40 protein-coding genes (1 of these 40 running past the window's edge) are annotated in these 43279 nt (G+C 67.1%); 18 read left to right on the forward strand and 22 right to left on the reverse strand.

All coding sequences use genetic code 11. The annotated features are described in order from the left end of the window. Both dps and BM041_RS10020 read right to left on the reverse strand, forming a co-directional pair. On the reverse strand, positions 1 to 94 hold the start of the coding sequence (dps, locus tag BM041_RS10015; RefSeq protein WP_092958891.1) for a DNA starvation/stationary phase protection protein Dps. Its footprint begins 413 nt before the window's first position; the window shows 94 of its 507 coding nt (coding positions 1–94); the start codon lies at positions 92 to 94; its stop codon lies beyond the left edge, outside the window. 62 nt (positions 95 to 156) lie between these two features. Further along, a complete protein-coding gene (locus tag BM041_RS10020) occupies positions 157 to 1767 on the reverse strand; it encodes an MFS transporter (protein ID WP_092959045.1) in 1611 nt (536 codons plus the stop codon). 633 nt (positions 1768 to 2400) lie between these two features. On the opposite strand from BM041_RS10020, the gene BM041_RS10025 reads away from it, so the two are divergent. Continuing rightward, the gene (locus BM041_RS10025; RefSeq protein WP_092958893.1) at positions 2401 to 3039 is read left to right on the forward strand and encodes a calcium-binding protein; all 639 of its coding nucleotides are present in this window, start codon (positions 2401 to 2403) and stop codon (positions 3037 to 3039) included. 9 nt (positions 3040 to 3048) lie between these two features. On the opposite strand, the gene BM041_RS10030 is transcribed toward BM041_RS10025, so the two are convergent. Next, complete coding sequence (locus tag BM041_RS10030; RefSeq protein ID WP_092958895.1) at positions 3049 to 4335, reverse strand: NCS2 family permease; 1287 nt, start codon at positions 4333 to 4335, stop codon at positions 3049 to 3051. 85 nt (positions 4336 to 4420) lie between these two features. Here BM041_RS10030 and sugE point away from each other — a divergent pair, with 85 nt between their 5' ends. Together sugE and BM041_RS10040 are read left to right on the forward strand one after the other, a co-directional pair. After that, a complete protein-coding gene (gene sugE / locus BM041_RS10035) occupies positions 4421 to 4735 on the forward strand; it encodes a quaternary ammonium compound efflux SMR transporter SugE (RefSeq protein WP_092958897.1) in 315 nt (104 codons plus the stop codon). A 54-nt stretch (positions 4736 to 4789) separates the two neighbouring features. Continuing rightward, on the forward strand, positions 4790 to 6274 hold the full coding sequence (locus BM041_RS10040; protein ID WP_092958899.1) for an ABC transporter substrate-binding protein: 1485 nt from the start codon (positions 4790 to 4792) through the stop codon (positions 6272 to 6274). Here the strand turns inward: BM041_RS10040 and BM041_RS10045 are convergent. Together BM041_RS10045 and BM041_RS10050 are read right to left on the reverse strand one after the other, a co-directional pair. Then, positions 6237 to 6611 carry a hypothetical protein gene (locus BM041_RS10045; RefSeq protein ID WP_245761999.1) on the reverse strand — a complete coding sequence of 125 codons (375 nt, stop codon included), beginning with the start codon at positions 6609 to 6611 and terminating at the stop codon, positions 6237 to 6239. The genes BM041_RS10040 and BM041_RS10045 overlap by 38 nt on opposite strands. A gap of 89 nt (positions 6612 to 6700) precedes the next feature. After that, a complete protein-coding gene (locus tag BM041_RS10050) occupies positions 6701 to 7441 on the reverse strand; it encodes a DUF2786 domain-containing protein (protein ID WP_175533848.1) in 741 nt (246 codons plus the stop codon). A gap of 120 nt (positions 7442 to 7561) precedes the next feature. Here BM041_RS10050 and BM041_RS10055 point away from each other — a divergent pair, with 120 nt between their 5' ends. Next, on the forward strand, positions 7562 to 8467 hold the full coding sequence (locus tag BM041_RS10055; RefSeq protein ID WP_092958903.1) for a dienelactone hydrolase family protein: 906 nt from the start codon (positions 7562 to 7564) through the stop codon (positions 8465 to 8467). A gap of 24 nt (positions 8468 to 8491) precedes the next feature. Beyond that, complete coding sequence (locus BM041_RS10060) at positions 8492 to 9118, forward strand: glutathione S-transferase family protein (RefSeq protein WP_092958905.1); 627 nt, start codon at positions 8492 to 8494, stop codon at positions 9116 to 9118. Positions 9119 to 9134: 16 nt separating this feature from the next. On the opposite strand, the gene BM041_RS10065 is transcribed toward BM041_RS10060, so the two are convergent. From BM041_RS10065 to BM041_RS10085, 5 genes are read right to left on the reverse strand one after another with little or no spacing between them, the layout of a single operon-like run. Further along, the gene (locus BM041_RS10065) at positions 9135 to 10106 is read right to left on the reverse strand and encodes a Bug family tripartite tricarboxylate transporter substrate binding protein (protein ID WP_092958907.1); all 972 of its coding nucleotides are present in this window, start codon (positions 10104 to 10106) and stop codon (positions 9135 to 9137) included. 23 nt (positions 10107 to 10129) lie between these two features. After that, positions 10130 to 11122 carry a 3-hydroxybutyryl-CoA dehydrogenase gene (locus BM041_RS10070; RefSeq protein WP_175533849.1) on the reverse strand — a complete coding sequence of 331 codons (993 nt, stop codon included), beginning with the start codon at positions 11120 to 11122 and terminating at the stop codon, positions 10130 to 10132. Next, on the reverse strand, positions 11112 to 12185 hold the full coding sequence (locus BM041_RS10075; RefSeq protein ID WP_092958911.1) for an NAD/NADP octopine/nopaline dehydrogenase family protein: 1074 nt from the start codon (positions 12183 to 12185) through the stop codon (positions 11112 to 11114). The genes BM041_RS10070 and BM041_RS10075 overlap by 11 nt, the downstream gene beginning before the upstream one ends. Next, positions 12182 to 13060, reverse strand: coding sequence for an NAD(P)-dependent oxidoreductase (locus BM041_RS10080; RefSeq protein WP_092958913.1), 879 nt, complete (start codon positions 13058 to 13060; stop codon positions 12182 to 12184). The genes BM041_RS10075 and BM041_RS10080 overlap by 4 nt, the downstream gene beginning before the upstream one ends. Next, positions 13048 to 14733, reverse strand: a complete 1686-nt coding sequence (locus BM041_RS10085) for a dihydroxy-acid dehydratase (RefSeq protein ID WP_092958915.1) — start codon at positions 14731 to 14733, stop codon at positions 13048 to 13050. Before BM041_RS10085 ends, BM041_RS10080 begins: the two co-directional genes overlap by 13 nt. Positions 14734 to 14819: 86 nt before the next feature. On the opposite strand from BM041_RS10085, the gene BM041_RS10090 reads away from it, so the two are divergent. Together BM041_RS10090 and BM041_RS10095 are read left to right on the forward strand one after the other, a co-directional pair. After that, a complete protein-coding gene (locus tag BM041_RS10090; protein ID WP_092958917.1) occupies positions 14820 to 15785 on the forward strand; it encodes a Bug family tripartite tricarboxylate transporter substrate binding protein in 966 nt (321 codons plus the stop codon). Between the two features lie 63 nt (positions 15786 to 15848). After that, positions 15849 to 16463, forward strand: coding sequence for a 4'-phosphopantetheinyl transferase family protein (locus BM041_RS10095; protein WP_175533850.1), 615 nt, complete (start codon positions 15849 to 15851; stop codon positions 16461 to 16463). Here the strand turns inward: BM041_RS10095 and BM041_RS10100 are convergent. From BM041_RS10100 to BM041_RS10120, 5 genes are read right to left on the reverse strand one after another with little or no spacing between them, the layout of a single operon-like run. Next, positions 16451 to 17257 carry a metallophosphoesterase family protein gene (locus tag BM041_RS10100; protein ID WP_092958921.1) on the reverse strand — a complete coding sequence of 269 codons (807 nt, stop codon included), beginning with the start codon at positions 17255 to 17257 and terminating at the stop codon, positions 16451 to 16453. The genes BM041_RS10095 and BM041_RS10100 overlap by 13 nt on opposite strands. 8 nt (positions 17258 to 17265) lie before the next feature. Continuing rightward, a complete protein-coding gene (locus BM041_RS10105; protein ID WP_245762000.1) occupies positions 17266 to 18060 on the reverse strand; it encodes an ABC transporter permease in 795 nt (264 codons plus the stop codon). A gap of 11 nt (positions 18061 to 18071) precedes the next feature. Next, positions 18072 to 18884, reverse strand: coding sequence for an ABC transporter permease (locus BM041_RS10110; protein WP_092958924.1), 813 nt, complete (start codon positions 18882 to 18884; stop codon positions 18072 to 18074). Between the two features lie 4 nt (positions 18885 to 18888). Next, positions 18889 to 20031 carry an extracellular solute-binding protein gene (locus tag BM041_RS10115; RefSeq protein ID WP_092958926.1) on the reverse strand — a complete coding sequence of 381 codons (1143 nt, stop codon included), beginning with the start codon at positions 20029 to 20031 and terminating at the stop codon, positions 18889 to 18891. 26 nt (positions 20032 to 20057) lie between these two features. Further along, positions 20058 to 21110: an ABC transporter ATP-binding protein gene (locus BM041_RS10120; protein ID WP_092958928.1), complete on the reverse strand. Its 1053-nt coding sequence runs from the start codon at positions 21108 to 21110 to the stop codon at positions 20058 to 20060. Positions 21111 to 21256: 146 nt separating this feature from the next. Between BM041_RS10120 and BM041_RS10125 the strand changes: the two genes are divergently transcribed. From BM041_RS10125 to BM041_RS10140, 4 genes are read left to right on the forward strand one after another with little or no spacing between them, the layout of a single operon-like run. Next, entirely contained in the window at positions 21257 to 22363 is a 1107-nt protein-coding gene (locus tag BM041_RS10125) for an ABC transporter ATP-binding protein (protein ID WP_245762001.1), read from the forward strand. 14 nt (positions 22364 to 22377) lie between these two features. After that, positions 22378 to 23667 carry an ABC transporter substrate-binding protein gene (locus tag BM041_RS10130; protein ID WP_245762002.1) on the forward strand — a complete coding sequence of 430 codons (1290 nt, stop codon included), beginning with the start codon at positions 22378 to 22380 and terminating at the stop codon, positions 23665 to 23667. A gap of 12 nt (positions 23668 to 23679) precedes the next feature. Next, a complete protein-coding gene (locus BM041_RS10135; RefSeq protein ID WP_092958932.1) occupies positions 23680 to 24555 on the forward strand; it encodes a carbohydrate ABC transporter permease in 876 nt (291 codons plus the stop codon). Then, positions 24552 to 25364, forward strand: coding sequence for a carbohydrate ABC transporter permease (locus tag BM041_RS10140; protein WP_092958934.1), 813 nt, complete (start codon positions 24552 to 24554; stop codon positions 25362 to 25364). The genes BM041_RS10135 and BM041_RS10140 overlap by 4 nt, the downstream gene beginning before the upstream one ends. A 54-nt stretch (positions 25365 to 25418) precedes the next feature. Here the strand turns inward: BM041_RS10140 and BM041_RS10145 are convergent, their stop codons facing one another. From BM041_RS10145 to BM041_RS10175, 6 genes are all read right to left on the reverse strand, one after another. Beyond that, positions 25419 to 26186, reverse strand: a complete 768-nt coding sequence (locus tag BM041_RS10145; RefSeq protein WP_092958936.1) for a heme ABC transporter ATP-binding protein — start codon at positions 26184 to 26186, stop codon at positions 25419 to 25421. Next, complete coding sequence (locus tag BM041_RS10150; protein ID WP_092958938.1) at positions 26183 to 27256, reverse strand: FecCD family ABC transporter permease; 1074 nt, start codon at positions 27254 to 27256, stop codon at positions 26183 to 26185. Before BM041_RS10150 ends, BM041_RS10145 begins: the two co-directional genes overlap by 4 nt. After that, a complete protein-coding gene (locus BM041_RS10155; RefSeq protein ID WP_139226016.1) occupies positions 27253 to 28125 on the reverse strand; it encodes a heme/hemin ABC transporter substrate-binding protein in 873 nt (290 codons plus the stop codon). Before BM041_RS10155 ends, BM041_RS10150 begins: the two co-directional genes overlap by 4 nt. Beyond that, positions 28122 to 29147 carry a hemin-degrading factor gene (locus BM041_RS10160; protein ID WP_092958941.1) on the reverse strand — a complete coding sequence of 342 codons (1026 nt, stop codon included), beginning with the start codon at positions 29145 to 29147 and terminating at the stop codon, positions 28122 to 28124. The genes BM041_RS10155 and BM041_RS10160 overlap by 4 nt, the downstream gene beginning before the upstream one ends. A gap of 10 nt (positions 29148 to 29157) precedes the next feature. Next, on the reverse strand, positions 29158 to 29919 hold the full coding sequence (locus BM041_RS29925) for an energy transducer TonB (RefSeq protein ID WP_139226017.1): 762 nt from the start codon (positions 29917 to 29919) through the stop codon (positions 29158 to 29160). Between the two features lie 75 nt (positions 29920 to 29994). Beyond that, the gene (locus tag BM041_RS10175; RefSeq protein WP_092958947.1) at positions 29995 to 31992 is read right to left on the reverse strand and encodes a TonB-dependent hemoglobin/transferrin/lactoferrin family receptor; all 1998 of its coding nucleotides are present in this window, start codon (positions 31990 to 31992) and stop codon (positions 29995 to 29997) included. Between the two features lie 671 nt (positions 31993 to 32663). Here BM041_RS10175 and BM041_RS10180 point away from each other — a divergent pair. The 4 genes from BM041_RS10180 (at position 32664) to BM041_RS10195 (ending at position 40365) form a co-directional block, all read left to right on the forward strand. Then, positions 32664 to 34121, forward strand: coding sequence for an amidase family protein (locus BM041_RS10180; protein ID WP_092958949.1), 1458 nt, complete (start codon positions 32664 to 32666; stop codon positions 34119 to 34121). Next, entirely contained in the window at positions 34121 to 35083 is a 963-nt protein-coding gene (locus tag BM041_RS10185; protein ID WP_175533853.1) for a Bug family tripartite tricarboxylate transporter substrate binding protein, read from the forward strand. The genes BM041_RS10180 and BM041_RS10185 overlap by 1 nt, the downstream gene beginning before the upstream one ends. Positions 35084 to 35409: 326 nt before the next feature. Further along, a complete protein-coding gene (locus tag BM041_RS10190) occupies positions 35410 to 37701 on the forward strand; it encodes a molybdopterin guanine dinucleotide-containing S/N-oxide reductase (RefSeq protein WP_092958953.1) in 2292 nt (763 codons plus the stop codon). A 51-nt stretch (positions 37702 to 37752) separates the two neighbouring features. Then, a complete protein-coding gene (locus BM041_RS10195) occupies positions 37753 to 40365 on the forward strand; it encodes a helicase-related protein (protein WP_245762003.1) in 2613 nt (870 codons plus the stop codon). Between the two features lie 10 nt (positions 40366 to 40375). On the opposite strand, the gene BM041_RS10200 is transcribed toward BM041_RS10195, so the two are convergent. Continuing rightward, on the reverse strand, positions 40376 to 41332 hold the full coding sequence (locus tag BM041_RS10200) for a Bug family tripartite tricarboxylate transporter substrate binding protein (protein ID WP_175533854.1): 957 nt from the start codon (positions 41330 to 41332) through the stop codon (positions 40376 to 40378). Between the two features lie 191 nt (positions 41333 to 41523). On the opposite strand from BM041_RS10200, the gene BM041_RS10205 reads away from it, so the two are divergent. The 3 genes from BM041_RS10205 to BM041_RS31220 form a co-directional block, all read left to right on the forward strand. Then, a complete protein-coding gene (locus BM041_RS10205; protein WP_092958957.1) occupies positions 41524 to 42672 on the forward strand; it encodes an NADH:flavin oxidoreductase/NADH oxidase in 1149 nt (382 codons plus the stop codon). A 74-nt stretch (positions 42673 to 42746) separates the two neighbouring features. Then, positions 42747 to 42986 (forward strand): hypothetical protein, encoded by a 240-nt coding sequence (locus BM041_RS10210; RefSeq protein WP_245762004.1) that lies wholly within the window; start codon positions 42747 to 42749, stop codon positions 42984 to 42986. 75 nt (positions 42987 to 43061) lie between these two features. Then, positions 43062 to 43279, forward strand: a 218-nt coding sequence (locus BM041_RS31220) for a helix-turn-helix domain-containing protein (protein ID WP_245762005.1), incomplete at its 3' end; no start/stop codon positions are given.

A 43279-nucleotide genomic window follows, 5' to 3' on the forward strand; every position in this document is an offset into this window, starting at 1 on the left:
CGGTCAGGCAAGCGGAGAGGACGCCGATGGACGTCTGCTTGGCATTGTCCTTCAGGTCATTGCGGTTGGCGGTCTTGCTCGCGGTCTTGGGCATGGGTTGTCTCCACGGTTGTTCCAGCGGGACCAACGTGGATCGGTGGCGGTCGTTGCACGTCCTCAAGACGACGGGATCGGCGGGACATTGAGGTATCGGGCGGCTTCCGGCGGCGCCGGACCGCGATGCAGGGCGGCGGCGGCGGCCAGGATCGCAAGGTCGGATTCGGTCATCCGCCCGGCCTCCCGCAGGTGTTCCGTCCAGCTTTCCACCAGCCAGAACTCCACCCAGCGCTCCGGGTGGGCCACGTCCTCGAACAATCGCCATCCCAGGGCACCGCTGCGCAGGCGAACCTGGCGGCATTCAGCCATCATCGCGAGGAAGGTGGCGCGGTCGGCGGGGTCGATCTGGTAGCGGACGACCTCCAGCACCCGACTGCTGTCATCGGCCAGGATGGCGGCCAGGGCGGGAGCTGCGGGCTCCGGGGCGGGAATCACTGGCAGCGGACTGCTTTCCCGCGTCGGGGAGGCAGCCGGTTCGATGGAGAAGCGGTGGACCGCCACGCCGCTGATGGCGCAGAGCACGCCGGACAGCGCGAGCGCCCAGCCGATCCCGAGCACCTCCCCTCCCCAGCCGCTGAGGGCCGAGCCGAAGGTGAGGCCGCCGAAGGTGGCGAACTGGTAGATGCCGATCGCGCGCGCCCGCACCCAGCCGGGGACGGAAAGCTGCGCCGATGCCTGGAGCGTCGAGGCACCGGTGATCCAGGCGACGCCGTAGAGGAACATCGCCAGCACGCCGATCGACCAGTGATGCGCCTGGCCCAGCAGCACCAGCGCCACACCGCCCAGGATGGCAGCAACCGTGACGGTTCCGTTGCGGTCGAGGCGGGAACGGAGGGAGGGGAGAACGAAGCCGGCCCCGACGGCACCCACGCCCATCGAGGCCAGCATCAGACCGAGCCATTCGGGGCCGAGCCCGAGTTGCTGACGGACCAGTAGCGGCAACAGGCCCCAGACCGCGGCGGCGAAGAGGAAGAACATGAAACCGCGCAGAATGGTGGCGCGCAGGACGGGGCTGTTGCGGGTGAAGCCGATGCCAGCGCGCATGGCCGACAGGAAATGCTCCTTGGGCAGGCCGGTTCGTGGTGCCTCCCGCTTCCAGAACAGAAGGGCCACGATGACAACCAGGAAGGACAGGGCGTTGAGGGCGAAGGTCGCCTCCGGCCCCGCGGAGGCCACGGTGAAGCCGCCGATGGCCGGGCCGATGGCGCGGGTGATGTTGAAGCCGATGCCGTTGAGGACAATGGCGCTGGCGAGGTCCGCGCGGGGCACGACCTCCGGCGTCGTCGCCGACCATGCGGGAGAGTTCATGGCGGTGCCGGCGCCGATGGCGAAGGTGAGCGCGACCAGACCCCAGGGACCGAGCATGCCTTGCCAGGCGAGGAGAGCCAGGATGGTGCCGGCCACCGCAATCCAGGCCTGGGCGGCAATGAGGTAGTGGCGGCGGTCCACGATATCGGCGAGCGCCCCCGCGGGCAGCGCCAGCAGGAACACCGGCAGCAGGCTGGCCACCTGCACCATGCTGACCATGAGGGGCGAGGGCGCGAGGGATGTCATCATCCAACCTGCCCCGGTGTTCTGCATCCACATGCCGGTGTTGCTGCACAGATTGGCCAGCCACAGCAGCCGGAAGGCGGGATGGCGGAGTGGCAGGAGGGCAGCGGGGAGTTGCATCGGCCACAGGGTGGCAGCAGCGGCCGCGCCGCGTGAAGCGCAAAGCGGCGCGAGGTCGCAGGATAGCATGCTGGGCCGGCCAGCTTGCGGCCTCACGTGACCGTATGCTGCAACCGCGGCCCGGGACCCGGCCGCGTGAATGTCACCAGCACCGGAGGCCGGCGAGACGTTCCTGGCCTGCGCCCGTCACTCGTTCGGACACGGGCCCCTGTTGCGAGCAGCGGTGGCGGGGCGCGCCCGCGCAGGGGCGGGCGAGCACGCAACAGACGTTGTGCCGCTGACGTGCGGCCGATGGCAGCCTCATCCCGAAGCAGAGTCTCGGAAAAACAAAAAATAATACTTCTTTATATTAATGAGGCGCCCCAATGCTCCATTCGACGGCTTGTGTGGCGGATCAGAGAGCCCCGAAAGAGCTTCAAACATCTGTTTTGTATCGAAAAAGATCGCGCAAACATCTGTCATCGCCAGAGATTGTGGGGTTCTCAAAATTTGTCGTTCGTTGCTTGTCTTGCACTCACACCGCTTCACCGCTCAGAAACCTGTTGACGGGCCGATCGTCCAAATTCTAGGATAATCGTCGAAGAAAGCGACCATTCCTGACGCTTCCCCAGCCCGCCCTCAAGGAGCGATGACATGACCGGCTTCGCCTCCATCCACGGTTCCGCCTGTGACGATACGATCGACACGACCTCCGCCGGGTCGCGCCGGGACTACATCGAGGCTGCGGGCGGTGCGGATACCGTCAACTCGGGCGGAGGGAACGACACCGTTCATGCGGGTTCCGGGCGCGACCTGGTCTATGCTGGATCCGGCAATGACGTTGCCTATGGCGATGCGGGGCGGGACACAATCTACGGTGGATCAGGCAATGACCTGATCGAGGGAGGCAGCGACAATGATGCGCTGTTTGGCGAGGCGAGCCGCGACACCATCCTGGGTGGCCAGGGCGATGACTACCTCGCGGGCGGCGCCGGGAACGACATGCTGACGGGCGACGGTGCCGGCTTCGCCGCCCGGGAGGATACCTTCTATTACGACAGCAACTTCGGGGACGACATCATCACCGACTTCGACCTCGGCCGCGACGTCCTCGAGATCAAGGTTGGCATCAACGCCACCAGCGTCGCGGACCCTGCGGACCTCGCCCCCTTTGTCACCGAAATCCACGGTAATGCCGTGATCGCCTTCTCCAACGGGGACAGCATCACCCTGCAAGGGATCACGAAGGACGACCTGCTGGCGGATCTGGAGCACGTCATCAGGATCGTCTGAGACGAATCCTCACATCACCGCGAACTTGATGGCGGATAGCGCGGCTAGCAGCCACACCGCGCCGTGCACCTCCCCTGCCCTTCCGGCCAGGGTCTTCACCAGCGCATAGGTTACGAAGCCGAGGCCAATGCCCGTCGCGATGCTGAAGGTGAAGGGCATGGCGAGCGCGGTGAGGATCGCGGGCAGGTATTCCGTGGTGTCGTCCCAGGCCAGGTCCTGGAGCCCCTTGGCCATCAGGCACGCCACGAAGACCAGCGCCGGCGCGGTGGCAAAGCCCGGAATCGAGGTGGCGAGCGGCGCCAGGAACAGTGTCAGCAGGAAAAGCCCCGCGACGGTCAGTGCCGTCAGCCCGGTGCGGCCGCCCGCCTGGATGCCGGCTGCGCTTTCAATGTAGCTGACCGTGGTGGAGGTGCCGAGCGCGGCACCCATCATCGCACCGCCGGAATCCGCCATGAGCGCGCGGCCGAGCCTCGGCACTGTGCCATCCTTGTTCATCAGGCCGGAACGATGGGTAGTGGCGATCAGCGTGCCGGTGTTGTCCAGCAGATCCACCAGGAAGAAGGTAAAGACGATCCCCATCAGGCCGACGCCGATAGCGCCGGCGATGTTCATCTGGAGAAAGGTCGGGGCCAGGGAGGGAGGGGCAGATACAAGCCCCTTGAACTCCGTCAGGCCGAAGGGCAGGCCGAGCGCGGCCGTACCGATGATGCCCAGGACGATCGCCCCGGGGACATTGCGTGCCACGAGCCCCGCGATCAGCACGAAACCCGCAGAGGCGATGAGCGTGCTGGTGGCGGAGAGCGGGCCGAGGCCCACCAGCGTGGCGGGGTTCGCCACCACCACCCCCATCCCGCGCAGCCCGATCAGGCCGAGGAAGAAGCCGATCCCCGCCGCGATGCCGAGCTTGAGGGAGAGCGGAATCCCGTTCACCAGCCATTCCCGGATCTTGAAGATTGAGACCAGGAAGAACAGGAAGCCCGACAGGAAGACGGCGCCCAGCGCGACCTGCCACGGAATGCCCATGCCTCCCACCACGGCAAACGCGAAGTAGGCATTCAGGCCCATCCCCGGCGCGAGGGCGATCGGGAAATTCGCCAGCAGCCCCATCAGCGCGCTGCCGATGGCCGCGGCCAGGCAGGTCGCCACAAAGGCCGCGCCCGCATCGATGCCCGCCGCCGCCATGATCGATGGATTGACCACGACGATGTAGACCATCGTCAGGTAGGTCGCGATCCCGGCCAGGATCTCCGTCCGGGGATTGGTACCCCGGGCGGTCAGTTCGAAGAAGCGGTCCATCGGGGGCGACTCCTTTGCGCTGCGATGCAGCGAAACCCTAGGCCGGATCGTGACCTTGTGGAGAGCCTCATCAGGGGAGACGAGCATGGCGTGGGTCTGGCTGGGGTTGGCGGGCTTGCTGGAAGTGGGCTGGGCGGTCGGGCTCAAATTCACCGAGGGGTTCTCTCGCCTCGTACCGACCGTGCTGACCCTGGGCGCCATGGCGCTGAGCATCGGCTTGCTGGGGATGGCGTTGAAGACGCTGCCGGTTGGCACGGCCTATGCCATCTGGACCGGCATCGGCGCGGTCGGGACGGCCATCTTTGGCGTCCTGGTGCTGGGGGAGGCCGCGACAGTCGCACGGATCAGCGGCATCGCGCTCATCGCGGCGGGGATCATCACGCTGAAACTGGGAAGTTGATGGCCGCTGGCCAGCGCGCTGCTAGCCTTCCAACGGGCCAGGGGGAGATCGGAGATGCGGGCAGTGCTGGCGTGGATGGCCTTGGCAATGTGCCTCTCGGGCGCCGCCGGCGCACAGACGCTGCGGATCGGCATCGGGGCCGATCCCAACATGCTCGATCCCGCGCGATCCTCCGGCTTCGTCGAACGCGTCGTTTTCACGGCGCTTTGCGACCGTCTGGTCGATATAGGCCCGGATCTGGCCTTCCGCCCCGAACTCGCCACGGCCTGGACGTGGGAGGAAGGCGGCCATGTGCTGCGGATGACAATCCGCAGCGATGGCCGCTTCCATGACGGAACCGCGCTGGATGCCGCAGCAGTCAAGGTGAACCTGGACCGCTACCGCACCGCACCCGAATCACTGCGCCGATCAGAGTTGCGCCCGGTAACGGCGGTGGAGGCGCCGGATTCGCGGACCGTCGTCATCAAGCTGTCGGAGCCCTACGCGCCGCTGCTGTCCGTTCTCTCCGACCGGGCAGGCATGATCCTGTCCCCGGCCGCGCTAGCCCGGCTCGGCGCACGCATTTCGGAAGACCCCGTGTGTTCCGGTCCCTTCCGCTTGGTTCGGCGCGTGGCCCAGGAACGCATCGAACTGGAGCGCGTGCCGGAGCATTGGAACGCTGCGAACATCCACGTTCAACGCCTGCTGATCCTCCCCATCCCGGACAACAATGTCCGCCTGCTGAACCTCCGTGCGGGCCAACTCGACCTGATCGAGCGGATCGCGCCATCCGATGTGGAGTCGGCCCGCCGTGCACCCAGGATGGTGGTGAGGGAGGCGACGTCGATCGCCTATCAGCTTCTCTACATCAACCAGGCTGGTGCGCTGCGGGACCCGCGGCTTCGGCGGGCCTTCGAACTCAGCATCGACCGCGGCATCATCAACGACGTGGCGTTGCAGGGGCTGTTCGTGCCGAACAACCAGCCGGAGCCGCCAGGCACGGCCTTCCATTTCGCAGACCTGCCCCTCCCTCGCCGCGATGTGGCGGCGGCAAGGGCGCTGGTGCGGGAAGCCGGCGTCGCCAATCCGGAATTCGCCCTCCTGGTACCCAACAGCCCTGTCGAAAGCCAGGTGGCGGAGATCATGCAATCCATGGCCGCCGAGGCCGGGTTGCGGGTTCGGATCATCACCATGGAGGCGTCCTCCATCGTGACCCGCGCCAATGCCCGGCAATACGACATGGCCTTCGGCATCTGGTCCGGTCGCGCCGATCCGGACGGCAATATCGCGGCTTGGGTCGCCTCCGACGGGTTTCTCAACCGCACGGGCTACGCCAACGCCGCGGTCGACTCGGCCTTCCTGGGGGCGCGGCAGGCGACGGACCAGGCGACGCGGCAGCGCCTCTATCGGGACGCCGCGGCACAGTGGCTGGAGGACCGGCCGCTGATGATCCTGTACCATTATCGCTGGTTCTGGGGATTGCGGGCGGGCGTGACGGGGTTCGAGCCCTCGCCCGATGGCCTCATCCGGTTTTCGGGACTGCGCCTGCCGCCGGGCTAGGGTCGAGGAACACCGGCCGGGCAGAGGGATCCCAGGGGATGCCCGCGGTAGCCAATGTGGCAGCGAGGTGCCCCAGATCCAGCCGCGCATGGCGCACCAGCAATCCGACATAAACGCCCATGAAGGCGGGGCCGTGGCCATCCCCTGCCCCGTCATGGTCCGCCGTCATCGCATGGGCGATTTCGTGCAGCAGGACCCAGCTGGGGAGTTCGGCCGGGGCCTCGATGGCCAGGCGGCTGCCGGTGGCGACGACGCGCTTCGAGGGACGCTTGCGATGGACCCTGGGGGGCCAGTGGAGACCGGCTTCCGCCCAGACGTAGTCGACCAGTGCCTGCATGCGCGCAAAGGGCACCAGCGAGCGGTCAAGGGGGGCGATGACCCGATCCTCCCACGCATAGACGCGGCGCGCCCTGGGCTGGTCCCGGCTCACGGCTTGCCGCGGAGAGTCCTGGTGCCAGCGCCAGCGCCGACCGGCCGATCAAGCCCCACGCGGCCGCCGGCTTCCTGGCCATGGCGGAAGGCGGCGCCGTCCCGCACGCGGCGGGTGGTGCTGCGCGACACCAGGCGGATGCCGAGTTCCCTGAAGGCGGCGTGCACCTGCTTTTCCTTCGCCACGACCAGGGCGGTCCCGGCGCTGGTTTTCGCCTGGGCGGCCGCAGCGGTGTCGCGGCGGTGCCGGGCGATTTCCTCGAGCCGCTCGGAGACCCGTTCGGCGAAGCCGTAGCGGAAGCTGCGCAGGCGGGCCTGCGGTTGCAGGCGACTGCGGCGATAGGCATCGCTGGCGCGAAAATCCGCTTCCTCCCGGTCCACGGCGCCGGCAACCAGGTGGATCAAGTATTCGCCCATGAGGACATCGGGCTCCAGCCCGAACAGTACGAAAGTACCGCGGCCAGCGGTCCAGCCCTTGGTTTCGGTCAGGCGGATAATGGCGAGGAAGACGGCGCCCACGGCCTGCAGGCGCGGCCCCTCGATGATGACTTCCCGCTGCAGGCAGGCTTCCTGGCGGAGCTCGACCTCCGACATGCTCAGGCCATAGACCTCCAGCAACTGGCCAACCTTCTGGGCGGCGGCCATGGCCTCGGCCTCCGAACAGCCGCGGTCTGTGGTCTTGGCGGCCAGCGCGCGGATGCGCGCCTTCACCTTCTCAAGTTCAGTCGCCTGGCTCATCCGGCCTTCCATGCTGGGGCATGTCTCGGTAGCCGCTGGGCGGCCGCTGCGTCCAGGGGCAAGGCTGGGCATGGGTCCGCGTTCGACTAGGATGGCGGCCGCATCGGAGTGGAAGAGCGCATGCAGAACCTGCCCACGCGGATGGAACTTCATGCCATCCGTTCCCTGACCCTGACCGACCGGCAGTTCCTGCTCGGCGAGCAGGAGGGGCAGGCCGCAACCATTGCGGGGCTGCTGAGCCTGGCGCAGGGCGAAGGCCGGCAACCCGTCGTGGTGATGGTGCACGGGTCGGGTGGCATGGGACCTTCGATCGCCCTGTGGCAGAGGCAGGTTAATGCGATGGGAGCCGCGGCCTTCCTGCTCGACGGCTTCACGGGCCGGGGGCTTGTCTCCGTTGCCGGAAACCAGGGAAGCCTGGGTCGGCTGGCCTTCATCCTCGACATCTACCGCGCACTGGCGGTGCTGGCGGCGCATCCTGCCATTGATGCCACGCGCATCGCAGTGATGGGCTTCTCCCGTGGCGGTCAGGGCGCGTTGTATGCGGGCATGGCGCGCTTCCACCAGCTGTGGAATCCACGCGGCATCGCCCCGATCGGTACCGCGGCCGTCTATCCGGATTGCGGCACGCGCTACATCGGGGACACCGTGATGCTGCCAGCGCCGCTGCGCGTCTTCCATGGTCGGCCCGACGATTTCAACCCCATCGGCCCTGCACGGGCCCATGTGGCGCGGCTGCGAGCGGCCGGGCACGACGCCGACATCATCGAATACGATGACGCGCACCACGGCTTCGACAACCCTCTAAGCCCCAGCGCCGCGCTGGTGCGGGAATCGCAGAGCGTACGCGACTGCGTGATCGAGGAGCGGGAGCCTGGTGTGCTCGTGAATGCCGTGACGGGCAGGCCCTTCAGCTACGACGATCCCTGTGTCGCGCACAGCGTGCATGTCGGCGGCAACGCCGTGGCCGCCGCCGAGCTGCGGCGTGACGTCCTGGCCTGGCTCCGCCAGCTGCTTCGGCTGTCCTGAACACGCAACAAAGGAGTTCGCGCCATGCTGCGCATCTGGGGCCGCGCCACGTCCTCCAACGTCATGAAGCTGCTATGGCTGTGCGAGGAACTCGGGCTGGGTTTCGAACGCGTGGATGTCGGCGGCCCCTTCGGCGGGACGCGAGAGCCTTCGTACCTGGCCAAGAACCCCAACGCGCTGGTGCCGGTGATCGAAGAAGCGGACGGCTTCGTCCTGTGGGAGAGCAACGCCTGCCTGCGCTACCTCGCGAGGTCCCGGGCACCGGGTCATCCGATCTATCCGGCTGATTTGCGTCCAGCGGCGGACTGCGACCGCTGGTTGGACTGGCAACAGACAGCGCTGAACCCACCCCTGGTGACAGTCTATTTCACCCTGTTTCGCATCCCGGAGCCCGAGAGGGACTGGAAGGCATTCGAGGCAGCGAAGACGCAGGTGGAGGCGCTGTTCGGGATGCTCGATGACCGCCTGGCGGCGCGGGCGTTCCTGTGCGGCGATGCGCTGACACTCGCGGACATCGCCCTCGGCATCTACGCCTATCGCTGGCTGCTGCTGCCGATCGAGCGGCGGGCGATGCCGCATCTGCGCCGATGGCATGATGCGCTGGCGGCGCGGCCCGGATTCCGGAAATTCGTGGCGCTGCCCCTGAGCTGAGGCAGCGCCGGTCGCCTCAGCTTTCCAGGCGGATGCCGAGATCGCGGATCAGCGGGCGCCACACCGCATTCTCGCGCCGGATCAACTCGGCGCATTGCGCCAGGCTCAGCGGCTCCGTCTCCGCGCCGGTGGTACCGAGCTGGCGGGCCACCTCGGGGCTCGCCATGGCTGCGCGGATGGCAGCGTTGACTCGGGCCAGAAGATCGGGCGCGGCACTACGGGGCAGCGACACGCCCTGCCAGCCATCGGCCACGCAATCGGCAATGCCGGCTTCCGTCGCGGTGCGCACATCCGGCACGGCGCGGGCGCGATTGGCGCCGAAGGTGATGAGGGCCCGGGCACGGTTGGTGGACAGCAGCGGAAGCGCGTTGGTGACATCGGCGATGGCGCAATCGACGCGACCCGCAATCAGGTCCTGCAGCACGGCGGGCATGCCGCGATAGGGGATGTGTTCCACCTGGACGCCCGCACGCACGCGCAGCAATTCCATCGCCATGTGGTGCGGGCTGGCGACCGCCGGGGTGGCGTAGGTCAGCGCCTGTCGCTTGCCCGCGGCGCGCAGTTCCTCGAAGGTTGTCAGCGGGCTTTCGGGGCGGGTGAGGATGAAGAAGGGAAAGCGGGCGATGAAGCCCGCCATCACCAGGTCCCGGTCCGGATCGAAGGGCAGCCGGCTGTAGAGGGCCGGGTTGTAGACCATCATCCCATTGTCGACATGCAGCACGGTGCTGCCATCGGCCGGGGAGGCCAGCACGGCCTCCGTGGCAACGATGCCACCGCCGCTCGGCCGGTTCTCGACCACCACCGGCGGCGTGCCCGGTGCGGCGAGGGCGCGGGAGATCATCCGGGCGAAGAGGTCGGAGGCGCCGCCGGCTCCATAGGCGACCATCCAGCGCGTGGGGCGGTCTGGCCAGGCGGCCGGCTGGGCCAGGGCGGGCACGGCGGCAAGGGCCAGGGGCGTGGCGAGCAGGGCGCGGCGGCGAAGCGACATGGGGCCTCCTGAGGCTGTCATCGTCATGCTGGGGGCAGAACGGGCGGACGCGCCAGCCCCTCCGCGCGCAGGCGGGCGATCATCTCGCCCAGCCGCCGGCGCTTATGGGCCGGGATGTCCATCTCGCCCCATGGAAGGAAGCCGCTGCCGGTGCCCATGCCGAGCCGGCCCTCCGCCATGTGCTGCCCGACGATGGCCGGCGCGCGATACCGGGCATCGCCAAGCGCCGATTCCAGGTAACGGCTGGCGTGGTGCAGGATATCCACGCCCCCCCAATCGATGAACTCCAGCATGCCGAGCACGCCGAAGCGGAAGCCGAAACCGTAGCGAAGGGCGCGGTCCACATCCTCGGCACTCGCCACGCCTTCCTCCACCAGGCGCGCGGCCTCATTCATCGCCAGCGCCTGGATGCGCGGGATGATGAAGCCGGGGCTGGCGGCACAACGTACGGGTACCTTGCCCACCGATTCGAGCAATTGCATGAGGCGCGTGGTGACGTCCGCATCCGTTCCGACGCCCGGGGAGATTTCGACCAGCGGCACGAGATAGGCAGGGTTGAGCCAATGCGCGTTGAGAAAGCGCGCTGGGTGCGGCACCGCCGACGACAAATCATCCACCATGATCGTGGAGGTCGTGGAAGCGAGGATGGCGCCGGGCGCCATCAGCGCGGCTGCCTGGGCCAGGGCCTCCCGCTTCAGGGCAAGGATCTCGGGCACACCCTCGAAGACCACAGGCATGTCTCGCAAGCCTGCGGCTTCGGCGGCGGGCAAGACCGTGACGCGGGCAGCGATGGCCGGCACGGCGCCGGGATCGCCGAGGCCGAGATCGGCAAGCATCGCCAGGGTCGTGGCAATCTCGGCGTGGGCGGAAGCCGCCAGTTTCGCGAAATCCTCTGGCGGGCGGGGCCTCAGGTCGAAGAGGGTGACGGCGTGGCCCGCATAGGCGAATTGCACAGCGATGCCGCGGCCCATGCGACCGGCGCCAAGACAGCCAATGGGCATGCGGTCAGAAGCCATCGCGGAGCACCTTCATGCGCGCTGTCGCTTCACTGGGAAGGCCGCAGGCCGCAAGGGTGCGCGACGGCAGGAAATCCTCGGCGCAGATGGCGCTGCCGATGGCCAGAAAGGCGCGCGCGAGTGGCGTCGCGACGCCGGCCGCGACGCCAGCATCGATGATGAGCGACAAGCCGAGCCGCGTATCTTCCCGCATATAGCGGTGCTCAGTCAGCACGATTCTCTCGCGCCAATCGCCGCTATCCGTCAGTCGATCGTGGCTGCCGCGGCCGTAGCACCATTCGGGGCCATCTTTCGCGTAGTGGTCGGCGAGTGGAAAGTGCGGGGCGCCGTAGCCCAGCGCCTCGCGCACCGCCACCCGTTCTGCGTCCAGCGCGTCTGTCACGCGGCGGATACTCGGCTGGGTGCCTTCCTTATGGATGTCCCATTTGGGGAAGTGCTCCAGCGGGCCGGCATTCATGGTGATAAGGGGCGGGTGGATGATGGGGCCCGCATTCATCAGTGCGCCCGAAAGCGCGTCGCCGCATGGCTCGATCACGCCGGGAAAGGCCGCGCCGATCACGACCAGGGCGTGGTCTGCCATCGCCAGTGGAAAGACACCGACAGGCAAGCGCTTTGCGCGGACGGTGATGGCCACGAGATCAGGCCCATGTTTGCGGGCGAGCCAGGGCAGCGTGCCGGTTTCCGCAAAGGCAACGCGGGCGCCGGGCCGATGGCTGTGCAGGGCGCGGGCGAGGATGACGGTGCCGAGCGTACCGGGGGTAAGGAAGACGACCTGGCCATCCTCCAGCAGCGGCGCGAGGCGCGGTGCCAGGTCATCATGGGTCGTGGCGGGCGCCGGGGCGAGGATCAGGGCGGCGCCGGCGATCGCCTCCGCCAGTTCAGTGGTGACCAGAGCAGGCGAGGCGCTGCGCTGCCCACGCACATCCTTCACGCCGATCGCCTTGCCCTGGCGAGCCACCTCCGTCGCGCTGGTGCGCCAGAGGCGGACTTCATGCCCGGCCTCGGTAAAGTCGGCGGCAGCGGCAAAGCCACCATTGCCACCGCCCAGAACCGCGATCTTCATGCACCCTCGCTCAGGGAATGGACCATCAAGGCCTCGGCATCGGCGCCGAAGCGCGCCATCGTCAGTCGCAGCATCTGCAAAGCCAAGCTGGACATCGGCACAGGGGTGCCGGTCTCGGCCGCCAGACGGAGCACAGTTTCCAGGTCCTTGACCATGGAGGCAGCGCTGCCGATGGGTGGGTCGTGGTTGCCACTGGCCATCCGGGGCACGAACAGCCGCAAAGGCAGGCTATCCGCAAAGCCGCCCGCGAAGGCTTCGGGAAGACGGTTGGCGTCGATGCCGGCATTCTGCGCCAGGCGCACCGCCTCCGCGATCACACTCATCAGACTGCCAGAGATGATCTGATTACAGAGCTTCGCGGTCTGGCCTGCGCCGAGCGGCCCGAGATGGGTGAGGTTGCGGGCCATCGCCATGACGAAGGGGCGTATGCGCTCGATGTCAGCCGCCTCGCCACCCGCCATGACAGCCAAGGTGCCATCGGTGGCGCCGCGGGTCCCGCCGGAGACGGGCGCATCCACCCAGCGTGTACCATTGCCCTCCCGCAGGCGGGCGGCGATGGCGCGGGTGCGGTCCGGCGCGATTGAGGCATGGTCCACAACGATGCGGTCCATGCGCGGGGCTTCGACGATGCCGCCCGGAGCGAAGCAGACGGCCTCCGTCGCTGCGGCATCCATCAGGTTGAGGAAGACGATGCCGCAATCGGCTGCAGCCTCCGCAGGATTGGCGGCGACGCGAGCACCGGTCGCCATCAAAGGCGCCACCTTCGCAGGGCTGCGGTTCCAGACCGTGACGTGATGGCCAGCAGCCAGCAGACGCTGCGCCATTGGCGCGCCCATCAGTCCCAGGCCGATGAAGGCCAGTTTCACAGCGGCCATTCGGCAGGCCCTTCATGCGTCACGGCGCCGCCCGGTGCCTGGCCGACGAGCTTGGCGTATTTCGCGAGGAGACCGGCGCGGTGACGCGGGGGCGGTGCTGTCCAGGCGGCACGCCGCTCTGCGAGTTCGCTGTCCTCGACGAGGAGATCCATGCGCATGGCCTTCGCATCAATGCGGATCCGGTCACCGTCGCGGACCAGCGCCAATGGCCCGCCGATCGCGGCTTCCGGCGCCACATAGCCGATGCACATGCCTCGCGTGGCACCGCTGAAACGGCCATCGGTGACGAGAGCGACCTTCTCACCCATCCCCTGGCCGTAGATCAGGGCGGTGACACCCAGCATCTCCCGCATCCCGGGCCCGCCAACCGGCCCTTCGCCACGGATGATGAGGATCTGTCCAGCTTCGTAGGCCCCGGCGCGCACGGCCTCGATACAGTCATCCTCGCCTTCGAAAATCCTGGCAATACCCTCGAAGACCAGAGACTTCAGCCCGGCAACCTTGATGACAGCGCCATCGGGACAGAGGCTACCGCGCAGGATGGCGACGCCGCCATCGGGGGCGATCGGCGTGGCAGGTTCGCGAACCACCTGGCCATCGGGGGCATCGGCGCCTGCATACTCCTCGGCCATGGTGCGGCCGGTGATGGTCAGGCAGTCGCCGTGCATGTGGCCGCTGCGGATCAAGGCGCCGATGATGATGGCCGCACCGCCGGCGTCATATACGTCTTTCGCGGTGAAGCGGCCGCCAGGGCGAAGGTCACCAATCAATGGCGTACGGGCGAAGACCCTGGCGACATCCTCCATCGTGAAACGGATGCCGGCCTCATTCGCGATGGCGGGCAGATGCATGGCGGCATTGGTGGAACCGCCGGTGGCGGCAACGACTGCGGCACCATTCTCCAGCGCCTTCCAGGTGACGATATCGCGCGGCAGCGGGCCGCCCTGATGCAGCATCGCCAGCAAGCGCTTGGCCGCCTGCTGAGCGATGGCGGCTCGGATCGAATAGACACCAGGGACCATGGAGGAGTTCGGAATGGAGAGGCCCAGCGCTTCCCCCACCATCGCCATCGTGTTGGCTGTGAACTGGCCGCCGCAGGACCCGACAGTGGGGAGACAGGCGTGTTCGATGCGCGCTGCCTCCGCCGCATCCATGGTGCCGGCCATGACTGCGCCCACGGCTTCGTAGCTGTCCAGGACGGTCAGATCGCGCCCCTTGTACCGGCCGGGAAGCGCCGATCCCCCATAGAGGAAGATCGATGGAACGTTGACCCGCAGCATCCCCATCATCACGCCCGGCAGTGTCTTGTCGCAGCCGCCAAAGCCCAGCAGCGCGTCATAGGCCAAGCCATGGATTGTGGCCTCGATCGTGTCGGCCACGAGTTCGCGGCTGACCAGGCTGAACTTCATGCCCTCATGATTCATGCTGAGGCCGTCGGAGACCGAGGGGGCCACGAACTCCCGCGGAACCCCGCCCGCCGCCGCGACGCCCAGGCGCGCGGCATCCACCTGGAAGCCATGCGTCTGGTTGCACGGTGTCTGGTCCCCCTTGAAGGAGACGATGCCGATCATCGGCTTGCCGAGGTCATCCTCCGACAGGCCCATGGCCCGGTAGAAGGCACGGTGGGAGGCCCGGTCGAGGCCATCGATGGTGATGCGGGATCGGTACGGCATGGAGGCAAGGTTAGGCAGAAATCCGGGCGCTTGTCTTGCCCCTGCCGCTCTGCGAACCTTCCGCCGCTGCGAGAGGATTGCCGCCCATGCTGACCCGCCGATCACTTGGTCTTGCCACGCTCGCCCTGCCCGCCCTGGGGGCTGCGGCGCGGGCGCAGGCATTCCCGGAACGGCAGTTGCGGTGGGTGATCGCCTACGGCGCCGGAGGGCCTTCGGACCAATTCGCCCGTCTGATCGGGCGACAGATGGCGTCGCGCCTGGGTCAGAATGTGGTGGTGGACAACCGACCGGGCGGCGGCGGCGTGCTGGCGACGGAGACGGTGCTGCAGGCACCGGCCGATGGCCACACGATGCTGATGGTGGATAACGGCATGGCCATCTATAGCCCCGCTCTCTACGCACGCCTGCCCTATGACCCTGATACCGCGTTGACCGGCGTCGGCCTGATCGCGCGCTTCCCGCTGATCCTGATCGTCCGGACGGAAAGCCCGATCCGCGACTGGTCCCAGTTCCTGGCAGCCGCACGCGCCAAGGCGCCGACCTTCGGCAGCGGCGCGGTGGCAAGCCCCCAGCACTTGGCCATGGAGTATGTGGCCCGCGTCGCGCGCTTCGATGCGACGCATGTCCCGTATCGCAACTCCCCTGCGGCGTTGCAGGACATGCTGGCCGGATCGGTCGACTGCATGCTGACCGACAGTGCGTCCTCGATGGGCGCCATCCGCCAGGGTCAGGCGAGGCCTTTGGCCGTGATGTCGCCTTCACGCATTGCCGCGCTGCCGGAGGTGCCGACCCTGCAGGAACTCGGCCTGCCGGATGCGGAGGCCTATGCCTGGATGGGCATGAGCGTGCCGGCGGCCACGCCAACGACTGCCATCGGACGGCTGAATGCCACGCTCAATCAGGCGATCGCGAGCGACGAGGTAGCGCAAGTCATCCGGAACCTGAGTGCGGAGGCCGTGCCTGGTGATGCAGCAGCGTTCAATACACAGATGCGCAGCGAGATCGCGCGCTGGCGACCGCTGATCCGCGACCTCGGCATCAAGCTGGACTGAATGCTGCGACGCGGCGCCATCCGCGTACGCTGGGTGCAGCCGCAGTCAGCGGATATGGCCACGATGGCCGGCTGGCATGCGTTGCTGGAGCCCGCGGAGCAGGCGCGGGCGGCGCGGTTCCACCTCGATGCCGATCGGCACGCCTATATCGCAGCTCATGCGCTGGCGCGGCGGATGCTGTCCGAAGCAGGAGGCTTGGCGCCGGACGCATGGCGCTTCACGGTCGGCCCCGCCGGGAAGCCGGAAGTGGCGCCGGGACACGGGTTGGCACGGCTGCGCTTCAACTTGAGCCATACGCGCAACCTCGTGGCCTGCGCCGTCACCTCCACCGACGACGTCGGCCTCGATGTGGAAGACCTCGGCCGTCGGGAGGCTGGAGAGGGCATTGCGGAACGCTTCTTTGCCGCCAGCGAGGCGGCGCTGATCGCGGCGCTGCCGCGCCCAAGACAGCATGAAGCCTTCCTTCGGATCTGGACGCTGAAGGAAGCCTTCGTGAAGGCCAACGGCGAGGGTATCGCCATGGGGCTGGAGAATTTCGGCTTCACGCTGGGCGAAGCCCCAACCCTCGCCTTCGCGCCCGAAAGTACAGGACCCGTGGCGGCCTGGCGCTTCCTTCAGTTCATGCCAACGCCAGCGAACATCCTCGCGATCGCGCTACGGAGAGTTCAACCGGGATAGGTGAGGTGCTTGATATCAGCGGCCCAGGTATCGGGCAGGTCGAGCCGTTCCGTCGTCACGGCATCGGCGGACAGGTGATGCAGCAGCGCACCGCAGCGCCTTTCGCCTCTGAGACCATCCTGCTGCTCCGGCGTCATGACGAAAGAGGCAGCCGGGGCCCAGATTTGACTGACAGCGCCTTCCATCTCCTGCTTGAACATATGCAGATGGCCGGAGGCAATGAGGCGGAGCGCAGGGTGGCTCAGGAGCGGTGAAAGGCCGGGCCGCGCATCAGGCGGGATGGACCAGACATCGATCGTTGGGTCGTCCTGGCGGGTGACAAAGACCGGCTTGTGCAGGAACAGCGCGATGCGGCGGGCGCCAAGCGTCCGAACGGTTTCCGCGATGAAGGCCGCCTGAACATCCTCCTCCACCCCCGTCGCCATGATCTCCGTATTCAGTCCGATCGCGCGCCAGCCTGGGAGGTCTACGGCGCCGAAGCCCTCGCCGAAGAAGCGCCGAAAGCGGGCCATGCGGTCAGCGTTGACCGGCTGGTGGGGCATGCCGATGGGGTGGCTCCCGGTGTCATGGTTGCCCGGGATGAAAAGGTGTTCGCCTGGGAAGGCACGCAGAAGTTCTGCGGCGAACCCCATGTCCTCGTCTCGATCCGCTCCGTCCAGGGAGAGGTCGCCGCTGAAGACGGTCAGATCCGGACGGCGTGCCCGCGCCACGCGACGCAAGGCTGCGATGTTCTCCAGGAACAAGCCATTGCGAGGGGAGAGGTGGGTATCACTGATCTGCAGGATCGTGGGCATGGCGTAACCTATTTGCCGACCTTGGCCAGGACCTCGGCGCGGAGGAAGCGTTCGACGATGAGCATGAACAGCACGCTGGGCACCAAAAGAATCAGCGCCGTAATGGCAGCGACCTGCATGTTGCCGCCGGCCGCAGCGCTGAACAGCAGCAGCGGCAGCGTTCGGACCTCAGGGGCGCCGACGAAATAGCTGGCGGTGAATTCATCCAGCGATTCCAGGAAGACGAAGACGGCGCTGGCGGCAATACCGGGGGCCGCGAGCGGCAGGGTGATGGTGCGGAAGGCCGTGAAGGCGCCGGCACCGATGTTACGAGCTGCGAGTTCAAGATCATCATCGACGGCGGCAAAGGCAGCGGTCGCGATCCAGATGGAATAGACCAATCCATGCGCCGCATGGACCAGTACCACGCCGATCACCGTACCGTTCAAATTAAAGGAGAAGAAGATGCGCGCTATGTTGATATAGACTGGAAGATTGGGAAAGGCTTGCGGCAGCAGAAACAGAAGCAAGATGGCGGCACGCCACCGCAAATTGGCCTTCGCCAGCGCCCAGGCGGCGGGGACCGAGACGGCCAGGCACAGCAGCGTTGTCAGCGTCGCGATCCAGATGGAAAGCCAAAGGCTTTCCATCGCCTGGCCCTCGGGGCGGAAGACACGCTCCCAGAAACGGAAGCCGTATTGGCTGGGCAGACGATTGGGCCAGAACCAGGATTCCGCCACGGACCACAGCACCAGGTTGACCAGCGGGCCGAAGACGAAGAAGGCGAAGAGGCCCAGCAGCAGGCCGCGTGGCAGCCACCACATTACGCTCCCTCTCATCGCGCACGCTCCGCCGCAGCCTGGCGGAGCCAGATCCAGGCAACGAGGCCGGTGAGGATGCAGGAGACAAGGCCGAGAGCATTGGCTGTGCCATAGTCGCCGAAGGAATTGATCCGCCAGGCCATGGCGACCGTCAACATGGTGGGGCTCTGGCCGCTGATCATCATGGGGACCGACAGCACGGACATCATCGTGACGAAGGACAGCACCAGCGCGACCATGATGTTGCGCGCGACCTGGGGAAGGACGATGCCAATCAGGATCCGTAGGCGCCCGGCGCCGAGATTTTGCGCAGCCTCGATCCCCGAACGGTCCAGGGCAGCCATGGCACCAGCGACAAGCAGCGTCGCGAAGGGCAGTTGCTTCCAGACAAAAGTGATGACGATCCCGCGCCAGTCCAGGAAGCTCTGCGCCCACTCCTGCGGCATCAGGCCGATCCAGACCAGCGTGTTGTTCATCAGTCCGTTCTGCCCGATGAAGCCACGCATGGCCTGGGCAGCGACGATGAAGGGGATGAAGAGCGGCCAGCGATACATGGCGCCCAGCAGTCGCAACGCGGTGCGCGAACGCCCGAGCGTGAGGTAGCCGCCGATGGCCACCGCGCCCAGCCCCGTCAACGCAGTGGAGGCCACCACAATCAGCAGGGTGAACACGAGGTCCATACGGTAAAGGGAAGCCGCATTGGCAAGGTTGACGAAGGTCGGCCCTTGCGGCCCCTCGAAGGCGCCAATGACCGAGAATGCCAATGGCACGAGGAAGAACGCGCCGACAACAAAAAGTGCCGGCGCCAGCAGCAGGTAGGGTAGCACAGCGTCAGTTCAGTACGACGCGTTCATAGGCTTCCTGCAGCGCTCGCATGAAATCCGCCTGCGGCATCGGTCGCGCGCCGCGCGCAAGCTGATCCGGCCCGACATCGCGGAACAGGCGGTCCCAGGTCTGCTGGTCCAGATGCTGGCGGACATGCTGCGCATCGATGCCAGGCAACCAGTTGAAGCGCCGGACGATCCCTTCTGCCTGCACGGATGGGCTGGTGGCGAGTTCGATGAAACGTCGTGCCACGTCATTGTTCGCCGCACGGGCAGGAATGACGTAGTACATAGGCTGGCCGGGCAGACCCGTCTCCGGCAGGACCAGACGATAGGCGGGGTTCAGGCGCCCTTCCGCTTGCCAGCTGTAGAACATGTCCATCCAGACCGGGCCGATGTCGATCTCGCCGCGATTCATCGCATCCAGCGTGCCGGCATTGCCGGGGGTGATGACGACGTTGCGGTTGAACTCGCGCAGGCGCTGGAAGGCCGGGGTCAGCGCGCTGACGGCTTCCGCATCGAAGGGGCCTTCGATCAGGCGCTTCTGGTCGGGGCCAAAGGCGTAGGCCCAGCCGAACACGAAGCCGACGCCGGACATACCACCTCGGATGCCGTTGTAGCCGAAGCGGCGGGGATTCTGCCTTACCCAGTTCTCAAGTTCCGCGAAGGTGCGCGGGGGCGTGGCAACGCGAGCGGGGTTGTAGGCCAAGGCGATCTGGCTGTTGAACATCGGCAATACGAAGCCGTCGACATTCTGGCCCAGGGCGTTGCGCGTCACATCGCTCGTTGCAAGTTGGCCGGTGGAGGCTTGGTCACGGAAGCGGGACAGCAGGCCCTCCGCCACCATACGGCCGGCCATGGTCTGGTGGACCACGGCGACATCGACATCAACGCTGTTGGTATTGGCGCGACGCTGCGCTTCCAGCCGCTCCCAGATGCGCTGGCTGCCGGCATCGCCAGGCCCCGTGCCAAGCGCGCGGACCGTGACGCCTGGGTTCTGGCGCTGGAACATGGGGCCGAGATAGTCCGTGATGTAGTCGACCATGTTCTGGTCGCCGGCGGTCAGCACGTTCAGCGTGACACGCTGCTGGGCCAGAGCGGGTGTAGCGGCGAGAGCCGCGGCAGTGGCCAGGAATGTCCTGCGGTCCATGGGCGTTTTCCTCCGTGTTCTGTCGTTCAGGCCGTGGCGGCAAAGACATGCGCCGCGGGCGCGGGAATACCGAGGCGGACAGGCGCGCCTTCCGGCAGCCGATCGGGCACATCCACCAGCACATCATCGCGGCCAATGCGGATGGAGGCGCGCCAGCGGCCACCGGGATAGGCGGAGAGCGCGACGACTCCATGGAAGACCAGACCATCCAGTGGTTCGCCGGGGGCCAGCACGCGCGCCTCTTCCGGACGAAAACGGACATTGGCAGGGCCATTCGGCGGCGCGCGGCCTGGCTCCAGGCGCAGAGGCGGCTCGGCCGGCGCGGCCTCTGCCATCTCGTCATGGACACGGACGGGCAGGCAGTTAGTGGCGCCAAGAAAATCCGCGACATAGGCGCTGGCGGGACGCGCCCAGAGGTCCTCCGGCGTGCCCTGCTGCGCGATCCGGCCTTCATGGAGGATGACGATGCGGTCGGCGAGGATCATCGCCTCCTCCCGGTCATGCGTCACATGGATGGCGGTGATGCCGAGGGATTGCTGCAGTTCGCGGAGTTCGTGGCGCACACCCTCGCGGACACGCGCGTCGAGGTTCGACATCGGTTCATCCAACAAAAGGATGGCGGGATCCACGGCGAGGGCACGGCCCAACGCCACACGCTGCCGCTGGCCGCCGGAGAGTTGCGCCGGAAGGCGGTCGCCAAGGCCTTCGAGGCGCAACAGGCGAAGCATCTCGCCAACCTTCACGTCGATCCGCACGCGGTCCCAGCCGCGCAGCTTCAGGCCGTAGCCAATTGTCTTGGCCACCGACATATGGGGCCACAACGCATAGGACTGGAACACCATCGCCGCGCCGCGCCGTTCCGGCGGAGCCTGGGTAATGTCCTGCCCGCCGGCAAGGATACGTCCACCGGCCGGCGCGACGAAGCCGGCGATGGAGCGAAGCAATGTGGTCTTGCCGCAACCGGAAGGGCCGAGAAGCGCCACGAATTCGCCTGCGGCAACGGAAAGCGAGATTCGGTGCAGCACCGGGGTGCGCCCGAAAGCCACCGAAAGCTCCACGACCTCTACGCTGCTGCCCACCGCTTCCTCCCTGCCAACCGAACGGTAGGCCAGGCGGGACCTGCATGAAAAGACCCGCGACCGAGATAAGTCGGTGACAGCGCGCCGGGGAGACCCTGGCGTCCCGACCGGAATGTCTACTATCCTTCGCGCGCCCCCACTCAGGGGTGGCAGCGCTGGCACCCGACATGATTGCTCCGCATCGGCTGCGAGGCGATATCCGCCTCGACGGCATTACGAAATCCTTCGGCGAGACGCAGGCGCTGGCCGGCATCAGCCTTGCAGCCCGGCCCGGCACCTTCCTGGTGCTTCTCGGTCCCTCGGGTTGCGGGAAATCCACGCTGCTGCGCGTCGTGGCGGGGCTGGAGGCGCCGACTGGTGGCCGCCTCCTGCTGGAGGGCCGAGACGTAACTGGCCTGCCCCCCGCGCAGCGCGGGATCGCCATGGTGTTCCAATCCTATGCGCTGTTTCCACACCTTTCGGTGGCGGAGAACATCGTCTTCGGTCTACGCGCGCGGCATGTCGCAGCAGCCGAACGCCAGGGGAGGTTGGCGGAAACGGCGGAGATGCTGGGGCTGACCAAACTGCTTGGCCGGCGGCCGGGCCAATTGTCCGGCGGTCAGCAGCAGAGAGTGGCGCTGGCCCGTGCTGTGGTGGCGCAGGCGCCGATCTGCCTGATGGATGAGCCTCTGTCGAACCTCGACGCAAAGCTGCGGGCGGAGATGCGACGAGAGATCCGCGCGCTGCAGCAACGCCTTGGTATCACCATGGTCTACGTGACGCATGATCAGGCGGAGGCGATGAGCATGGCCGACCAGGTCGTGCTGATGCGCGATGGCTGCGTGGAGCAGGATGCGACCCCGGCTGAGCTGTATGCGCGCCCGGCCAGCGTCTTTGCGGCGTCCTTCATCGGCACGCCACCCATGTCCCTCCTGCGACTGGTGTCGGGACAGAATGGCGCCGAGGTGGCCGGTGCACCGGGCGTGACGGTGGCGCCGGCTGAGGCTGCGGGGCAACTGCTCGGGCTGCGGCCGGAGGACGTGGCGCCAGTCGACGGGCCCGGTCTGCCCGGGCGCGTTCAGGCCGCGGAATTCCTGGGGGCAGAGACGGTGCTGACCGTCGCGGTCGGTGATGGGGCGGAAGTGATGCAGGTGCGTGTGCCCGGTCACCATGCGCTCGCCTCCGGCACCCCACTGCGCCTGAAACTGCCGCCTGCCGTTCATCTGTTCGATTCCACCAGCGGCCGCCGGCTGCCAGACCGCCCAACAACCTGAAAAACCGGAGGAGAATGTCGATGAACATCACTCGTCGCACCACGCTCGGTGCCATGGCCGCCACCCCCCTGCTGGCAGCGCCCGCCGTGCACGCGCAGGCACCGACTGAGATTGTCTTCAACTATCCGATCGCAGTCGGGGGACCGATCCCGCGTCTGATCGACGGGTATTGCGAGGAGTTCGCGCGGGAGAATCCGCGCTTCCGCATCAAGCCAATCTACGCCGGTTCCTACCAGGACACCTTGACCAAGACATTGACGGCGATGCGGGGTGGCGATGCCCCTCAGATCGCATGCCTTCTGGCCGTGGACATCTTCACGCTGATCGAGGAGGACGCGATCCTGGCGTGGGATGACCTGGCGGGCGTGGAGAAGCCCTGGCTGGACGGCTTCTATCCAGGCTTCATGGAAAACAGCCGCGCACGCGGAAAGACGTGGGGCATCCCTTTCCAGCGCTCTACCATCGTCACCTATTGGAACAAGGATGCATTCCGGGAGGCGGGCCTCGATCCGGAGACACCGCCGCAGAGTTGGGCCCAGCAGATCGACTTCGCGCAGAAGCTGACGAAGCGCCAGGGCGACAACGTCACGCAGTGGGGAATCCAGATCCCGTCCTCGGGCTTTCCCTACTGGCTGTTCCAGGGGCTGACGACACAGGCCGATGTGCGGCTGATGAATGCGGATGGCAACCGCACCTTCTTCAATGACCCGAAGGTGGCAGAGGCACTGCAGTACTGGATGGACCTGTCCCAGCGCCACCGCGTACATCCGGGCGGCATCGTGGAATGGGGCACCACGCCGCGCGACTTCTTCGAACGGAAGACGGCCATGATGTGGACGACGACGGGGAACCTGACGAATGTCCGCCGCAACGCCCCCTTCCCCTTCGGCGTCGGCATGCTGGCCGCGGGCCGTAGACCGGGCAGCCCAACCGGCGGTGGCAACCTCTATGTGTTCAAGTCCGCCAATGCAGCACAACGGGAAGGCGCGGTCCGCTTCGCGCGCTTTCTGACCACGCCGGAACGCGCGGCGCATTGGGGGATCGAAACTGGCTATGTGGCTGTCACGCCGCAAGCCTTCGAAACGCCGGCGATGCGCGCCTACGTCGCCGATTTTCCTGCCGCCGCCGTGGCGCGGGATCAGTTGCCGCATGCGGTGGCTGAGCTTTCGACCCATGAGAACCAGCGCGTGACCAAGGCGCTGAACGACAACCTCCAGGCTGGGCTGCTCGGTAGGAAGCAGGCAGGACCCGCCATGGCGGATGCGCAGGCCGAGGCCGAGCGCATCCTTCGCCGCTATCGCTAAGGACCGGGAGCGATGCAGGGTAGGACCACGGTGCATGCCTGGCTGATGCTGTCACCGGCCCTGCTGCTGCTGGTGGCCTTCACTCACTACCCTGCTATCGCAACCATCTGGCATTCCCTCTTCTCCACACCGCGGGGCAGCCGCCCCGCGCGCTTCGTGGGGGCCGAGAATTATCTGGCGCTGGCGGAGGACCCGATCTTCTGGCAGGCGCTGATGAACAACCTGGTCTACGCGCTGACCACGATCCCGCTTTCCATCGGACTGGCGTTGATGATGGCGCTGTGGGTCAACGGAAAGATCCATGGCCGCACAGCACTACGCATCGCCTTCTTCACGCCGACCGTGCTGCCAATGATTGCCGTCGCCAACCTCTGGCTGTTCTTCTACACGCCGGACTACGGCCTGCTGGACCAGATACTGCGGACGCTGTTCGGCTGGGGCCCCACCAACTGGATCGGGCGGACGGAAACCGCGCTTGGCGCGATGATCGTCGTCGCTGTCTGGAAGGAAGCCGGTTTCTTCATGATCTTCTACCTGGCGGCACTGCAGGCCATTCCGCCAAACCTGTGCGAAGCCGCTGCGATCGAGGGCGCATCCCGCGCGCGCATCTTCTGGCGCATCACCCTGCCCCTATTGGGCCCTACGACTCTGTTTGTACTGGTGAATGCCGTGATCAACGGCTTCAGGCTTGTGGACCACATCATCGTCATGACGAAGGGCGGACCTGACAACGCCACGGCGCTGCTGCTGACCTATGTCTATGAACTCGGCTTCCGGTTCTGGGATACTGCCACGGCCTCTGCCCTCACGGTCGTACTGCTGGTGATGCTGGCGCTGACGGCGGCTGTTCAGTTCCTGGTCGGCGAGAAGCGGGTGCACTACCGATGATCGGGCGGGTCGGCAACGCGTTTGAGCACGCGGCGGCCTGGCTGCTCGGACTGTTGTGGGTGGCACCGCTGCTATACGCCATCTGGGCAGCGGTTCATCCGCAGGGCTATTCTGTAAGATTCGACTTGTTCGCGCCCTTGACGCTGGAGAATTTCGCCGCGGCGTGGGATGCCGCGCCCTTCGCCCGCTATTTCCTCAATACCTTCGTACTGGTAACGATGGTGCTGGTGGCGCAGTTCGTGTTGTGTACCCTGGCCGCTTTCGCCTTCGCGCGCAGCGAATTCCGCGGCAGCGGATTGCTGTTCGGCCTTGTGCTGCTGCAATTGATGATCATGCCTGATGTGCTGTTGGTCGAGAACTACCGGAGCATGCGAGCCCTCGGCCTCGTGGACACCATACTGGCCATCGGCCTGCCTTACATGGCCTCTGCATTCGGAATCTTCCTGCTACGCCAGACCTTCAAGCAGATTCCGCGAGAGTTGGAGGAAGCAGCGCGCGTCGAAGGCTGCGGGACCATGGCGATCCTGCTCCGCGTCTACGTGCCCCTCGCGAAGCCGACCTACCTGGCCTACGGCCTGACGTCGGTCTCCTACCATTGGAACAACTTCCTCTGGCCGCTCGTCATCACCAATACGGTGGAAACGAGGCCGCTGACCGTGGGGCTATCGGTCTTCGCCTCCACCGACCAGGGGATCGACTGGGCGATCATTTCGGCTGCCACGCTGATGACCTCAGCGCCACTGCTGCTCGGATTCCTGATGTTCCAGCGGCAGTTCGTCCAGTCATTCATGCGTGCCGGAATCCGGTAGGATCCGCGCCGCAGCGGAAATTCCTTCGGGTCGCGTCGGCCTATGAAGGGGTGATCAATCGGTAGTGAATTCCGGCAACAGGGCGTCGCCCCGCCTCTGAAAGGGGATGCCGTAGACGGCTTCCAGCAGACGCGGCCGCAGGATTGCTGCGGGAGGCCCTGCGGCGACGCAGCGCCCCTCAGCCATGACCATGACGCGATCTGCGGCAAAGCTAACCTCGTTAAGGTCATGGAGGACCACCATCACGGCCGCGCCTTGCAGTGCCAGACGGCGGATAAGGCGCAGAATCACGCCAACATGAGAGATATCGAGACTGGCTGTCGGCTCATCCAGCAGCAATGCGGCCGGATGTGCGGCGCCGTCTAGTTGCGCCAGCGCACGCGCGATCTGGATGCGCTGGCGTTCGCCGCCGGAAAGCGTTGCATAGCGTTGCGCCGCGATCCCGGTGGCGCCAACGGTCTCCAGCGCCGCCTCCACCGCGTGTACATCCCGTGCCGCCTGTGGGGTCGCATGCCAGGGCAAGCGTCCAAGACCGACGACATCCCGGCCTGTGATGGGAAAAGCCAGGGCAACGTTCTGGCTGACAACCGCACGGCGGCGCGCGAGATCAACAGGATGCCAGGCGGCAAGCGGGCGGCCCTCCAATGTGACGACGCCGATTTCCGAACGAAGTTCGCCCGACATCGCGCGCAGAAGCGTGGATTTCCCCGCGCCATTGGGACCGATAATCGCAACCACCTCACCGGGCTGCAGTTCCAGGGACACCTCGTCCAGCAGTCGTCGCCCGCCGCAACGCATCGTAAGGGCGCGTGCCGCGATCATGCGCCGTTTCCAGAGCCGGATTGACGCAGCAGCCACAGGAAGAAGGGCGCGCCGATGAGGGCTGTGATGACGCCAACAGGCAGTTCAGCCGGCGAAGCGAGACTTCGGGCGGCGAGATCTGCCAGCACAAGAAGGGCCGCGCCAAGCAGGGCCGCACCCGGCAGGACGATCCGATGGTCGGTTCCGAACACCAGCCTCACAACATGGGGCACGACGAGGCCCACGAAGCCGATCAGTCCCGTGAATGCGACACCCGCCGCGACGCTGATCGCGGCAAGCAGTATCGCGGAACGCTTGAGGGCCTCGACCGAAACGCCAAGATGGTAGGCCTCCGACTCCCCGAGCAATAGGGCATTGAGCGGCCGCGCCAGCGCACAAAGCAGCAGCGACGGCAGGCCTACGAGCAGAAGAATGACGGGAAGATGCTGCCATCGCGCACCAGCGAGGCTGCCAAGAGTCCAGAAGGTGATGTCCCTCACCTGCCGGTCATCCGCCATGAAAATGAGAAGGCCCGTGATGGCGCCTGCCAAGGCGTTCACAGCAACACCCGCTAGCAGAAGGGTCGCAACGGGCGCGGCACCGCCGACACGACCGAGCCGTGCCATGACGAGGGTAGCGCCGAGCCCCCCGATGAAGGCGGCAATTGGCAGCAGCCAAAGGCCGAACAGCCCGGCTGACGCGCCGAAAGCAGGGCCGGCGAGCACGATGGCGGCCACCGCCGCAAGCGCTGCGCCACTGGACACCCCGATCAACGCGGGATCGGCCAGGGGATTTCGAAAAAGACCCTGCATCGTCGCGCCCGCGGCACCGAGCCCGGCCCCGACCAGCGCCGCCAGCAGAACACGCGGTGCACGGATGACGCCGATTACAGCCGCGTCCCGCGCGTGTTCTGGCGGCAGCGGTGCGCCCAGCCAATGCGCCAGCACGGCCAAAAGCCCATCGGCGCCGATGCGGGCCGGGCCGAGCAGCAATCCGGCGAGGATGGCAGCACCGAGAAGGCCGACGCCGAGCGGGAGAAGCGGCAGCGTGACCCGCTCCTGCAGCGTCGGCACTGCGGCCATCCGGTTCATGTCCAACCCCTGCTGGGGAGGCCTGGGAGGACCGCATTAGGGTGGAGCAACCGGGCCAAGTCGCGTCTCGCATGGGCAGCACGCGGTCCGAAGCCCAGCATATAGGCGCCATCCAGCCCAATCACGCGGCGTGCCCGGGCAGCTGGCGTCACCGCAAGCGACGGGATGCTGAGCACGGCCGCCGCGCCACCAGCTTCAGCCAGGGCATGGTCCATCATCACGATGGCCTCCGGTGCCAGAGCAGCCGCAAGCTCAGCCGACAGCGGCCGGTATCCAGCAAAGCTGCGCACGGTGTTGCGAGCCCCAGCAGCAAGAAGCATCGCATCAGCGTGTGTGTCGCGCCCTGCCACCAATGGGGCACCGCGCGCTACCGACAGGATGAAGACGGCCGACACGGGCTGCAAAGAGGCAATCGGGGCGTCGAGGCGCCGCCAATCCGCCGTCACCGCGTCTGCCACTGCAGCGCCTTCCAGGTTTAGCGCCTGGGCCACGGCACGAATCTTCCGGCTGACAGCCTCTATCCCTGCCTCATCAGGAACCATGGCAACGGGCGCGCCAGCAGCGCGCAGAACGGAAAGCACCTGGGGCGGACCCGCTTCCTCCGAGACGAGCATCAGGTCCGGCGCCAGGCCCATCAGACCCTCCGGTGCCAATGCCCGAAGATACCCGACCTGCGCCAAAGCACTGACCTTGGTTGGGAACCTGCTCGTGCTGTCCACAGCGATGATCCGATCACCCTGGCCCAGGGCAAAGACCGTCTCCGTCACCGCACCGCCGATGGTCACCAGCCGGCCCGCAGCGGCCCGGGCGCGCTCCGATTGGACGGTGAGGCCCATCAGGCTGGCAGTCAGCATACGGCGGCGGATCACGCGACGACCTCCGCCACGTGGCGGTCTGCCACTTCGGCGACCAGGGTGCGCCAATCCTCACGTTCGGGCTGGCCGGGCTTGCGCGCTCCGAAGATCAGGGCAACGACCTCCCCGCCCGCATCGAGCAATTCGATGGAAGTGACCATGCCGTCCTCTGTCGGCTTCACAATCCGCCAGACGGAAGCCACGCCAGCCTCACGAAGGTGGAGATTGAACGCGGGATCGAGAACATTGAACCAGCCGGGTGTCCGACGCAGGCGGTGGATGGGCCCGGTGTGGATCTGGATGCCGCCGGGATTGCCGACGAACACCATGACGGGAACCTCACTACCCGCGGCACCTTCGATGATTGCCGTCCCGGCATGAGGGGCGAGTTGCCGCGCCAGGTCGTCCCCAGCCAGGCGGAAGGCTTGGCGGCGGGAAGCGCGATGGCGGCGAAGCATCGGGAGGAAGTCGTGCGTGTCCCTCAGCGCCAACCACGATTCACGCAGCGCAGCGCCATCAACCTGCCCTTCTGACGCCACGCGGATCGCGGGCGGTACCTGCGGGGGAGCGTCCACTACATCAGCCATGAAGTCGGCCATGATGCTCTCCCAGCCTTCGCGGAGGGTGGCCTCCGTGGCGAAGACCTTGTGCACGGCAGCGCCATCGCGACCGAAAACCTGGATGGAGGGACGGTCGCCGGCCAGCGCGTAGGCATGCGACCAGCGCGCGGGGAACAGCCGGAGGTCGATCTCCGGGCCAAGGACCAGGATGTGGCCGGGCCCGCTTGAGACATCCGTGTAGACGCCGTGGCGTTCATGGACGGCATGGTCATTGCGCGTCAGCGCCATGACCCGACCGGCGCGAGGCAAGGCGCCGATCAGCCCCGCCCAATCGGGGCGCAGCGCCCTTGCCGGGCCCATGGCGCCGCACGCGACCAGGGCGGCTTCGGTGGTCCCGAGCCGCTCTGCCGCATCGCGTGCGCGCAGCGCACCAGCGGTGCGCATGAGGTCCTGATGGCGTTCGAGAAGGCTGGGCATGGAATGTTCCTCAGTTCAGGCGGAAATGAACAGGCACCTCGACCCATGCCTCGACCCGCCGCCCGTCGACGGAGGCCGGCTCGAAGGCCCAGCGGCGGACGGCCGCCAGCGCTGCTGTATCGAGCAGCGCATGGCCGGACGAGCGCCACAGGCGCGTCTCCTCAGTGCTCCCGTCAGGGGTCACACGGGCGCGGACGAGGACTGTGCCAGTGAGGCCGAGTTCCACCGCACGGGCGGGGTAGACCGGGGGTGCAGGCGGCAGGCGATAGCGGGGCGCGGTGATGACGGTCGGGCCCGGCTGGTTGGCAACAGCCATGGTGGCGGCCGGGGCTGCCGCATTGGCGAGGGCCGCCACCGAAGCAGCGGCCGGCGCGGCGGCTTCGCGATCCGCCGTGGCGGGCGCGACGGGACGGGCGACGCGCCGGGCCGGGGAATCCTGCCGTGCCGCGGGTCGCCGCGCAGTCGGTGGCGGAAGCGCCATATCGGCCAAAACAGGTCGCTCAGGCAGCGGCGACAGCGATTCCAAGGTCTCGATGACGGGGGTCTCGATGACGGGCGGCGCTGCCACTTCGGCACCCGGGTCCGTCACCGGCAGTTCCTGCGGTTCCGCTATCGCCTGGTCCCGGGCTTCCGCAGCAGGCAACTCGAGGGCGGCTGCCGGTGCCGTGCCTACCGTGCCATGCGTAGGGGTGGCAAAGACCAGCGACACCGCCACGAGTGATCCCGCAGGCACGGGCCGGGGCATATGCAGTGCCGGCAGCACGGCGGCCATGGCGATGGCACCGTGCAGCGCGACGGAAGCGCCCAACGAAGCTCGCCGATGCAACGCCGCCACGCCCATGGCCGGTCAGAAGGCGATACGCAGGCTGCCGCGGATGTTGCGGCCGGTCTCATAGAAGGCAGGCGCTGGATCGCTGTTCCAGGTGGAGCGGCGATAGGCATGGTCGAAGACATTGTCGACCGCCAGCGCAACGCGGAGATTGGGTGCCGCGGTTGGCGTCCAACTCGCGAACAGATCGAGCAGACCATAGCCGGAGGTCTGTTGCGCCACCCCAGTTGTTGCTGGTGCGCGGTCCTGCTCCGCCGTCGCGGTGATGCGGCCGCCGACCGTCACGCCCTGGTCCAGAAAGCGATAGCCGGCATTGACCGAGACGCGATGCGCGGGGATGGAGGCAAGCGGTTGGTTCGTTTCGAGATTGTCGCCCTTCAACGCGGCAGCTCCGAGGCCGAGCCACCAGGTGCCAGCATCATACTGCGCCTCGGCCTCCACGCCCGTGATGCGGGCCTGCCCGATGTTGCGGGTCACCGTCGTGGTGGCCAGCACGGTCTGCTCGATGAAGTCGTCGATGTCGTTGCGGAAGGCACTCAGGCGGACGCGAAGGCGGTCGCCATCCCGAAGAACATCGGCGAATCGGAGATTGACGCCTGCTTCCTTGTTCCGGGAAACCTCCGGCCGAAGGTTGGGGTTGGGGACGAAGAAGTTGCCGGGGAAATGCTGGCCGCCGACATAGAGTTCGGTCAGGGATGGCGCTCGGAAACCCTCGGCATAGCTGACATAGGGCTGCATCCATGGCAGGACCTGCCAGCCGAGTGAGACTCGGGGAGAGATGCGGTCCACACTGCGGTCGTTAAGCCCGTTGGGGCTTTCCTGTTCGAACCGGTCGAGCCGCACGCCAGGGGTCAGTGTGAAGGCGCCGAGGGTGATCTCGTCCTGCGCGAAAAGGCCAAGGACGGATTGCTGGGCGGTCGGGAACTGGCTCCGCGCGCTGCTGTTGCTCGTGCCTTCCTGTTCGTCGCGATAATACTCGAATCCGTAGGTCAAGGCATGAGCGCCGAAGCCGCCAAAGCGGGACGTGTTCTGCGCATCGATGCCTGTTGTGGTCAGAGTCGTGCCATCCACGGCGCGTGTGCCGGTCAGCCTACGTTCCTGGATGTCCACATGGTTGCGGTACACGACGACCTGCGGCGCGAGCAGCGGCATGGACGGATCGTCGTAGGACCAGCGGAGGCTCAGCGTTTCCTGTACCGTCTCGCGATCCGTGATGCTCGTGGTGGTGGCCGTGCTGGCGGCGATAGGCAGCGTGTTGGTGTCCCGGAAACGCATCGCGGAGAGTTCGAAGCGATGATGCCCGGGATTCCAGCCGAGCTTGCCGAGCAGGGAGGTGGCTTCGTCCTCCGAATAGGGGATGGTGGTGCCTCGGCCATCGGTGAAGTTACCGTTGGTGAAGCCCGTCATGGCGCCCAGGACGGAGAACTCCCCCGCCCGCGCACCCAGCGCCAGGCTACCGCGGGGACCGCTGCCCTGGCTCTGCCAGCCCATGCTGGCGGCGCCGCCAAAGCTGGCGCCGGGTTGCAGGATATCATCAGCGCTGATGGTACGGAGCGCGATGGCACCGCCGAGGGCGCCGGAGCCGTAGAGCGTGCTGGCAGGCCCGCGCAGGACCTCCACTTGGCGTAGCAACTCGGGATCGACGAAGGTCCGGCCGCGATGGCCGGCGTTGAAGTTGTTCCGGGCGCCGTCGAGGCGAAGCACGATCCGCTCATCCCCGAGCCCGCGGATCACGGGTTGCATCGCCGTCGTGCGCGGCACGCCGGAGCTTTCGACACCCGGAATATCCCTGATCAGGTCGAGGACGCTCCGGGCGTCACGACGCTCAACCTCCTCCCGCGGCACCACAGCCGCAGGGACGGCGAGGTCACCTGCAACGGCACGCGTCCGCGTCGCCGTGGTAGTGACAGCATCGAGAGGAGTGGCCGCCGGCGGCGGTGCGTCCGCTGTCTGGGCGAGAGCTGGATTGGCTGCAATGAGAGCCAGGGTCACAGCAAGCAGGTTTCGCTTTTCCATGGGGCATCCCGATCGAGGTCGGTGCCTGGCTGGCGCGCTGGGGCATGGGCCCGGGGCTGGCTGGCTCGGCGTAGGCGGAGCCGTTTATCGCAATTGAGAGTCACTCGCAATATGAGATGTCACCGGACCAGGTTTCGTAACCGCCCCCGCATCCTCTGGTGACGCGCGGGCCGGCACCCAAGCGGCCGCATGTAAGGACGAGACGAGCGGGGCGACCACGCGCATGCTCATGAACGGGATGGCATCGTAGTCGAAGGGCCCGCACTATCGGCCCGGCCACGCCTCGAAAGACGGTCGCCATGAGTATCGACCGTATCCCGCTCATCGATTCGACACACCCGAGCGATCCGATATGGTTGTCATTGTCGGCACGGCTGATGGCTGGGACTGGCCGCGCACTGGTCAAGCTGGCACGGCCGGGAGCGGCGCCGCCCTGGCCAGCGGCGTTGCGTTCGGTCGTGCTGCGATCTCGTGCCGATAGGGCGGGCGCGCCTCCAGCGCGAAGCCGGGGGTTGTGTGCCGGTACGCCGGACGCACGCCAATCCAGCTTTGCACGATGCGTAGGCACGGTATCGGGGCGAACGCCCCGATCTTGTGCCGGTCCTGTCTGGCTAGTCCGGAAAGAAAGACACTCGGACATGATCGCCGGTTGATCCCGACGCCGGGTGACGATGCATTGGCGTCAGGCTGCCCCGGAGTTCCGCTTGACCTTCCTGCCCGTCATTTCCCTTGATCCTGCTGCATCGCAGCGGCGCATCCCCTATTCCCCGACATCACCACTGCTTCGACCCTATGTCCCTCAGGCGAAGGCATTCCGCGCAGGCACCTCGACGCCACGCGACTTCCTCGAGGCGTGCATCGCCACGATGGAGCGCGATGAAAGCGCCGTTGCCGCCTTCGTGACGCATGATTTCGCCGCCGCGCGCCGGGCTGCCGACGCGTCGGCAGCGCGCTGGCGCGCGGGCGCGCCACTGTCCCCCGTCGATGGCATGCCCGTCGTCGTGAAGGACATGATCGAGACGATCGACCTGCCGACCCAGATGAACAATCCGATCTATGCGGGATGGGCGTCGCGCCGCGATGCGGCCGGCGTACATGCCCTGCGCCAGGGCGGTGCGATCATCCTGGGCAAGACCGTCACCACCGAGTTCGCCTGCGGCAATTCAGGGCCGACGCGCAATCCCTATGACACCAGTCGAACGCCGGGCGGGTCTTCGTCAGGCTCCGCAGCGGCAGTTGGGGCGGGGATGGCCAGCATGGGGTTCGGGACACAGACCCATGCCTCCACCATCCGTCCGGCGGGCTATTGCGGCGCCTACGCGTTGAAAGCAACGCATGGCGCCCTGCATGCAGGGGGCGTGACGCCACTGGCCGCAACGCTCGACCACCTCGGGCTGATCGGCGCCAGCCTGGAGGATGTCTGGGCCGCAGCCATGGTGATTTCCCGCCTGGTCGGTGGAACGCCGCCGCACCCCGGCATCAGCGGACCGATGGATGTGCCGCCGGCGCGCAAGCCCAGGTGCCTCGTCCGGCTGGCGACACTGGGATGGGAGGAGACGCCGGAGTCGTCCCGCCTTGCGTTCGAAGGCGCGGTCGCCGCCATCGCGGCATCGGGCGTCGAGATCATCGATGGCGGCAATGACGACGACGTCTCGGCGCTCGAGAGCGAATTGCGCGACATCGGCGAATTCGCCAACGATCTGCTGGCCTGGGAAGCGCGCTGGCCGCTGGCGAGCTATCGGAATCATGGCGCCTCCATGGTCGGAAGCCGCATCCAGGATCTGCTTGCCCGGTCCGCCACCATGGATGCGGCGCGATACGCGCGGGCCGTGGCGGACCGCGAAGGTCTCCGTGCCCGCGTAGCCGCCTTGGCGACACGGGCGGATGGCTTCCTCATGCTCTGTTCCAGCGGCCCCGCCATCCAGGACCATGGCTTCACGGGTTCCCGGAACTACGCGCTGCCATGGACCCTGGTGGGCGGACCTGCCTTCGCCTTGCCGCTACTGTCGGCGGAAGACCTGCCGCTGGGCCTGCAACTGGCGGGCTTCGCGGATCGCGATTCCGATGCCTGTTCCATCGCCGCATGGCTGCGGGACACGCTGCTTTCCAAGGACGGAGGAGAAGCCTGATGCTTCGTCGTACCCTGCTGGCCACGGTGCCAGCGCTGCTGGCAGCGCCCGCTCTGGCGCAGCCCGGCTTCCCCAGTCGTCCCATCCGCTTCATCGTCGGCTTTCCGCCGGGCGGCACCACCGATCTGGCGGCCCGGCTGATGGCGCCGAAGATGCAGGCAGTGCTGGGCCAACCTGTCGTGGTGGAGAACCGCACGGGGGCCCACGGCAACATCGCCTCGGACTTCGTCGTGCGGTCCGCGCCGGATGGGCATACGATCCTGATGGGCACGATCGGTGGCCTGGCGATCAATCAGACGCTCTACGGCAACCTGACCTTCGATCCGCAGCTTGACCTCCAACCGATCACGCGGGTCGGCATGATCGTGAACGTGCTGGCCGTGCCAGCGGATCGGCCGTGGCGGAGCGTCGAGGAGTATGTGGCGGCAGGAAAGCGGGATCCGCTGACCTTCGGATCATCTGGTGCCGGCGGCGCCGGACATCTGGCGGGGGAGCAATTGAACCTCCTGGCCGGGCTGCGGAACATCCACGTGCCTTATCGCGGCGGAGCGCCCCTGATCACTGACCTCATGACCGGCAAGATCGACAGCGCATTCACGCCCTCTTCCGGCGCTGGACCGCAGGCCGAGGCAGGGCGGCTCAAGATGCTGGCCGTGACAAGCAAGGCGCGGAGCCCCTTGCTGCCGACCCTGCCGGCAATCGCCGAGACGCCGGGCCTCGCGGATTTTGACATGGTGGACTGGAGCGCCATGGTGGGGCCGCGCAACCTGCCCGCCCCGATCGTCCAGGCCCTGCATCATGCCGCGACGACCGCTTTGCTGGACCCCGAGGTCCTGGCTGCCTTCGCGCTGCGGCAGATCGAGGCGACGCCTTCGACGCCTGAGGAATGCGCTGCCTTCATCCGAGCGGAAACAACGAAATGGACCCCGATCGTCCGGGCGTCGGGTGCCAGGCCGGACTGAGAGCATGCGGGGAATGCAGAAAAAACGCGCGAGGGGCGCAACGCCCCTTGCACGTCAACGATACTGTCCCTTATTGTGCACCGCAGCAGCGCGTTAGCGCGCTGTCTTTCTTGGACGTTTCCTCCCTAAACTCGGCGGTGCCGCAAGGCACCGCCTTTTCTTTTGCCGCCGGGAGGCGCTCAGCCCCTAGACCGTGCCACGCCGCCTTAGCGCGGTAAAGCATGAATGCGTACCCCGTGATCCGTGGCCCCATGCTTGACGCCACGGGGTCCTCAAGGGACCCATGGCGCCTCGGGCAATGGCCCGCCAGCGCAGGGAGCGAAGCGATGGCCATCCTCACTGTCACGCATTGGGGCGCCTATGAGGTCGAGATGGCCGGCGGGGAGGCCGTGGCGCTTCACCCCTTCCGGGACGACCCGGACCCCTCCCCGATCGGGCTTCACATGCTGGCGCCGGAACTGGACCGTTTGCGCATTCGGCGACCGGCGATCCGGAGAGGATGGCTGGAAGGGCGCGCGAGAACCGGCAGGGGGCGCGAGCCCTTCGTGGAGGTCTCCTGGGACCAGGCACTCGACCTGGCTGCCGCTGAACTGCGGCGCGTGATCGGCGCCCATGGCAATCGTGCGATCTTTGGCGGTTCCTACGGCTGGTCCAGCGCTGGCCGCTTCCACCATGCCCAGAGCCAGGTGCACCGCTTCCTCAACAGCATTGGCGGCTACGTCCGCAGCACGGACAGCTACAGCCTGGGCGCCGCCCGCGTGCTGATGCCGCATATCGTAGCGCCGATGGATGAGTTGATGGCGCGGCACACGGCCTGGACGGTGCTGGAACAGCACACGCGCCTGTTCGTGACCTTCGGCGGCGTGCCGGCGAAGAACGCCCAGATCAGCCAGGGTGGCGCGATCGAACACCGTGTTCCCGGCGGGCTGCGGCGCATGGCGCAGGCGAGCTGCCGCTTCATCAACATCAGCCCCACGCGCGACGACCTCGAAACCGGTGCTGCCTTTGAGTGGCTGCCGATCCGCCCGAACACCGATACGGCGCTCATGCTCGCGCTGTGCTGGGTACTGCAGGCCGAACGCCTGCACGACGAGGCATTCCTGGCCAGGCACTGCGTCGGCTTCGACCGGTTCCTGCCCTACCTGACCGGCGCGGCTGACGGACAGCCCAAGACCCCGGCCTGGGCGGCCCCCATCACAGGCATCCCGGGCGAGCGCATCGAAGCACTGGCCCGGGAGATGGCGGCGGCGCGCACCATGCTGAACATCGCCTGGTCACTGCAGCGGGCGCACCATGGCGAACAGCCCTTCTGGGCCCTGGTCACGCTGGCTGCCATGCTGGGCCAGGTCGGGCTTCCTGGTGGCGGCTTCGGGCTCGGCTACGGCGCGACCAACCTGATGGGTAGTCCGAATGCCCGGTTCAGCGGGCCGACGCTGCCGCAGGGCCACAACCCCGTTCGCGACTTCATCCCGGTGGCCCGGATCGCGGACATGCTGCTGAACCCGGGCGCCCCCTTCACCTACAACGGGGGAACCCATGCCTATCCCGACATTCGTCTTGTGTACTGGGCCGGCGGCAACCCCTTCCACCATCACCAAGACCTGAACCGGCTGATGCGGGCGTGGGAGGCTCCGGAAACCGTCGTGGTGAACGAGCAGTACTGGACGCCTGCGGCCCGGATGGCCGACATCGTTCTTCCCGCGACGACGACGCTGGAACGGGAAGATATCGGCTACGCGAATCGTGAGAGCCACATCATCCACATGCCCGCGGTGAAGCGCCCGGCCGGCGAGGCGCGCGACGACTATGTCATCTTTGCGGAGCTATCGGCACGGCTCGGCGTCGCCTCACGATTCACGGAAGGTCGCGATGCCGCAGCGTGGCTGCGGCATCTCTATGAGGAGAGCCGCCAGCGCGCAGCCAAGGCAGGCGTGCCGTTACCGGATTGGGATGGGCTACGCCAGGCAGGTCTGGCCTCGATCGCCGTCCCCGCCGCCGCGCCCATCTTCCTGTCCGAAATCCGCGAGGACCCGGAGACCCATGCGCTTCCGACGCCGTCGGGCAGGATCGAGATCTTCAGCGAGACCATTGCCGGCTTCGGCATACCCGACTGCCCCGGCCACGCGGTCTGGCGCGCGCCGGCCGAATGGCTGGGAGCGTCGGACACCACGCGGCATCCGCTGCACCTTCTGTCGGACCAGCCAACGACGCGGCTGCATAGCCAGCTCGATGCCAGCCCGCTGAGCGTGGCGGACAAGGTTGCGGGGCGTGCGCCGATCTGCCTGCATCCGAAGGATGCCGAGGCACGCGGGCTTGTGGACGGTCAGGTGGTCCGTGTCTTCAATGACCGAGGCGCCTGCCTGGCGGGGCTGCGCGTGACGGATGCGATGATGCCGGGCGTCGCCAGGCTCTCGACTGGCGCCTGGTTCGACCCGGCCCTGGATGACCGCGGCCTGGAGCGCCATGGCAATCCGAATGTCCTGACGCTGGATATCGGCGCCTCGGGCCTCTCCCAGGGCTGCATCGCGCAGACCTGCCTCGTGGAAGTGGAAGCAGCCCCTGCTGATCCGCCCGCCATGCGGGCGCACGACCTGCCTGTGCTGCTGCCGATGCAGTGACCAGCAGCCATCGTTGTTGCACCGCGACGGGATAGGGCACATGTCTCGCCCATGCCCCCTTCGCCCGAGCGTCAGCCTGTAGCCCCCGAGATCAGTGCGGGACGCATTTCCACCCTGCTGTCGCGCGCGAATACGCCGCCGCAACGCGGCGAAGCGCGCCTCGTGGCGGCGATGCTCGCAGAGGTTGGGGCGCTGGAGCCAACGCTGGAGGAAGCGTCCTCGGCATTGCTGAAGCTGCGGGCGAATGGGGGCATCCCACCCTCCCTTCCCGCGCTTTCGCCTGAGACGGTCGCAGCAGTGGAGCAGATTGTCGCCGCCATCGGGATGACTGCATCGCCAGCGGAGACGGTGTTGCTGGCTCGACGCTTCGACGCCCAGCCGCCCCCCACCCCGACCACTCTGGCGAAGGCACTGCAGGCACTCCGGCGTCCGGCACTGCGAGCTGGCTTGGCAGCCGTGATGGCGGAGAATCCGCTGCTGCCGGCCCGCAAGACGGATGTGGAAGCCGCGTTGGAGAATCTCACGGAGGCGGGGACGAGCCCAGAGGCGCTGCTCGCCGCGCTCCGCGGCGCCATGCACCGGCGCCTCAAGGGGGCCGGATCGGCCGAGGCCGCCGCGATCACCGCCGCGGAGGATTTGGCGACCCTCCTGGGCAAGCCGGAAGCACCGCTGGAGGGCGTCGCGGCCTGCGCGCGCCTTGCTGCGGAGACCTTCGGGCTGGACCCTGCGGCCGAGGCAACCTTTGTCGACAGGACAGTGGAAGCGGAACGCGCACGTCGAAAGGCGCTGCGCGATGCCGCCACAGCCGCCCGCCAGGCCCGGGCGGAAGCGGATCGCCAACAACGGGAGTGGGAAGCGAGCCTGGTAACGCGGGACGCCATCGCACCCCTGCTGGGCTGTTCAGCGGCGGAGGCGGAAGCCTGGATTCGCGCAAGACGCATCCCGGTCGCCCGCCGCCTGGCGATGAGCCGCGGCGGCCGCGCGGAAGTGCTGCAATTCGATCCCGCCGTCCTCGCCGCACTCCGCGCCCAGGTCCCGGATTGGCGGCAGGACAGGGACTCCCAAAGCCGTGCGACACCAGGCGCTCGCGCGGCAGTCGCGGAGGAAGCGCCAAGCCGCGTGGACAACGCCACGCTGGCGGAAGCGGCGGCCATGGATCGCTTCGTCAGCCACTTCACGACGGCGCGCGCCCTCGATCGCCGGATCACTTTGATCACCGGCCCCACCAATTCCGGCAAGAGCCACCAGGCACTTGATCGGCTGGCCAAGGCTGAGAGCGGGATTGCACTCGCCCCGCTTCGGTTGCTGGCCCACGAGTTCCGCGAGGCCCTGGCCGCGCGCGGGATCCACGCCAGCCTCGTCACCGGGGAGGAACGAGACCCGGTGCCCGGCAGCCGCTTCACGGCCGCGACAGTGGAGATGTGCCCCTTCAACACGCCGGTCGATGTAGCGATCATCGACGAGGCACAGTTACTGACCGACCCGGACCGTGGCCATGCCTGGACCGCCGCCATCATGGGCGTCCCAGCCCGCGAAGTCGTCGTTCTGGGATCGCCGGACTGCATCCCGCTCGTCCGGCGGATTGCGACGCTGACGGATGAGCCGGTCGAGGAAATCACGCTGGAGCGCAAATCGCCCCTGCGGGCCGCTGATGAGCCCGTGGCGCTCGGCGACCTGCAGAAGGGCGATGCGCTCATCGCGTTCTCTCGGCGCGATGTCCTGGAACTGCGCAGCGAATTGCAGCGTCGCAACCGCCGCGTCGCCACGATCTACGGGGCACTGAGCCCCGAAGTGAGGCGTGCCGAAGCAAGGCGGTTCCGGGAGACGGGGGAGGCCGATATCCTGATCGCCACCGATGCCATCGGGCTCGGGCTCAACCTGCCCATCTCCCGCATCGTCTTCTCGACGCTGGAGAAATGGGACGGCACGGCGCGCCGGGCGCTCAACGCCTCGGAAGTCCGGCAGATCGGTGGCCGGGCGGGGCGCTTCGGCCATCATGAGGAGGGCATCGTCGCCGTGCTCGTCGGCGCGGGCCGTCCGGCGGCCATCAAGCTGGCACTCGGCACCGTGCCCGTCGCGCCGGCGGATCTGCGACCGCGTGTGGCGCCGGACCTGGCGATCGTCACCACGGTGGCGCGGGAGATGGGGACGACGTCACTCTACGCCACGCTGACGCGCTTGCAGAGAGCCGTGTTGCGGCCGGACGATCCGTCCTATCGCCTGGCCGACATCTCCGCGCAGATAACCATCGCCGCCGAGATCGACAAGCTCGACCTTCCGCTTGCAACACGCTGGACCTACGCACTGTGTCCCGTCGATTCGCGGGACTATGGGATCGAGCGGTTGGCCCGATGGGCACTTGATCATGCGCGGGGCCACAAGGTGCGGCCACCCGAAGCAGGCCCCCTCCCCCGGCCCGACACGGCCGGCCCCCTCGAACTCGAACGGGCCGAGAAAACCTATAAGCGCCTGGTCGCCTGGCGTTGGCTGTCCATGCGCTTCCCCGACATCTACGTCGCCGCCGACGCGGCGGCGCGTGAGAGCAACCGCGTGAATGACTGGATCGAGGCGGTGTTGGCGAGCCACCCCGCGCGCGGCGGGCGGCACGCACCAGAACGCCCGGACCCCAAGGCTCGGCGACGAGCACCGCCTGCGCGGCGGTAGCAGCGCGCCGTCAGATCCAGGGCTTCTGCCGCCACATCGCCCGGAAGCGGATATCGGCGTCGCGTAGATGGGCCACATAGGCGTCGCCGAGCATGATGCGCAGGGGCTGCTGGGTGCGCCGACACACCTCCAGGTACTCAGGATCTTTCGAGACTTTGTCGATGGCAGCCGTCAGCCGTGCAAGAATCGGCAACGGGATGCCACGGGGTCCGACAAAGCCTCTCAGGCTGCCGATGGCGACGTCGATACCCTGTTCCCGGAACGTGGGCAGCGTCGGGTCAAGGCTCGAGCGTTCATCCGCCATCACCCCCAGCATGCGGAAGGACTGGCTGGCGGTCATGACAAGCGCCTCGCCCAGATTGGCGGCGGCGCCGCGTACTTCGCGCTGTGCGACGGCAAGGACGCCTGGCGGCAAGGCGTTGTAGATGACGGGCGTGAGGCTGATACCCGCCGCCATCTCCAGCATGCGGACGCTCAGGAAGCTGGTTGATCCACGCGCCTGGGTCGCAATCGTGATCACCTCGGGTTCTCGTCGCGCCGCGGTGATGAGGTCCGCCAGGCTGGCGATGCCCGACTGGGCGTGGACGCCGATCACGGCCGGATCATCCACCAGGCTGGCGACGAAGGAAAAGCTGTCCAGCGACCAACGGGGACTGCGCTCGATCGGGATCGTGACCAGGCCCGGGGTATTGAGGATGCCGAAGGTGTAGCCATCGGGCCTTGAATCCGCGACCGCGTTGATGCCGATCTCGCCGCCGGCACCTGGCCTGTTCTGCACGACAAATGGCTGCCCGAGTTCGCGTTCCAGGAACTGGCCCAGTGTCCGGGCCGTGATGTCGTTGCCGCCGCCGGCGCCGAAGGGGACGACGAGTGTAATGGGACGATCCGGCCAGTTCGGCTGAGCGTCCGCAATGGACGGCAGCGCGACGGCGGCGGCGCCGCCGGTCAGCAGGTGGCGGCGTGTCACGGCCCTGGGCAACCTCATCGTCTCACCTCTCATGCAACCAGGGTGCAACCTTCCCGCGCCTGCAGTGTGAACGCCAGGGGTGGCGATGTCCCGTCCCGGACTGGTTGCCGTTCAAGGTGCTTGCGGTGAGTATCCCGTTCGGGACGGGGGCGCGCCTATTCGCCACCTCGTCGTTATCCCGGGAGATGTCGATGAGTGATGCGCCTGCACGCCCCCTGTTGTTCACACCGCTGACGCTGCGCGGCCTCACCCTCAAGAACCGGATCGTCGTATCCCCGATGTCCCAGTATTCGTCGGTCGGCGGCGAGCCCACCGACTGGCACCTGGTGCATCTCGGGAAGTTCGCGATGGGCGGTGCCGGCGTGGTCTTCTGCGAGGAGACCTCCGTCTCCGAGAAGTCCCGCAAGACTTACGATTGCCCGGGCATCTACACGGACGGTCAGGTCCGGGCCTGGCGACGCATCACCGATTTCATCCGGGGCCAGGGCGCCATCGCGGCCATGCAACTCGGCCATGCCGGACGCAAGGTAGCAACCCGCGCACCCTGGGATGGCTTTGCGCCACTCGGTGAGGAGGACGCAGCGCGTGGCAGGCCGCCCTGGGCCGGGATCGCCCCGAGCCCGATCCCCTTCAAGGACGGCGCCATGGTGCCGAAGGAAATGGATGCCGACGACATCCGCCGCGTCATCGCCCTGCATGTCGAGGCTGCGAAACGGACGCAAGATGCAGGGTTCGGCATCCTGGAGATCCACGGGGCGCACGGCTACATCATCCAGCAATTCCTCTCCCCGATCACCAACCATCGCAAGGACGGATATGGTGGCGACATCCAGGGGCGGATGCGCTTCGGACTGGAACTGATGGAAGCAGTCCGGGCCGCATGGCCAGCCGATTTGCCTCTGTTCTTCCGTGCCTCCTGCGTCGACGGCAAGGGCGGCATCTGGAGCCTGGAAGATACCGTCGTGCTGGCACGCGAACTGAAGGCACGCGGCGTCGATGTGCTGGACTGTTCCTCCGGCGGGATCGAAGGACCGCTGACGCTGCATCTGGTCCCGCGCGTTCCCGGCTATCACGTGCCCTTCGCGGAACGCATCCGATCCGAAACTGGCATCGCCACCATGGCAGTCGGCCTGATCACCGATCCCCATCAGGCCGAAGGATATCTTCAGGAAAGCCAATGCGACCTTGTGGCACTGGCGCGGGAGATGATGTGGAATCCGAACTGGCCAACCCATGCGGCGGCCGCACTAGGGCTGGAGAAGCCGCATGAGCAACTGCCGAGGCCATATGCCTGGTGGCTCCAGAAGCGGGAAGACGTGCGGAAGATCAGCCAAGGCTGAGAACAACGGTGCTTGCACCACAGTCGGGGGACCCCATTTACCATCCCGATGGATGGACTGGAGATTGTGTGCAGATGGTCGAGCGGCTGGAGGCGCTGCGCCCACGGTCAGTCACCGACAGCGAGAAGATCACGATCAACCTGGGCCATGTTGACCTGGGTCACGTCGATCTGCTGGTGCGAGACGGCTTCTATTCCAACCGAACCGACTTCATTCGGACCGCCATCCGCAACCAGATCGAACGTCACGCGGATGCAGCGCGCCAGTCCGTAGTGCGGCGGAGCCTTGACCTGGGTCTAATACCAGCGCCCTGAATGGCTGACTCGATGGTGATGTTGGTGCGCTGTCGATGTGTGATTCGCTGCGCCTGAGGGCGGAAGGGGCGGATCATGGCGGTGTCGGTAGACCGGAAGGACCATACGGCGTCGGAGTTGCGACGCCTGGCGGCGGGAAGCCGTGACGCCTCGGCGGCGCGCCGCATGCTGGCCCTGGCACTGGTGCTGGAGGGCGTGCCGCGAGCGGTTGCGGCAGAGACCTGCGGGATGGATCGGCAGACGCTGCGGGACTGGGTTCATCGCTACAATGCCGAAGGCGTTTCCGGTCTGTC

This window comes from Falsiroseomonas stagni DSM 19981 (assembly GCF_900114315.1).
Taxonomy (GTDB): domain Bacteria; phylum Pseudomonadota; class Alphaproteobacteria; order Acetobacterales; family Acetobacteraceae; genus Falsiroseomonas; species Falsiroseomonas stagni.

Bases quoted from the DNA above. Each gene is read 5' to 3' on its own strand.
- BM041_RS10150 (WP_092958938.1), bottom strand. From the start codon at position 27,256: ATGAACCGGATGGCCGCAGTGCCGACGCTGCAGGAGCGGGTCACGCTG.
- BM041_RS10045 (WP_245761999.1), bottom strand. From the start codon at position 6,611: ATGCAGGCACTGGTCGACTACGTCTGGGCGGAAGCCGGTCTCCACTGG.
- sugE (WP_092958897.1), top strand. From the start codon at position 4,421: ATGGCGTGGGTCTGGCTGGGGTTGGCGGGCTTGCTGGAAGTGGGCTGG.
- BM041_RS10185 (WP_175533853.1), top strand. From the start codon at position 34,121: ATGCTTCGTCGTACCCTGCTGGCCACGGTGCCAGCGCTGCTGGCAGCG.
- BM041_RS10050 (WP_175533848.1), bottom strand. From the start codon at position 7,441: ATGAGCCAGGCGACTGAACTTGAGAAGGTGAAGGCGCGCATCCGCGCG.
- BM041_RS29925 (WP_139226017.1), bottom strand. From the start codon at position 29,919: ATGGCCGCCGTGCTGCCGGCACTGCATATGCCCCGGCCCGTGCCTGCG.
- BM041_RS10085 (WP_092958915.1), bottom strand. From the start codon at position 14,733: ATGCCGTACCGATCCCGCATCACCATCGATGGCCTCGACCGGGCCTCC.
- BM041_RS10040 (WP_092958899.1), top strand. From the start codon at position 4,790: ATGCGGGCAGTGCTGGCGTGGATGGCCTTGGCAATGTGCCTCTCGGGC.
- BM041_RS10055 (WP_092958903.1), top strand. From the start codon at position 7,562: ATGCAGAACCTGCCCACGCGGATGGAACTTCATGCCATCCGTTCCCTG.
- BM041_RS10145 (WP_092958936.1), bottom strand. From the start codon at position 26,186: ATGATCGCGGCACGCGCCCTTACGATGCGTTGCGGCGGGCGACGACTG.
- BM041_RS10060 (WP_092958905.1), top strand. From the start codon at position 8,492: ATGCTGCGCATCTGGGGCCGCGCCACGTCCTCCAACGTCATGAAGCTG.
- BM041_RS10160 (WP_092958941.1), bottom strand. From the start codon at position 29,147: ATGCCCAGCCTTCTCGAACGCCATCAGGACCTCATGCGCACCGCTGGT.
- BM041_RS10030 (WP_092958895.1), bottom strand. From the start codon at position 4,335: ATGGACCGCTTCTTCGAACTGACCGCCCGGGGTACCAATCCCCGGACG.
- BM041_RS10065 (WP_092958907.1), bottom strand. From the start codon at position 10,106: ATGTCGCTTCGCCGCCGCGCCCTGCTCGCCACGCCCCTGGCCCTTGCC.
- BM041_RS10090 (WP_092958917.1), top strand. From the start codon at position 14,820: ATGCTGACCCGCCGATCACTTGGTCTTGCCACGCTCGCCCTGCCCGCC.
- BM041_RS10210 (WP_245762004.1), top strand. From the start codon at position 42,747: ATGGTCGAGCGGCTGGAGGCGCTGCGCCCACGGTCAGTCACCGACAGC.
- BM041_RS10135 (WP_092958932.1), top strand. From the start codon at position 23,680: ATGCAGGGTAGGACCACGGTGCATGCCTGGCTGATGCTGTCACCGGCC.
- BM041_RS10105 (WP_245762000.1), bottom strand. From the start codon at position 18,060: ATGTGGTGGCTGCCACGCGGCCTGCTGCTGGGCCTCTTCGCCTTCTTC.
- BM041_RS10100 (WP_092958921.1), bottom strand. From the start codon at position 17,257: ATGCCCACGATCCTGCAGATCAGTGATACCCACCTCTCCCCTCGCAAT.
- BM041_RS10205 (WP_092958957.1), top strand. From the start codon at position 41,524: ATGAGTGATGCGCCTGCACGCCCCCTGTTGTTCACACCGCTGACGCTG.
- BM041_RS10195 (WP_245762003.1), top strand. From the start codon at position 37,753: ATGCCCCCTTCGCCCGAGCGTCAGCCTGTAGCCCCCGAGATCAGTGCG.
- BM041_RS10190 (WP_092958953.1), top strand. From the start codon at position 35,410: ATGGCCATCCTCACTGTCACGCATTGGGGCGCCTATGAGGTCGAGATG.
- BM041_RS10080 (WP_092958913.1), bottom strand. From the start codon at position 13,060: ATGGCCGCTGTGAAACTGGCCTTCATCGGCCTGGGACTGATGGGCGCG.
- BM041_RS10115 (WP_092958926.1), bottom strand. From the start codon at position 20,031: ATGGACCGCAGGACATTCCTGGCCACTGCCGCGGCTCTCGCCGCTACA.
- BM041_RS10140 (WP_092958934.1), top strand. From the start codon at position 24,552: ATGATCGGGCGGGTCGGCAACGCGTTTGAGCACGCGGCGGCCTGGCTG.
- BM041_RS10020 (WP_092959045.1), bottom strand. From the start codon at position 1,767: ATGCAACTCCCCGCTGCCCTCCTGCCACTCCGCCATCCCGCCTTCCGG.
- BM041_RS10130 (WP_245762002.1), top strand. From the start codon at position 22,378: ATGTCGATGAACATCACTCGTCGCACCACGCTCGGTGCCATGGCCGCC.
- BM041_RS10070 (WP_175533849.1), bottom strand. From the start codon at position 11,122: ATGGCTTCTGACCGCATGCCCATTGGCTGTCTTGGCGCCGGTCGCATG.
- BM041_RS10180 (WP_092958949.1), top strand. From the start codon at position 32,664: ATGCATTGGCGTCAGGCTGCCCCGGAGTTCCGCTTGACCTTCCTGCCC.
- BM041_RS10175 (WP_092958947.1), bottom strand. From the start codon at position 31,992: ATGGAAAAGCGAAACCTGCTTGCTGTGACCCTGGCTCTCATTGCAGCC.
- BM041_RS10025 (WP_092958893.1), top strand. From the start codon at position 2,401: ATGACCGGCTTCGCCTCCATCCACGGTTCCGCCTGTGACGATACGATC.
- BM041_RS10075 (WP_092958911.1), bottom strand. From the start codon at position 12,185: ATGAAGATCGCGGTTCTGGGCGGTGGCAATGGTGGCTTTGCCGCTGCC.
- BM041_RS10095 (WP_175533850.1), top strand. From the start codon at position 15,849: ATGGCCGGCTGGCATGCGTTGCTGGAGCCCGCGGAGCAGGCGCGGGCG.